Source organism: Nocardia terpenica, assembly GCF_013186535.1.
Lineage (GTDB): Bacteria > Actinomycetota > Actinomycetes > Mycobacteriales > Mycobacteriaceae > Nocardia > Nocardia terpenica.
The window spans coordinates 1,308,657-1,365,829 of the sequence record NZ_JABMCZ010000002.1 but is presented as its reverse complement, the minus strand read 5'-3'; the positions used below and the strand labels follow the sequence as shown (position 1 = coordinate 1,365,829).

The 57,173-nt window shown below is 69.7% G+C and carries 53 protein-coding genes; 30 read left to right on the top strand and 23 right to left on the bottom strand.

The annotated features are described in order from the left end of the window. Positions 1-13: 13 nt before the first annotated feature. Positions 14-625, bottom strand: a complete 612-nt coding sequence (locus HPY32_RS18015) for a hypothetical protein (protein ID WP_067579653.1) — start codon at positions 623-625, stop codon at positions 14-16. A gap of 456 nt (positions 626-1,081) precedes the next feature. Between HPY32_RS18015 and HPY32_RS18010 the strand changes: the two genes are divergently transcribed. The 4 genes from HPY32_RS18010 (at position 1,082) to HPY32_RS17995 (ending at position 4,292) form a co-directional block, all read left to right on the top strand. Next, the gene (locus HPY32_RS18010; protein WP_156673991.1) at positions 1,082-1,459 is read left to right on the top strand and encodes a rhodanese-like domain-containing protein; all 378 of its coding nucleotides are present in this window, start codon (positions 1,082-1,084) and stop codon (positions 1,457-1,459) included. 19 nt (positions 1,460-1,478) lie between these two features. Next, the gene (locus HPY32_RS46170; RefSeq protein ID WP_067579654.1) at positions 1,479-2,534 is read left to right on the top strand and encodes a DUF4328 domain-containing protein; all 1,056 of its coding nucleotides are present in this window, start codon (positions 1,479-1,481) and stop codon (positions 2,532-2,534) included. Then, positions 2,531-3,298 carry a glycerophosphodiester phosphodiesterase gene (locus HPY32_RS18000; RefSeq protein ID WP_067579656.1) on the top strand — a complete coding sequence of 256 codons (768 nt, stop codon included), beginning with the start codon at positions 2,531-2,533 and terminating at the stop codon, positions 3,296-3,298. The genes HPY32_RS46170 and HPY32_RS18000 overlap by 4 nt, the downstream gene beginning before the upstream one ends. Before the next feature lie 76 nt (positions 3,299-3,374). Next, entirely contained in the window at positions 3,375-4,292 is a 918-nt protein-coding gene (locus tag HPY32_RS17995; RefSeq protein WP_067579658.1) for a DUF5926 family protein, read from the top strand. Positions 4,293-4,421: 129 nt separating this feature from the next. On the opposite strand, the gene HPY32_RS17990 is transcribed toward HPY32_RS17995, so the two are convergent. The 6 genes from HPY32_RS17990 to HPY32_RS17965 form a co-directional block, all read right to left on the bottom strand. Continuing rightward, positions 4,422-4,970, bottom strand: coding sequence for a ferritin (locus HPY32_RS17990; RefSeq protein ID WP_067579659.1), 549 nt, complete (start codon positions 4,968-4,970; stop codon positions 4,422-4,424). Between the two features lie 67 nt (positions 4,971-5,037). Continuing rightward, positions 5,038-5,565 carry a ferritin gene (locus HPY32_RS17985; protein WP_067579661.1) on the bottom strand — a complete coding sequence of 176 codons (528 nt, stop codon included), beginning with the start codon at positions 5,563-5,565 and terminating at the stop codon, positions 5,038-5,040. 9 nt (positions 5,566-5,574) lie between these two features. Next, positions 5,575-6,900, bottom strand: a complete 1,326-nt coding sequence (locus HPY32_RS17980; protein ID WP_171982916.1) for an LCP family protein — start codon at positions 6,898-6,900, stop codon at positions 5,575-5,577. Positions 6,901-6,973: 73 nt separating this feature from the next. Next, on the bottom strand, positions 6,974-7,768 hold the full coding sequence (locus HPY32_RS17975; protein ID WP_171982915.1) for a CPBP family intramembrane glutamic endopeptidase: 795 nt from the start codon (positions 7,766-7,768) through the stop codon (positions 6,974-6,976). Positions 7,769-8,473: 705 nt separating this feature from the next. Then, a complete protein-coding gene (locus tag HPY32_RS17970; RefSeq protein WP_067579675.1) occupies positions 8,474-8,872 on the bottom strand; it encodes a RidA family protein in 399 nt (132 codons plus the stop codon). Positions 8,873-8,950: 78 nt separating this feature from the next. Next, positions 8,951-9,706: a DUF2470 domain-containing protein gene (locus tag HPY32_RS17965; RefSeq protein WP_067579677.1), complete on the bottom strand. Its 756-nt coding sequence runs from the start codon at positions 9,704-9,706 to the stop codon at positions 8,951-8,953. A gap of 120 nt (positions 9,707-9,826) precedes the next feature. On the opposite strand from HPY32_RS17965, the gene HPY32_RS17960 reads away from it, so the two are divergent. From HPY32_RS17960 to HPY32_RS17950, 3 genes are all read left to right on the top strand, one after another. Beyond that, complete coding sequence (locus HPY32_RS17960; RefSeq protein WP_171982914.1) at positions 9,827-10,243, top strand: hypothetical protein; 417 nt, start codon at positions 9,827-9,829, stop codon at positions 10,241-10,243. Positions 10,244-10,477: 234 nt separating this feature from the next. Then, positions 10,478-11,398 carry a prephenate dehydratase gene (gene pheA / locus HPY32_RS17955; protein ID WP_067579680.1) on the top strand — a complete coding sequence of 307 codons (921 nt, stop codon included), beginning with the start codon at positions 10,478-10,480 and terminating at the stop codon, positions 11,396-11,398. Beyond that, entirely contained in the window at positions 11,395-12,096 is a 702-nt protein-coding gene (locus HPY32_RS17950; protein WP_067579682.1) for a histidine phosphatase family protein, read from the top strand. Before pheA ends, HPY32_RS17950 begins: the two co-directional genes overlap by 4 nt. 146 nt (positions 12,097-12,242) lie before the next feature. On the opposite strand, the gene HPY32_RS17945 is transcribed toward HPY32_RS17950, so the two are convergent. From HPY32_RS17945 to HPY32_RS17925, 5 genes are all read right to left on the bottom strand, one after another. Next, a complete protein-coding gene (locus HPY32_RS17945) occupies positions 12,243-13,073 on the bottom strand; it encodes an ESX secretion-associated protein EspG (RefSeq protein ID WP_082870700.1) in 831 nt (276 codons plus the stop codon). Next, positions 13,074-14,255, bottom strand: coding sequence for a PPE domain-containing protein (locus tag HPY32_RS17940; protein WP_067579684.1), 1,182 nt, complete (start codon positions 14,253-14,255; stop codon positions 13,074-13,076). It abuts the gene before it with no gap. A gap of 36 nt (positions 14,256-14,291) precedes the next feature. Further along, the gene (locus HPY32_RS17935; RefSeq protein WP_067579686.1) at positions 14,292-14,609 is read right to left on the bottom strand and encodes a PE family protein; all 318 of its coding nucleotides are present in this window, start codon (positions 14,607-14,609) and stop codon (positions 14,292-14,294) included. 175 nt (positions 14,610-14,784) lie between these two features. After that, positions 14,785-15,138 carry a metallopeptidase family protein gene (locus HPY32_RS17930; RefSeq protein WP_067579688.1) on the bottom strand — a complete coding sequence of 118 codons (354 nt, stop codon included), beginning with the start codon at positions 15,136-15,138 and terminating at the stop codon, positions 14,785-14,787. Positions 15,139-15,154: 16 nt separating this feature from the next. Further along, positions 15,155-16,291 carry a septum formation family protein gene (locus tag HPY32_RS17925; RefSeq protein WP_156673992.1) on the bottom strand — a complete coding sequence of 379 codons (1,137 nt, stop codon included), beginning with the start codon at positions 16,289-16,291 and terminating at the stop codon, positions 15,155-15,157. A gap of 94 nt (positions 16,292-16,385) precedes the next feature. Between HPY32_RS17925 and serS the strand changes: the two genes are divergently transcribed. The 6 genes from serS (at position 16,386) to HPY32_RS17895 (ending at position 23,152) form a co-directional block, all read left to right on the top strand. Beyond that, positions 16,386-17,648, top strand: a complete 1,263-nt coding sequence (gene serS / locus HPY32_RS17920; protein WP_067579690.1) for a serine--tRNA ligase — start codon at positions 16,386-16,388, stop codon at positions 17,646-17,648. Positions 17,649-17,784: 136 nt separating this feature from the next. Beyond that, on the top strand, positions 17,785-19,656 hold the full coding sequence (locus HPY32_RS45700; RefSeq protein WP_269456472.1) for a putative bifunctional diguanylate cyclase/phosphodiesterase: 1,872 nt from the start codon (positions 17,785-17,787) through the stop codon (positions 19,654-19,656). Positions 19,657-19,695: 39 nt separating this feature from the next. Next, on the top strand, positions 19,696-20,649 hold the full coding sequence (locus HPY32_RS17910; RefSeq protein WP_171982913.1) for a DMT family transporter: 954 nt from the start codon (positions 19,696-19,698) through the stop codon (positions 20,647-20,649). 32 nt (positions 20,650-20,681) lie between these two features. After that, the gene (locus HPY32_RS17905) at positions 20,682-21,713 is read left to right on the top strand and encodes a Gfo/Idh/MocA family protein (protein WP_067579696.1); all 1,032 of its coding nucleotides are present in this window, start codon (positions 20,682-20,684) and stop codon (positions 21,711-21,713) included. A 56-nt stretch (positions 21,714-21,769) separates the two neighbouring features. Next, on the top strand, positions 21,770-22,759 hold the full coding sequence (locus HPY32_RS17900; RefSeq protein ID WP_067579698.1) for a MauE/DoxX family redox-associated membrane protein: 990 nt from the start codon (positions 21,770-21,772) through the stop codon (positions 22,757-22,759). A gap of 57 nt (positions 22,760-22,816) precedes the next feature. Beyond that, on the top strand, positions 22,817-23,152 hold the full coding sequence (locus HPY32_RS17895; RefSeq protein ID WP_067579700.1) for a BP74-related protein: 336 nt from the start codon (positions 22,817-22,819) through the stop codon (positions 23,150-23,152). Positions 23,153-23,155: 3 nt separating this feature from the next. Here HPY32_RS17895 and HPY32_RS17890 read toward each other — a convergent pair whose 3' ends face one another. Next, a complete protein-coding gene (locus HPY32_RS17890; protein WP_067579702.1) occupies positions 23,156-24,706 on the bottom strand; it encodes an MBL fold metallo-hydrolase in 1,551 nt (516 codons plus the stop codon). Between the two features lie 44 nt (positions 24,707-24,750). Further along, positions 24,751-25,590 carry a hypothetical protein gene (locus HPY32_RS17885; RefSeq protein ID WP_067579704.1) on the bottom strand — a complete coding sequence of 280 codons (840 nt, stop codon included), beginning with the start codon at positions 25,588-25,590 and terminating at the stop codon, positions 24,751-24,753. Between the two features lie 108 nt (positions 25,591-25,698). On the opposite strand from HPY32_RS17885, the gene HPY32_RS17880 reads away from it, so the two are divergent. Both HPY32_RS17880 and HPY32_RS17875 read left to right on the top strand, forming a co-directional pair. Then, positions 25,699-26,463, top strand: a complete 765-nt coding sequence (locus tag HPY32_RS17880) for a lysophospholipid acyltransferase family protein (RefSeq protein ID WP_067579706.1) — start codon at positions 25,699-25,701, stop codon at positions 26,461-26,463. Positions 26,464-26,497: 34 nt separating this feature from the next. Continuing rightward, on the top strand, positions 26,498-27,250 hold the full coding sequence (locus HPY32_RS17875; RefSeq protein WP_171982912.1) for a lysophospholipid acyltransferase family protein: 753 nt from the start codon (positions 26,498-26,500) through the stop codon (positions 27,248-27,250). A 377-nt stretch (positions 27,251-27,627) separates the two neighbouring features. On the opposite strand, the gene HPY32_RS17870 is transcribed toward HPY32_RS17875, so the two are convergent. Continuing rightward, positions 27,628-29,022, bottom strand: coding sequence for an MFS transporter (locus HPY32_RS17870; RefSeq protein WP_156673994.1), 1,395 nt, complete (start codon positions 29,020-29,022; stop codon positions 27,628-27,630). Positions 29,023-29,148: 126 nt separating this feature from the next. On the opposite strand from HPY32_RS17870, the gene HPY32_RS17865 reads away from it, so the two are divergent. Continuing rightward, positions 29,149-29,742 carry a TetR/AcrR family transcriptional regulator C-terminal domain-containing protein gene (locus tag HPY32_RS17865; RefSeq protein ID WP_067579707.1) on the top strand — a complete coding sequence of 198 codons (594 nt, stop codon included), beginning with the start codon at positions 29,149-29,151 and terminating at the stop codon, positions 29,740-29,742. 393 nt (positions 29,743-30,135) lie between these two features. After that, positions 30,136-31,155, top strand: a complete 1,020-nt coding sequence (locus tag HPY32_RS17860) for an agmatine deiminase family protein (RefSeq protein ID WP_067579709.1) — start codon at positions 30,136-30,138, stop codon at positions 31,153-31,155. On the opposite strand, the gene HPY32_RS17855 is transcribed toward HPY32_RS17860, so the two are convergent. The 5 genes from HPY32_RS17855 to HPY32_RS17835 are packed head-to-tail and all read right to left on the bottom strand — an operon-like array spanning position 31,152 to position 37,301. Further along, positions 31,152-31,802: a hypothetical protein gene (locus tag HPY32_RS17855; protein ID WP_171982911.1), complete on the bottom strand. Its 651-nt coding sequence runs from the start codon at positions 31,800-31,802 to the stop codon at positions 31,152-31,154. The two genes, HPY32_RS17860 and HPY32_RS17855, sit on opposite strands and share 4 nt — an antisense overlap. Further along, on the bottom strand, positions 31,799-33,463 hold the full coding sequence (locus tag HPY32_RS17850) for an ABC transporter family substrate-binding protein (RefSeq protein WP_067584839.1): 1,665 nt from the start codon (positions 33,461-33,463) through the stop codon (positions 31,799-31,801). The genes HPY32_RS17855 and HPY32_RS17850 overlap by 4 nt, the downstream gene beginning before the upstream one ends. 52 nt (positions 33,464-33,515) lie before the next feature. Continuing rightward, entirely contained in the window at positions 33,516-35,363 is a 1,848-nt protein-coding gene (locus HPY32_RS17845) for an ABC transporter ATP-binding protein (protein ID WP_067579710.1), read from the bottom strand. After that, positions 35,360-36,289: an ABC transporter permease gene (locus HPY32_RS17840; protein WP_067579712.1), complete on the bottom strand. Its 930-nt coding sequence runs from the start codon at positions 36,287-36,289 to the stop codon at positions 35,360-35,362. Before HPY32_RS17840 ends, HPY32_RS17845 begins: the two co-directional genes overlap by 4 nt. 34 nt (positions 36,290-36,323) lie before the next feature. Then, positions 36,324-37,301, bottom strand: a complete 978-nt coding sequence (locus HPY32_RS17835) for an ABC transporter permease (RefSeq protein ID WP_067579714.1) — start codon at positions 37,299-37,301, stop codon at positions 36,324-36,326. 130 nt (positions 37,302-37,431) lie between these two features. Here HPY32_RS17835 and HPY32_RS17830 point away from each other — a divergent pair, with 130 nt between their 5' ends. Then, positions 37,432-38,274: a Cof-type HAD-IIB family hydrolase gene (locus HPY32_RS17830; protein ID WP_067579716.1), complete on the top strand. Its 843-nt coding sequence runs from the start codon at positions 37,432-37,434 to the stop codon at positions 38,272-38,274. A 1-nt stretch (position 38,275) separates the two neighbouring features. Here the strand turns inward: HPY32_RS17830 and HPY32_RS44645 are convergent, their stop codons facing one another. Continuing rightward, complete coding sequence (locus tag HPY32_RS44645) at positions 38,276-40,711, bottom strand: N-acetylmuramoyl-L-alanine amidase (RefSeq protein WP_253949735.1); 2,436 nt, start codon at positions 40,709-40,711, stop codon at positions 38,276-38,278. 218 nt (positions 40,712-40,929) lie between these two features. On the opposite strand from HPY32_RS44645, the gene HPY32_RS17820 reads away from it, so the two are divergent. Next, positions 40,930-42,003 carry a SpoIID/LytB domain-containing protein gene (locus tag HPY32_RS17820; protein WP_171982910.1) on the top strand — a complete coding sequence of 358 codons (1,074 nt, stop codon included), beginning with the start codon at positions 40,930-40,932 and terminating at the stop codon, positions 42,001-42,003. Between the two features lie 13 nt (positions 42,004-42,016). Here the strand turns inward: HPY32_RS17820 and HPY32_RS17815 are convergent, their stop codons facing one another. After that, positions 42,017-42,517: a MarR family winged helix-turn-helix transcriptional regulator gene (locus tag HPY32_RS17815; RefSeq protein ID WP_067579720.1), complete on the bottom strand. Its 501-nt coding sequence runs from the start codon at positions 42,515-42,517 to the stop codon at positions 42,017-42,019. A gap of 283 nt (positions 42,518-42,800) precedes the next feature. Between HPY32_RS17815 and HPY32_RS17810 the strand changes: the two genes are divergently transcribed. The 3 genes from HPY32_RS17810 to HPY32_RS17800 are packed head-to-tail and all read left to right on the top strand — an operon-like array spanning position 42,801 to position 44,832. Next, positions 42,801-43,466, top strand: a complete 666-nt coding sequence (locus HPY32_RS17810; RefSeq protein ID WP_231951366.1) for an EamA family transporter — start codon at positions 42,801-42,803, stop codon at positions 43,464-43,466. Positions 43,467-43,515: 49 nt separating this feature from the next. Next, positions 43,516-44,280 carry a MerR family transcriptional regulator gene (locus tag HPY32_RS17805; protein ID WP_067579724.1) on the top strand — a complete coding sequence of 255 codons (765 nt, stop codon included), beginning with the start codon at positions 43,516-43,518 and terminating at the stop codon, positions 44,278-44,280. 42 nt (positions 44,281-44,322) lie between these two features. Beyond that, positions 44,323-44,832 (top strand): hypothetical protein, encoded by a 510-nt coding sequence (locus HPY32_RS17800; RefSeq protein WP_067579726.1) that lies wholly within the window; start codon positions 44,323-44,325, stop codon positions 44,830-44,832. A 4-nt stretch (positions 44,833-44,836) separates the two neighbouring features. Here HPY32_RS17800 and HPY32_RS17795 read toward each other — a convergent pair whose 3' ends face one another. Continuing rightward, positions 44,837-46,060, bottom strand: a complete 1,224-nt coding sequence (locus HPY32_RS17795; protein WP_067579728.1) for a hypothetical protein — start codon at positions 46,058-46,060, stop codon at positions 44,837-44,839. A 233-nt stretch (positions 46,061-46,293) separates the two neighbouring features. On the opposite strand from HPY32_RS17795, the gene glf reads away from it, so the two are divergent. The 8 genes from glf to HPY32_RS17755 all read left to right on the top strand — a co-directional run bounded on the left by glf (position 46,294) and on the right by HPY32_RS17755 (position 57,051). Next, a complete protein-coding gene (glf, locus tag HPY32_RS17790; RefSeq protein ID WP_082870705.1) occupies positions 46,294-47,496 on the top strand; it encodes a UDP-galactopyranose mutase in 1,203 nt (400 codons plus the stop codon). 41 nt (positions 47,497-47,537) lie between these two features. Continuing rightward, entirely contained in the window at positions 47,538-49,538 is a 2,001-nt protein-coding gene (locus HPY32_RS17785) for a glycosyltransferase (protein WP_171982909.1), read from the top strand. Next, entirely contained in the window at positions 49,535-50,137 is a 603-nt protein-coding gene (locus HPY32_RS17780) for a phosphatase PAP2 family protein (protein ID WP_082870706.1), read from the top strand. The genes HPY32_RS17785 and HPY32_RS17780 overlap by 4 nt, the downstream gene beginning before the upstream one ends. A 1-nt stretch (position 50,138) precedes the next feature. Further along, positions 50,139-51,086 carry a decaprenyl-phosphate phosphoribosyltransferase gene (locus HPY32_RS17775; RefSeq protein ID WP_067579732.1) on the top strand — a complete coding sequence of 316 codons (948 nt, stop codon included), beginning with the start codon at positions 50,139-50,141 and terminating at the stop codon, positions 51,084-51,086. Between the two features lie 4 nt (positions 51,087-51,090). After that, positions 51,091-53,121, top strand: a complete 2,031-nt coding sequence (locus tag HPY32_RS17770) for an arabinofuranosyltransferase AftB family protein (protein WP_231951367.1) — start codon at positions 51,091-51,093, stop codon at positions 53,119-53,121. Between the two features lie 190 nt (positions 53,122-53,311). Further along, positions 53,312-54,385 (top strand): alpha/beta hydrolase, encoded by a 1,074-nt coding sequence (locus HPY32_RS17765; protein ID WP_067579734.1) that lies wholly within the window; start codon positions 53,312-53,314, stop codon positions 54,383-54,385. Positions 54,386-54,800: 415 nt separating this feature from the next. After that, positions 54,801-55,820 (top strand): alpha/beta hydrolase, encoded by a 1,020-nt coding sequence (locus tag HPY32_RS17760; protein ID WP_067579736.1) that lies wholly within the window; start codon positions 54,801-54,803, stop codon positions 55,818-55,820. Between the two features lie 208 nt (positions 55,821-56,028). Continuing rightward, on the top strand, positions 56,029-57,051 hold the full coding sequence (locus HPY32_RS17755) for an alpha/beta hydrolase (RefSeq protein WP_373686637.1): 1,023 nt from the start codon (positions 56,029-56,031) through the stop codon (positions 57,049-57,051). Positions 57,052-57,173: the final 122 nt, after the last annotated feature.

Below are 57,173 nucleotides of genomic sequence, written 5' to 3'. Positions count from 1 at the left end.
CGCACGATCGCCTTTACATAGGCGGCGCGACGTCCGGCAGCATGGTGCGCGGATCGCAGGCGTCGTGCGCCTTCCACCAGCGGACCCCGCCGGCGATGAACTCCTTGGCGGTGAGCGTGCGGCCGTCGGCGGTCTCGACGGTGATGTCCTCGAACCACACCCGCACATCCAGTTCGCGCGGGTCGACGCCCTCCTGCTGGGAGAACTCCAGCACGTGCACGGGCGGGTAGTTGCCGACGATGGTGTCGAAGCTCAGCAGCTCGCGCCAGATGGCCCAGCCGCTGTCGTCGACGTCGATGAATTCCCAGCCGTGCAGGGCGCTGCCGCCGAAGCTGGCGATGGCCTCGCCGAGCTCCTCGACGGTGAGCGGGAAGATGTGCGGTTCCAGGTCGTCCCAGCGCTGCATGCGTAAGGAGGCGGCGACCCGGCTGACGCCGGTCAGCGTCAGCAGCACCCGCCGTTCGGCGGGCGGTTCCCCGTCGTCGGGGAGCGTCAGCACCTCCAGTTCCAGGCGGCACCGCGCGGCCGCGGCGTCGACCGTGACACCGAGGCAGGTGGCCTCGGCGAGTGCGGTGTTCAGCCCGGTCGTATTCAATCCGTCCACCAGACCCCTGCTCGCGTCCATGTGACCCAGGCTACCGACAGGGTCTGCGAGAGCCCCGGATTTCCGTTTGTCGCTAGTGTTGTCGTTTTTTTCGAATCCGATGGAACCGAATGGTGGTATGCCGCGTCGAAGCATGTGTCGGGATTCGTGGCGACCGGGGCAGGGACCGGTATCCAGGCGGAGCCCCGCATCCGGCGCGGCGGTCGGCCGCTCCGGGATGAGGAGGGGAGTCCCGGATCGGTCGCCCGCATGCGCGTCGCCCGGACCAGCGCCGATCACCGGCGACCGATCGGTCTGTACCCGGCTCACCTGTGGATCAGGTTGTGGATTATGTGGATAACTGTGCTCGAGATATGCACAGACGGGGGATCTCCAAGACGTAGGACAGCGTACTAGGGGCCGAAACAGACCGAAGGTCCGGGTCCGCCCGTCCCGGGCACTCCCCGCGTCCCGAGGCCGCGTGGCAGGATCGAAACCGTGACGAGCCCCGACATTCCCTCGGTGCGGGTCGACGCCGTGCCCGCCGAATTCGACGATGCCGAGCCCTTCGCCGCATCGGGCTCCGCGCCCACGGCGGTGCTCCTCGACGTCCGTGAGGACGACGAATGGGAGCTCGGCCACGCGCCCGGCGCGATCCACATTCCCATGGCCGACGTGCCCGCCCGCGCCGAGGAGCTCGACTACGACTCCGAAATCTACGTCGTCTGCCGCCAGGGCGGGCGGTCGCTGCAGGTCGCCCAGTACCTCGAGCACGTCGGATTCAATGTCGTCCAGGTGGTCGGCGGCATGGTGGCCTGGCAGAAGGCCGGTCGGCCGCTGACGGCCGAGGGCGGCCACGAGGCCAAGATCTACTGATGGAAACGGGAGGCGCCCGGTGAGTACGGTCGTACAACCCTGTGCCCGCTGCGGCGCGCGCTGGGCGGTGCAGGGCAGGCCGCTGCACTGGTGCCCGCGCTGCCGCGGCGTGCTGCTGTCGCCCGCGGCGGTCGACGCCCCCGCCGAGCGCCGCAACTATCGCTGGGTGGCGCGCTCGCCCGACCACCGCGCCCGGGCGGCGCGCGCGGCACGGGCCGCCACCGCCGCGGCGACCCCGCGCTATCGCGAGATCCCGCGCTGGGGCCTGCGCGACCTCCCCCCGCAACCGGCTCCCGTTGCGCGCCAACGATTCTCGTCGCTGACCGAGCGGGTCGCCGGGCTGCTGACCGCGACCGCGGCGGTCTTCGCGGTGGCCGCCGTCGCGGAGCTCGGGCGCTACCTGATCCTGATGTACAACCGCACCCGGCTGGTCGATCCGACGCTGCTGTTCGTCTCCGATTTCACCGTCTATTTCGCCGCCGGGCTGGCCCTGGCGCTGGCGCTGCTGAGCGCGATCGCGCTGGCGGGCTGGCTGATTCGGGCCCGCGCCGCCGCGTACCAGGCCGCCGGGCGGCACGAGCCGCGGTCGATCACGGCGCTGCTGTGCGGCTGCCTGATCCCCGGGGTCAATCTGCTGTGGCCGGGCGTCTTCCTCACCGAACTGGTCCGGGCCCGGGGCGGCGATCCGCGCATGCTGCGGGCGGTGCGGATCTGGTGGTGCGCCTGGATTCTGGACGGTGTGCTGGTGGTCGCGGCGCTGTGCTGGCGGGCCGCGGATTCGCTGCAGGTCCGGGCCGACGGCGTGCTGTTCGCCGTCTACACCGATCTCGCGGCCGCCGCGGTGGCGGTGCTGTCGCTGTGGGTGATGCGCCAGTGCGAGGGGCTCGACCTGCGCGGTCGCCTGCGCGCGCCGAAGCGCTGGGTGGCGGCCGCCGGTCCGATCGTGCCCGTCATCGAGCCGGTGCATCCGGTGCCGGAAACCGCCGAGCGCGCGCGGGATTCGGTCGTCGGGAAAGATGAGGGCACGCCGCACGAGTCCGACGTGCGACAGCAGGAGGAGGTCATGGCGCAGTGAACCGGGGCAGTCGCGCACCGTTCGTGGTCGCGCATCGGGGTGCCTCGGCGGCACGCCCGGAACACACCATCGCCGCCTACGAGCTGGCGTTGCAGGAGGGCGCGGACGGCCTGGAGTGCGATGTCCGGCTGACCCGCGACGGTCATCTCGTGTGCGTGCACGACCGCACGGTGGACCGCACCTCCGACGGCACCGGACCGGTCAGCGAGCTGAGCCTGGACGAGCTGCGCGAGCTGAACTTCGGCACCGCCGCCGAGCCGTCCCCGGTGCTCACCCTCAGCGAGCTGATCACCCTGGTGCTGGACTGGCGCAGCCGCCCGACCAAGCTGTTCATCGAGACCAAGCATCCGGTGCGCTACGGCGCCCTGGTGGAGGCCAAGGTGCTCGCCGAACTGCAGCGGTTCAACATCGCCGCGCCCGCCTCGGCCGATCACTCCCGCGCGGTGGTGATGTCGTTCGCGGCGACCGCGGTCTGGCGCATCCGCCGCTCCGCGCCGCTGCTGCCCACCGTGCTGCTCGGCGAGTCGTCGCGCTACCTGGGCGGCAGCGCGGCCACCACGGTCGGCGCGACCGCCGTCGGCCCCTCGGTGAAGACCCTGCGCGACCACCCGGACCTGGTCGACAAGGCCGCCGCCGCGGGCCGCGCCACCTACTGCTGGACCGTCGACGATCCCGACGACGTGACGCTGTGCGCCGATCTGGGCGTCAGCTGGGTCGCCACCAACCACCCCGGCCGCACCAAGGCCGTGCTCGCGTCGGTCTGAGACACGCCGTTGCCACGGCCGCATCGGGTGTGCCCCTGCGTGATCCGGCCGGTCCGACACTGTAGGTTCTGCGTTCGTGGGTAAGAGCAAGCGCAACAGTCCCAAGCCCGGAGGGAACCGGGCCCAGCGCCTCGCCGAGCGCCGGGCGGCGCAGGAACAGGCGGCGCAGGCCGTGACGCGCCCGTTCGCCGGGCTGGCCGCCGAATGCGATCTGGTCGCGCTGCGGGAGTTCGTGCCGTCGGCGACCGCGACGCTGAAGCTGGCGCCGAGCGTGGCGGCCGAGCGCCCGGTCACGCTGGCTACCGTGCTCCCCGGCGCCGTGGCCGCCCTGGTGCGCGCCGGTGACGAGCCGACCGGATTCGTGGGCGTGCAGGTGCAGTTCCAGTCCGGTGACCCGGCCGCCGACCTCGCCGCCGCCATCCTGTGGACGCAGTCCGCCGAGCCGGGCGAGTCGCTCGCCGCCACCGCCGAGACCGCGGGCGCGCCGCTGGCCGAGGTGCTCGATCCGGCCGCGGGCCTGGACCTGACCGTGCACCAGGACTTCAACTGGTGGGTGCCCGCGGGCGTGCAGCCGGATCCGCAGGTGGCCGCGACCATCGAGCAGGCCAATCAGGCGATCATGCCGTCGGCCCGGCTGGAGCTGGGCGCGGACGCGATCGGTGCGGCCTGGTGGGTCGACGCCGGGGAGAAGGCGCACGTGCGCTGGGTCCGGCCCGAGGACGAGGACGCGCTCATGCTGGCGCTGGCCCGCCTGCACGCCGCCGGTGGCCTGCACCTGGGCGAGGGCTCCCGGTTCGCGGGCTCGTTCCGCACGCACGGCCTGCTGGTCCCGGTGTTCGACCTGGATCGCGAGCGGCACGCCAGCGAATGGGCCGCTCCCGCAACGGAGTTCGGCGCCCGGCTGGCCGAGGCACTGGCCTCCGACGCCCCGCTCACCTCGGACGAGCGGCGCTCCCGCGACGGCCTGCGGTCGCGCCAGGTAACTCTGCGCTAACAGGCCCGATTCCCGCCGGGAATTTCAGCGGACGTGTATTTCTCACGCATTGCCGAATTCCCTGCGGCCGCAAACTGAAAGGCTCGGCTTCGCGAGATGCGGAGCCGAGCCTCGTTCGTAGGGAGTGGACTACACCGCGCCGCCCGCCGCGCTGGGCGCGCCCGAGGCGTCGCTCGGGTCGCTCATCTCACGGGCCACGAAATATTCCAGGTCGAACAGGTTCGAACCGGCGCGTTCGGCGACGGTCAGCAGCGTCGTCATGCGCGCCACCTCCTCGACCTGCTCCTTCAGGAACCACTGCATGAATTGCTCGCCGAGATAGTCGCCCTCCTCGCGGGCGGTGCCCGCGAGCTGGACGATCTGATCGGTGACCGTCTTCTCCTGCCGCAGGGCCAGCGCGATCGGCTCGCGGGCGTTCTCGAACTTCGACACGGCGCCGTCGACGCTGGTCAGCTCCACGCTCATATCCCGGTCGAGGAAGTACTGCACGATCATCATCGCGTGATTGCGTTCCTCGATGGCCTGGGCGTAGAAATGTTTCGCCAGCACCGGCAGATCGGCATTGTCGAACCATACTGCGATCGCGATGTACTGGTGCTCGGCATTGAATTCATGCCGGATCTGATCGTGAAGCAGGGCATGGAACTTGCTGCGTGGGGGCTCGGGGTGGCTGGACATGGACACGACATTAATGCTGGTCAGAGGATATGTCATCCAAGTGCACCCTTATTGAGGCAAGTATTGCCTAATTAATTCTTGCCATTCCGGCGACTTTCGGAGCCGAGGCGTCGGGCGCGGGGGTGCGCACCTCGCGGGCAATGAACTCCTCGATGTCGAACAGATTGCCGTCGGCTCGCTCGCACACTGTCAGCAACGTCGACATCCGGGACACCTCGTCCATCTGGTCCTTCAGGAACCAGCGGGTGAACTGCTCGCCCAGATAGTCCCCGGCGTGGCGGGCGGTGCCGGTGAGGGTGCTGATCGACTCGGTCAGCTCGCGCTCCCGATTCAGCAGGAATTCGATTGCGGCGCGTGGGGATTCGAAGTCGGACACGATCTCGTCCAGGCCGCCGACGCGGACCTCGAGGTCGCGGTCCAGCAGGTACTGCACCATGCGCAGCGCGTGGGCGCGCTTGTCCTCGGCGCCGCGATAGCAGACCCCGGCCAGCCGCGGCAGCCGCAGCGCATCGAAATAGACCGCGCTCGCGAGGTACTGCTGGGCGGCGGTGAACTCGTGCCGGATCTGGGTGCGCAACAGGTCGGGAAAGGGCATGTCCCGACGTTACCGCGTGAGCAGATCGTCGGGGATCGGCTTGTCCGCGGCCAGCGCTCCGAAGAATTGGCTCGCCCTGTCCTTGTCCCACAGCAGGACATTGCCGCTGTCCGACACATTCTCGAAGCCGCCGATCGGCACCGTCGTGGCGACGGTATTGCTGTGCAGCGACCAGCCCAGCCGGGCCAGATCCCAGATGTGGTCGCCGTTGTCGACCTGCAGCGAGCGCGTGATGCCGGTCGCCAGCGGCCACAGCCGGAACGGATTGGCCAGGGTGCCCGCGCTGGTCGCCTTCTTCAGCAGGGCCGACAGGAACAGGCGCTGATTGTTCATCCGGTCCAGGTCGGCGCGGGGCGTGGCGCGGCTGCGCACGTAACCCAGCGCCTGCGGGCCGCTCAGGTGCTGGCAGCCCGCGGGCAGATTGATCCCGGCCAGCGGATCGTCCATCGGCTGCGGCAGGCACATGTCGATGCCGCCGATCGCGTCCACCATGGTCGCGAAGCCGCCGAAGCCGATCTTGGCGAAGTGATCGATGTGCAGTCCGGTCGCGGCCTCCACGGTCTGGACCAGCAGCCGGGGACCGCCCGCCGCGAAGGCCGCGTTGAGTTTGTCGCGGCCCTGACCGGGGATGGGCACGTAGGAGTCGCGCGGCAGGCTGACCACCGTGGTCGATCCCGACTGCGAGATGTGCACCAGCATGATGGTGTCGCTGCGCTCGCCGCCCGCATCGGCGGTGTCGCCGGTGGACAGTTCCTTCTCCTGTTCCGGCGTCAGCCCGATCCGGCTGTCGGACCCGGTGAGCAGCCAGTTGGTGCCCGCGGTGTGCCCGACCCGGCCCGGGTAGTCGGCCAGGACCGGGATCCGGTTGAGCGACCGGTCCAGATAGATCAGCCCCGCGACCGGGGTGATGATCAGCACCAGCAGCAGGACGAGCAGCCAACGGCCCCAATGCCTCCGGCGGCGCGGTCGCGGCGGTCGCGGTCCCTGGTCGCGGCGGCGCGGACCGGCGGGTGGTGGGGGCGGGGGTGCCTCGCGGTAGGGAACCGGCCGCTGCGTGGGGGCGTGGGCGGGCTGATTCATCGGGCGGCGCGGCGGTCCGGGCGGGGGATTGCGGGGCGGCTGGGAATTGCGCGGTGGGGGATTGCGGGTGGGCGGGACCTGCGACCATGCCAGCGCGGGTCCGGGCGTGCCGTCGCGCCGGATCACCTGTGTCGGCTCGATGCGCGGGGCATTCGTCTCGTCCTGCCCGGGCGGGGGAGTGCGATGCGGACCGGGCCCGACCGGCGGCGGCACCCGGCGCGTCCGCGCATGCTGCTGGGGGTCGTCGCCGTTCATCACCGTGATGCTACTGATCCGGCGGGTGCCGCGGTTCATCACGATTCGGCGGCGCCCCGAACCCCGCCGCCGATTACGGCAGCCAGGAGACGTGCCCGTGCAGGATCGTGTAGCCGACGTAGGCGACGGTGTCGATGGTGGCGTGCGCCAGCACCAGCGGCCACAACCGACCGGTGCGCTGCCAGAATCGGCCGAACACCAGGCCCATCACCAGATTTCCGAGCCCACCGCCGAGCCCCTGGTACAGGTGATAGCTGCCGCGCAGCACCGCCGAGGCCAGTAGCGACCGATTCTCCGTCCACCCCAGTGAACGCAGCCGGGTGATCAAGAAGGCCACCACCAGCACCTCCTCGGCGACGGCATTGGCCGCCGCGGACAGCACCAGCACCGGCAGCCGCCACCAGTGATCGCCCAGCGAGCTCGGCACAATGGTCACACTCACCCCGAGCGCGTGCGCAACCAGATACAACCCCAGCCCCGGCACCCCGATCACCGCCGCCAGCGCCACCCCCGGCAGCACATCCCCCCGCCACCGGACCCGCGCCAGCCCAACCACACGCGGCCCAATCCCACTGCGCCACAACAGATACAGCCCCAGCGCCCCCCACCCCAACAGCCGCAGCACACTCAACAGCTGAAACAGCAGATCAATAGTCGACTGCGCGGCCCGCGACGGATTCAGCGCAACCGCCTGCCCCCCAATCCCCCCGGGCGCCAACGCACTCTGCAACAGCGACAACCCCGCACTAGCCCCACTGAGCCCAAAGGTGACAACCAGCACCACCAAAATCTCCACCCGAACAGCAACCCGCTCCCGCCCCACCACGCTCCCCCGCCCAGCAAACCCGGAATCAGTAGGCCACACCATGCCCGCCAATCTATCCACCGAGCACCCAGCCAAGACCACACCGTGACGACGGCGCCCACATGCTGGCATGAAGGGGCGCACACACCGGGATGGACGCGCACACGCCGGAGTGCCTGGCCGGGCAAGGGGTGACGGCTGCGCATGCCTCAGTGACGAGGCGTGCACGCTGGGTTGGGCCGCGCATGCTGGGCTGGCGGGCCGCGCAGGTCGGCGTGGTGGGCCGCGCATGCCGGACTGGCCAGGCGCGCATGCCAGGGAGATGGGCCGCACATGTTGGGTGGCGGGCCACCCATGCCGGACTGGCCAGGCGCGCATGCCAGGGTGATGGGCCGTGCACGCCGGAGTCGTGGGCCACGCTTGCCGGGATGGTGGGCCGCACATGCTGAGATTGCGGGCCACCCATGCCGGGGTGATGGGGCGCATATGCTGCGGTGGCGGGCCACTCATGCCGGACTGGCCAGGCGCGCATGTCGGGGTGATGGGCCGTGCACGCCGGAGTCGTGGGCCACGCTTGCCGGGATGGTGGGCCGCACATGCTGAGATTGCGGGCCACCATGCCGGGGTGATGGGGCGCGCATGCCGTGGTGATGGGGCGCGCGCTGGGATGATGGCCGCGCGCTGGAGTTGTGGGCCACCCGTGCCGGAATGGCTGGGGGTGCATGTCGGGGTGATGGGGTGCGCGCGGCGGGTGGTGGGTGTGCTTGATCAGTTGCGGATGGCGATGGCGTCTACTTCGAAGAGCATGTCTGGTAGGGCCAGGGCTGCAACGCCGTTGAGGGTTTGTGTCGGTGGGTGGGTGCCCCAGATTTCGGCGATTTTGGTGCCGAGGATGGTTAGTTTGGTCGGGTCGTGGTCGACGATGAAGGTGCGTAGTTGGGCTACGTCGGTGTAGTCCAATCCGGCCGAGCGCAGGGCGATTCCGAGGTTGGTGAAGGCGCGGGCGACCTGTTCGGCGAAGTCGGTGGTGGTGGTGGTGTGGCCCTCGGCGTCGGAATCATATTGGCCCGCAATGAAGACCAGCTCGCCGCGTGCCCGGGCGACGTGGCTGTAGCCGAATGCGGTCGGATCGTGTAGCTCGGCGGGGTTGGTGATCTCGATGCTCATGGATGCTTCCTCGTCTGGTCGGTTGTGGGGCAACACGACATTGACGACGCGGCATCCGTCATCGTGACATTGCGTCGCTCACCCGCGGCGCATGCCGTGTAGGAAGGGGCAACCCGCCAGGATGCGCACGGCCCGGCTCAAGGACTGCACGTCGTCGACCGGGGCGTCGAAGGGTAGGCGGACGTCGTGGTCGCCGTCGGGACCCTCCACCCGCAGCGTGACCCCGTACCGGTCGATGGCCAGCGGATGTACCCGCCCGCCGCGCAGTCGCACCGGCAGGTGCCGGGCCAGCTGGTCGACCACATCGGCGTGGTCGGCGCTCATGTGCTGCAGCCACGCGGACTCCAACTCCCAGAACGGATCCGGGCGCGCCGCCCGCAGCTGGTCCAGGCAGGCCGCCGCGGCCCCGGTGGCATCGGCCACCACCGCCGAATCCAGCACCAGCCGCAGCAGCACGGTGCTGTGGCCGACGTCGAGCAGCGCCGGATGCGGATGTTCGGCGGCCACCTCGGTGGTCAGCGCGCGCTGCGCGTAGTCCGGCACCGCGCGCACCTTGCCGCGCAGCCAGACCAGCGTCCGCACCGGCTCGCGCAGTGGCAGCGGCGCCAGATCGGTGAGCTCCAGCACCGCCGGGGAACCGGCGGGGCCCACCGCGAGTGCCGGGGAGTCCATCGGCACCGCGATCACCGCGTCGCCGCACGGCCGCAGATGATGCAGTGCGGTGCCGACGGGATCGGTGCCGGGCAGCGCCAGCGTCGCCTGGGTGGCGTGGGCGCAGGCGCTGCGCACCCGCTCGGCGGTCGTCGGTGCGGCGGTCGTGGTGGTGCGGCGCATGCATACCTCCGAAAGATTCGATCCGGGCCCTGCCTGAGATGACCAACCGTGAGTTAGGTAAACCTAAGCTAAGGGACAGGCGGTGCCTACGCAAGAGTTACGGTCTCTACGGTTGAAACCGTGCCGCACGATTCCACCCCCGCCGAACCGGTTCTGCTGTCCCTGAGCATGCCCACCCGGCCCGCACGCCTGGTCGACGATCTGGTCCAGCCGATCTCCGACCCTCCGCCCGCCCCGGTCCTCGACCTGGACACTTCCGACGAATCGATCGCGGAATTCCTCGTCGGCATCGCCCACACGGACTCGGGATTCATAGCCCGCACCGCCGACGGAAACCGCGCCGTCGCCATCGTGGCCGCCACCGCCGCCGCCCTCTGCGGCGAAGACATCCGAACCGCCCTGACCACCCCCGACCTGCCCTTCCTACGCACCCTCCAGCCCCCGGCCATCGAGGCCCTCCGCACCGTCCTCCTCGCCATAGAAACCCCCGCCCCCACCACCATCACCCACGCCCTGACAACCCTCACCCCCGACTGACACCTGCTCGTTGGCCGCCAACCCGGTGCCCACCGAGAGCGCGGGCGCTCCGGCCGCTGGTGATGACCACGACACCGGCGTGGTGCTCGCCGACAATCGGTGCTCAGCAAAGCGGTGCTGATGCGTCGGCTGGTGGTGACAGCGCTGTGGGTGGTGTTCGTGGACGCTCGGCTCGGGGCGTGACAATCGTGCAAACGGCGGGCTTGCGGGGGAGCTCTCGGTAATGTCGTATTCGTGCCGCGTATCGCCTATTTCGGGCCCTCGGGAACATTTACCGAGATGGCTCTCGCCAAGCTGGAGGCCGCCGCTGTGTTCGAGGGGGCGGTGGAACGGATTGCCGCGCCCAGTCAGGGGGCGGCGCTCGAGCTGATTCGGTCCGGTGAGGTGGACGGGGCGGTGGTGCCGATCGAGAGTTCGGTCGAGGGGTCCATTTCGACGACGCTCGATGCGCTCACGGTCGGGTCGCGGCTGCAGATCGTTGCGGAGACCGAGCTGGATGTGGCGTTCACGATCGTGGCGCGGGACGGGGTCACCCTTGCCGAGGCGGGCACGGTCGCGGCGTATCCGGTGGCGGCGGCGCAGGTCCGGATGTGGCTGGCCGATCGGATGCCGCAGGCGAAGCTGTACACGTCCGCCTCCAATGCCGCTGCGGCCGAGGACGTCGCGGCCGGGCACGCCGACGCGGCCGTGTCCACGGCGCTGGCGGGCGAGCGGCTGGGGCTGTCGGTACTGGCCACGGGCGTCGCCGACCACGATCGGGCGGTGACGCGGTTCGTGCTGGTCACCCGGCCCTGCGCCGCGCCCCCGCGCACGGGCGCCGACCGCACCTCCCTGGTGGTGCTGGAGCTGGCCAACGAGCCGGGGTCGCTGATGCGGGTATTCGCCGAATTCGCCGCGCGCGGAGTCGATCTCACCCGCATCGAGTCCCGGCCGACCCGCACCGGCATGGGCACCTATCGCTTCTACCTCGACTGCGTCGGGCACATCGAGGACGCCCCGGTGGCGGAGGCGCTCAAGGCGCTGCACCGCACCGCCGGCCGCATTCGTTACCTGGGTTCGTGGCCCGCGAGTTCGCCGAGCGGCACCCCGCCGCCGCCGGACGAACCGGCCGCGACCTGGCTGGAGGATCTGAAGAAGGGGGTGGCCGACCTATGACCGAGAGACCCGATCCCGCGCCCGGGCGCCTGGTGCTGGTGCGGCACGGTGAGACCGAGGGCAATGTCGCGAAGATCCTGGACACCCGGGTGCCGGGCTTACCGCTCACCGAACGCGGTGTGGCACAGGCGAAGTCGTTCGGCACGAACCTGTCCGCGCCGCCGCGGCGACTGTTCTGCTCGACCGCGCTGCGCGCCCGGCAGACCGCGGCGCACATCGAATCGGTGACCGGGGTGGCGGCCGAGTCCATCGACGGCCTGTACGAGGTGCAGGTAGGCGACCTCGAGGGCCTGAATTCCGAAGCCGCGCACGAGACCTTCCAGCGCGTGTATCGCGCCTGGCACCGCGGCGACCTACAGCTGCGGGTACCGGGTGGCGAGACCGGCCAGGAGGTCCTGGACCGGTATCTGCCTGCGCTGGAAAACATTCGGACCCGCTACCTGTCCACCGGAACTGAGCCCGGCGACATCCTGCTGGTGAGCCATGGCGCGGCCATGCGCCTGGTAGCCCGGGTAATCGCCGACATAGCCCTGCCCTTCGCCACGAACAATCATCTCGACAACACCGAAACGATCGAACTGGCCCCGCGCTACACCGATTCGGGCACCTTCCTCGGCTGGGATTGCACGCGCTGGGGTCGCTACACCCCACCATTCGACGCGGAAGCCGAGCCCACCGCAGACGACCCAATGGGCTGACGAGGGGGCGGCGACTCGGTGGGCTGACGAGGGGGCGGCGACTCGGTGGGCTGACCAGGGGCGACAACCCGGTGGGCCGACGAGGGATCACGATCGGTGGGCTGGTCAGGGCGGCGACTCGGTGGGGTGGCCCTCGGTCGGCTGGCTTATGTCAGGCTTGGGTTGGGTTTGAATTCGGGGCGGAGGGGGAGGCTTTCTATGAGGTTTTTGAGGGCTGTGCGGAGGCGGGGTTGGGTGCCGCTGTGTAGGGAGAGCCATTTGGTGCCGTCGTCGGCGGTGGTGCCGGTGAGGACTATGCGGCCGTGGCGGGTGTTGAAGACCGCCACGTGGTTGTCGGCGACGTCTCGGGTGCCGTCGCCGTAGATGACGCCGACTATTTCGGCGTAGGACTGGATTTCGACCAGGGCCGAGGCGAGGGTCTGGGCGTCGGTGGCGGGCTTGCCCACCTTGGCCAGGCGCTGGGCGGTGGCCGCGGAGTCGCCGGTGTCGTTGAAGATGGGCGCGAGCTGCTCGGTGGGTGCGTTCATGCCGTACAGCTCGAGTGCCTCGGCGGGGCCGAGCGCGGCCATGATCGTCCCGGGCAGGTCGGACCCGGCCTCGTCGATGACGTAGGAGTCGGGGCCGCGCAGGGCGACGACCTCGAGGTCGTCGCCCTTGGCGAGGCAGAACCGATTCACGACGCCGTCGACCACCCAGCGCACCGCGATCGCCCAGTGCGGGCGGTACAGGGCGCGCAGCCGGTCCGCCAGGTCGCGGTGCACCGCGTCGCCGACGAGAAGCTCTCGCGCGGTGAGCGATTCGGCCGCCGCGGCCATGGCGGCGTCGTGGTCGACCACATTGTCGTAGCGGCCGATCGCGTCGAGCACGACGGGAACCTCGTCGATCTGCAGCGTCTCCAGCAGGAACTGCATTTCGTCGAGCGACAGCACGACCGCCTCGAGCATGGACGGTCCGTGGCCCGCGCCGAGGACTGTCACCTAGCGTTCTCCCGCGACCAAGTCGCCGCCGATGACGCCCGGTGCGATGACCCGGCCGTCGGCGAAGTGCTCGCCGCGCAGGTAGTCGTTGCCCTTGTGGTCGTCCTCGTCTTCGTCCTCGATCTGGCGGCCGAGCAGCGGGTTGCCGCCGGTGGCGTTGGCGGGCCGGGTGGGGGCGGGGGCGCCGACCTGGCCGACGGTCGCGGACTCGGGAACGGCAGTGGCCGTGGGGTTTCCGCCGATGGCGTTCGCGCCCCAGCCCTCCGGCAGCTTCAGGCTGCCCGCGCCGTTGCCGATGGACACCGTGGAACCGCCGCCGAACGACACCGCCCGGGTGGCCGCCGCGCCACCGGCCGCGGCCGTCGCGGAACCGATGCCGCCCATCATCATCGGGGCGGTGCCGACCGAGGCGGGCGCCGCGTGACCGGCGGCCGCGATCGCGCTGCCCGCGACATTGCCGGCGGTGGTGACGCCGGTGGAGGCCACCGAACCGGCGAACTGCGCGGCCTGGGTGGCGGCACTGGCGACGCCGGGATTGGTGAGCACCGCCTGCGCGGCGCCGACGGCGGCCTGCACCGGGTCGGCGGAGCCGTTCTGGAAAGCCTGCGCGGCGTCCTGCGTACCGCCCGCCACGCCGGCGCCGTTGGCGATCGGCGGCGGCATGAGGAACTGGTTGGGCGTGGTGACGAGGGCGGAGGTGGCGGCCTCGTAGGTCTCCATGACCAGTGCGGCCCGAATGTCCATGGCGTTCTTGGCCGCCTCGGCGACCTCGAAGGCGCCGGAGGCGGCACCGGCCGGGTTGGACGCGGCGGCCAGGGTGCCGTCGACGGCGGCGATCTCGGGCAGGCTGGGCATGGCGATGGAGGCCACGGTGTAGGCGGTCGCGTTGGCCGCGGTCTTGGCGCCCATGGCGGCGGCGAGCACGCCCTGCTGTTCGGCCCAGCCGGTGAAACCGGTGAGGCGGGCGAGCGCGGCGATGCCGTTGACGCCCTGCAGGCCGACGCCGAGTTCGGCCATGACGCGGGCGACGGTCGCGGTCGCGTCGACCCAGGCGGCCGTCAGCGCGCCCCAGGCGGTGGACGCGGCCGCGATCGGGACGGCGTGTGCGCCGGCGTTGAGCGAGATGGAGTTGGCCTCCGCCATGCGGGGCAACCAGAACACCCCGGTGATCCCTACGGTCATTGTTTCTCCCCTGAAAGAATGGTCGGCGACAGGCTTCTAGACGATGGCTCCGGCGGCGCTGATGCCCGCGCCGCTCACCACGTCCTGTGCGAGGTACTGGGCCAGCTGGGTGCGCAGCGTCGCGGCGGCGTGGTGCAGCTCCAGAATGCCCTGTGCCACAGACTGATCGTGGGTGATCGCGGCCTGGTTGAAGTGGGTGGCGGCCAGCAGCGAGACTTCCTCGGCGCCGGAGGGGAGGACATGGGTGGCCGGTCCGCTCAGCGCGGACACCGCGGCCAGGCGTTCGGCCAGCAGGTCGAGTTCTGCTGCGGCCGCGAGGACGACTTCGGGCTGAACAAGTACGTGGCCAACCATGGCTCGAACTCCTTCTTGTGGCGGCAAAGCAACTGTCGGGCCGGCGTCTACCGACCCGTCGGTGGAACCACGAGAATTCCCCCTACGAGTTGATTGGACGCGACGGCCCGCGATCCGGTTCCCTCGAGTCCGGAGTTTCTTCCGGCTTGACCCGCTCTTGCGCTTGCGAGTAAGGCTAGCCCCATCCCAGCTGATGCAGGCGTTCTTCGTCAATCCCGAAGTAGTGAGCTATCTCATGGATGACGGTGATCGCGACCTCCTGGATCACCTCGTCCTCGCTGTCGCACATCTCGAGGATCGCGTCGCGGTAGATCGTCACCGTGTCCGGCAGCGCGCCGCCGTAGTGGCTGTCGATTCGCTGGGTCAGCGCGATGCCGTGATACAGCCCCAGCAGATGCGGGTCCTCGGGGTGGCGCGGCTCGATCAGCACCACCACGTTGTCGATGGCGCGGGCCAGCTCCGGCGGAATGAGATCCAGTGCGTCCCCGACCAGTTCCTCGAATCGGTCGGCGGGCATCGAGACGGGCATCGGGGCGACCGGCTCCCTACCGCTGGCCCGGCGGGATCGGCGCGGGCGCGGCGCCCGGCAGCGGGGCGGGGGTGGAGCGGCCGGAGCTCGGCGGCGGCACCGGGGCCTGGCCGTCGATGAGGATGTCGCCCTTGGCCGATCCGGTGACGGACGAGAAGCCCTCGTGAGAACCCTTGCCCACCAGGCAGTTCAGCTTGCGGCTGCCGACCAGCCAGCTGCGGGTGTCGAGGTTGTCCCAGAAGATGGTGAGCGTCTTGTTGATCAGCGCGTCCTGGCCGCCGAGGTAGTCGCCCGCGACCTTGGAGCACTCCTCCTGCATGTACTTGTCCTGGTCGTCGTTGCTCGGCGGGCCGCCGGTGAAGTGCGCGCCCAGGTCGACCGTCGACATCACCTCGTAGGCATGGGGTTTGGCGCAGTCGACCGGCTCGTTGGTGGGCAGGCTCTGGTTGATGCCGATGCAGACGCCGGCGTCGAACACCCGCGACTGGTCGCCGTCGCGGACGCGGCCGGTGGTCTGCTGGGTGGCATTGCCGGTGGCACTGACCAATTGCAGGCCGCAGCGGATGGTGCGGTCGCCGTTGCGCCAGGCGGGCTCGCCCGGATTGATCATGCCGACCACGAACCGGCCGCGCGGGTCGAGCTTGCCGCCGAGATAGGACGCGGCCGCGGGGCCGCAGTGTTCGTCGCGCAATTCGGCGAACCGCAGCGAGTCGGGGAAGCGGGAGCCGGGGCCGAACTCGCGGCCGGGGTAGCGGCTCAGGTCGATGTCGGAGGTGACCTCGAACAGGTGCTTGTCGGAGCAGTTGACCTTGGACAGGTCGAGGGTCTTCGGGTTGGTCCAGGTCAGGCAGTCGCCCGAGTGTGCCGTGCCGAAGGCCGAATTGGAGCGTCCGGTCGGCTGCGGGGAGCCGGGGTCGTGTGCCTCCAGGCCGTGCGGGCTGCGGAATCCGGAGATGACCAGCGTGATCGTCGCGGCGACGATGGCGCCGACCGCCACCGCCAGCAGCCCCCAGCGCAGCCGGTGCGCGGGCAGGTGGACGCGCCCGGTCGCGATGCGTCGGCCCGCGATCGGAAACCGTTTGCGCACGCCGGAGCCCCCGCGGGACGCGGGTCCGGACTCGGGCGCCGGTGGTGGCACATCATCGGAAGGCATCGCGCTCCATCATGGCAGCGCGTGCGCGCCGCCGCTACGACCGGTTGTGGACCTGTGGAATTTCGGTGGACGCCGCCCACTAGGCTGAGGACCCATGATCGACCTCCGTTTCCTGCGCGAGAATCCCGAGGCGGTGCGCGCCTCGCAGCGCGCTCGCGGCGAGGACCCGGCGCTGGTGGATGCCCTGCTCGAGGCCGACGCCGCCCGCCGGGCCGCGGTCGCGACCGCCGACAATCTTCGCGCCGAGCAGAAGGCGCTGGGTAAGAAGGTCGGCAAGGCGTCCCCCGAGGAGCGGCCCGCGCTGCTGGCGCTCGGTCAGGAGCTGTCGGCGAAGGTCAAGGAGGCCGAGGCCGCCGAGAGCGCCGCCGACGCCGAGCTCGACGCCGCGCAGCGGGCGATCTCGAACGTGGTCCAGGAGGGCGCCCCCGCCGGTGGCGAGGACGACTTCGTGCTGCTCGAAACCGTGGGCGCCGCACCCGAATTCGACTTCGCGCCGAAGGACCACCTGGAGCTGGCCGAATCGCTGGGCCTGCTGGACATGGAGCGCGGCGCGAAGGTGTCCGGCGCCCGGTTCTACTTCCTGACCGGTTACGGCGCGCTGTTGCAGCTGGCGCTGTTGCAGCTGGCGGCCCAGCGCGCGACGGCCAACGGCTTCACCATGATGATCCCGCCGGTGCTGGTGCGCCCGGAGATCATGGCGGGCACCGGATTCCTGGGTCAGCACGCCGCCGAGGTGTACCACCTGGCCGACGACGATCTGTACCTGGTGGGCACCTCGGAGGTGCCGCTGGCCGGGTACCACTCGAACGAGATCCTGGACCTGAGTGCCGGTCCCAAGCGGTACGCGGGCTGGTCGTCGTGCTTCCGGCGCGAGGCGGGCAGCTACGGCAAGGACACCCGCGGCATCATCCGCGTGCACCAGTTCGACAAGGTCGAGATGTTCGTCTACTGCCGCCCCGAGGACGCCGACGCCGAACATCGGCGGCTGTTGAACTGGGAGAAGGACATGCTCGCCGCGATCGAGGTGCCGTACCGGGTGATCGACGTCGCCGCGGGCGATCTGGGCAGCTCGGCGGCCCGCAAATTCGACTGCGAGGCCTGGGTACCCAGCCAGGGGACCTATCGCGAGCTCACCTCGACCTCGAACTGCACCACCTTCCAGGCGCGCCGGCTGTCGGTGCGCTATCGGGACGAGAACGGCAAACCGCAGATTGCGGCCACGCTCAACGGAACTCTGACCACCACCCGCTGGCTGGTGGCGCTGTGGGAGAACCACCAGCGGGCCGACGGATCGGTGCGGGTCCCGCAGGCGCTGGTGCCGTTCGTCGGTACGGACGTACTGGAACCATTGCGGTAGCTGATAATTCGCGAGGTGCGTCAATGCGGTCTCGGGCGACGGTCGTGCGCCGCCGGGGCATCGAATCGGCGACTTTGCCGGTCGATTCCTGTCGATGTCACTACTGCCCAGGACAGTTGTGTCTAGGCTAGGCAGCGTGCGAGGAATCCGGTCTCGCGGCGATACCCGCACGCGGGTGCGGGCAGCATCGGCGCTGGCGACAGCAATGCTCATGGCCCGGACCACCGGGGCGTTCTACGTCATGGGTGGTGTCCTGGGTCTGCTCATCACCGCCGTGGCCCCGGGCGACGAGGGTAATCGCCCGGTGGTGGGCACCGCGGCGGCGATCTCGCTGCTGCTCGGCATCAGCCTGCTGATCTGGGGTCCGCGGCTGCCGCATTCGATCCACCACGGCTACGTCGCGGTGGCGACGGTGCTGGTGACCGTTGCGGTGCACTGGTTCCCGAACACCGTCGGCGGCATCAGCCTGGCGGCGTTCTACGTGTTCATCGCCTGCGACGCCGCGATTTTCTTTGCGTGGCAATGGGTTGCGGCGCACGTGGTGTTCGCCGTCGCGCTGTGCCTGTGGGTGGTGCCCTCGCGCGGTCTGCCGTGGTGGTCGGGCATGATCCCGGCCGGGGTGACCGTCGGCGTGGGCATCGTGGTCGGGGTGCTGACCCGGATGGCCTCCGACGCCGATATCGACACCCTCACCGGGCTGCTCAACCGGCGCGGTTTCGACCGCGCGCTCACCAACGCCATCGCGCACGCCACCCGCACCGGGCAGGGGCTGGCGCTGGTGCTGGTCGACCTCGACCGCTTCCAGAAGATCAACGACCACCTGGGTCATCGGGCGGGCGACGCGGTGCTGCAGCGGGTGGCCGACACCTGGTCGAAGCTGTTGCAGTCGGATCAGCGGCTGGCCCGCTACGGCGGCGACGCCTTCGCCCTGCTGCTGCCGGGCACCACCGAGCAGGCCGCGATCCTGCTCACCGAGCAGCTGCGCGCCGCGGTGACCACCGGCTGTTCGGCGGGCGTAACCTCCTGGCAGCCGGGCGAATCGGGCTCGCTGCTGGTGAGCCGCGCCGACGTGGGGCTGTACCGGGCCAAGCAGGCCGGGCGCAACCGGACGGTGCTGGAGTCGTCGCGGCAGCTGCCGCTGGCGGTGGAGCTGCGCGAGGCCATCGACAAGGGCGCGCTGGACGTGCACTACCAGCCGATCGTGAGCCTGACCGAGGGCGGCGGCAAGGCGGTCGGCGTGGAGGCGCTGCTGCGCTGGTCGTCGAGCGCGCAGCCGGATGTGACCACCGAGGGCCTGATCCGGGTCGCCGAGGAGTACGACCTCATCTCCGACCTGGACGAGCTGGTGCTGCGCCGGGCCTGCGCCGACGCGGCCCGCCTGCAGGAGACCTTCGCCCAGCTCGACCTGACCCTCAACGTCAATGTGAGCGGCCTGGAGCTGGCCGAATCCGAATACGCCGACCGGGTGTCCGGGATCCTCGCCGACACCGGCTGGCCCGCCGAGCAATTGGTGCTCGAGGTCACCGAGAGCGAGCTGGCCGCGGAATCGCAGACGGCCCTGGGGAATCTGCACAAGTTACGCGAACGGGGCGTGCGCATCGCCATCGACGATTTCGGCACCGGCTATTCCTCGCTGAGCCGCCTCGCCACCATCCCCAGCGACATCCTCAAGGTCGACCAGTCCTTCGTCGCCGCCATCCGCTCCGATTCCCCCGCCCCACCCCTGCTGAATGTCATTGCCGCCCTGAGTAAATCGCTCGACCTCCAGGTCATCGCCGAGGGCGTGGAAACCGAGTACCAGGCGGCCGTCCTCACCGAACTGGGCTTCGCCCTGGCCCAGGGCTACCACTACAGCGACTCCCATCCCGTCGCCGAACTCGTCAACGACCTGAACGACCACCGCGGCCTCGTCGGCGCGGGCATCCCCGACCACGAATACTCCGGCAACGGCTGGATCCCCATGGACACCCCCTTCGACAACGGCGATTTCGGCAGCCGACCCCGGTAACGAGGGGCCTCCGAGGGGATCGAGGCGCAGAATCGAGACGTGGGGTGGCCGCGGGTTGGTGTCGGGTTCGGGTGGCTGGTCGGGGCCGGGGTGGCGGTGCAGGGGCGGGTGAACGGGGCGTTGGGGGAGCGGCTACACGATGGGATTGCCGCGGCGGCGGTCAGTTTCGTGTTGGGGTTGGGGCTGCTGGGTGTGGTGTTCGCCGTCAGCGGGCGGTTGCGGGCGGGGGTGCGGCTGGTGTGGGCGGCCGTGGGCGATGGGACGTTGCGGTGGTGGCAGCTGCTCGGGGGGCTGTGCGGGGCGTTCTTCGTTGCGTGCCAGGGGCTTACGGTGGCGGTGGTGGGGGTCACGGCGTTCACCGTGGCGGTGGTGGCGGGGCAGCTGACGAGCAGCGTGCTGGTGGATCGGCTGGGGCTCGGGCCGGGCGGGCGGACGCCGGTGACGGCGGTGCGGCTCGGTGGGGCGGGGCTGGCCCTGGTCGCCGTCGTGATCTCGGCGCTCGGGCGCACCGATCGGACCGATTCCCCGGACGACTCGCTCCTGCACGGGATTCCGGCCGCGCTGCTGATCGTGCTGCCCGCGCTGGCGGGGATGAGCCTGGCCTGGCAGCAGGCCATGAACGGCCGGGTCGGCGCGGTCGGCGGCCCGCTCTCGGCCACCCTGATGAACTTCCTCGGCGGCACCGTCGCGCTGATTGCTGTGGAGTCGCCGGTGGTGGCCGCGCAGGGCCTGCCGACCCGCCCGCCGACCGAACCGTGGCTGTATCTCGGTGGCCTGCTGGGCGTGACGTTCATTGCCCTCGCGGCCCTGGTCGTGCGCCGGATAGGGGTTCTGCTCCTCGGCCTGGCCTCGGTCGCCGGGCAGCTGTCCACCGCCCTGGTCCTGGACCTCGTTTTTCCGTCCGGTTCCGGATTGCCGGTCGCCGCCGTGCTCGGGTGTGCGCTCACCCTGGTCGCCGTCCTGGTGGCGGCCCGCCGACCCGCGTCGCAGTAGGGTTCCCGGTGATTCGGCAGAAAGGGAGGCTCATGCGGCGGCTGAACGTCGGGATCGTGGGATACGGGCTGGCCGGGGCGGTGTTCCACGCGCCGCTGGTGGCGGCCGAGCCGCGCCTGCGGGTGGCGGCGGTGGTCACCTCGTCGGCCGAGCGGGCGGAGCAGGCGCGGCGCGACCATCCGGGGGTCCGGGTGGCCGCGTCGGCCGACGCGCTGCTGTCCGATCCGGATGCCCTGGACCTGGTGGTGATCGCGACGCCGAACCGCACCCACGCGCCGCTGGCGCGGCAGGCCCTCGCGGCGGGGCTGCCGGTGGTGGTGGACAAGCCCTTCGCGCTGACCGTGGCCGAGGCCGAATCGGTGATCGACGAGGCCGAGCGGGCCGGGCTGCCGCTCACGGTGTTCCAGAACCGGCGCTGGGACAGCGACTTCCGGACCGTGCGCCGATTGATCGACGAGGGTCGCCTGGGCACGGTGCGGCGGTTCGAGTCCCGGTTCGAGCGCTGGCGGCCGGTGTCCAAGGGCGGCTGGCGGGAGGTGGGCGCGGCCGATGACGGCGCGGGCATCCTCTACGACCTGGGCAGCCACCTGGTCGACCAGGCGCTCACCCTGTTCGGCCCCGTCACCGGCATCTACTGCGAACTCGACACCCGCCGACCGGACGTGCAGGCCGACGACGACGCCTTCCTGGCGCTCACCCACGCCTCGGGCGTCCACTCCCACCTGTGGATGAACGCCGTAGCCCCGCAACTGGGCCCGCGCCTGCGCGTACTCGGCTCCGAGAACGGTTATGTGACCTACGGACTCGACCCCCAGGAGGACGCCCTGCGCGCCGGGCGCCGCCCGGGCGACGGAACGCCCTGGGGCACGGTCGAACCCGAGCGCTGGGGACTGTTCGGCGCCGAGGGCGGCGCCGAACCGATCCCCAGCGAGCCCGGCGACTATCCGGCGTTCTACGCGGGCGTGGCCGACGCGCTGCTCGACGGCGCGCCCGTGCCGGTCGATCCGCGCGACGCGGTGGCCACGCTGCGCATCCTGGAGCGGGCCCGCGCGATCACCGGATGAATATCGTTCTGGCCATTCGTATTTCACATCCGTATCGCATGTGACATGGTGCCAGGATGCTCGTCGAATACGGGGTGTGGGCGGCGCGATCGGCGGTCGCGGTGGTGTTCGGGCTGTCGGCGTACGGCAAACTGGCCGATCGGTCCGGTACGCGAACGGCGGTGGCGGAGTTCGGGATTCCGGTTCGGTGGGCGCCGGCGGTGAGCTGGGCGCTGCCGCTGGCGGAGGCGGCGATCGCGGTGGCGGTGCTGCCGCCGTGGACCGCGGCCGTCGCGGCGCTCGCGGGCACCGCGCTGCTGCTGGTGTTCACCACCGCGGTCATCGGTCTGCTCCGGCGTGGAAAACGACCGGCCTGTTCGTGTTTCGGTGCGACGAGCACAACCCCTATCGGGCGCACCACGGTGCTCCGGAACGCGCTGCTGATCGCGCTGACGGTGGCGGCGGCCGCCGGATCCTTCGCCCATCCCCGCGTCCCCCAGGAGCTTTCGGCCGATCGCGCGGTGGGCACGGTGCTCGCGGCCGCGCTGGCCGCCCCGCTGATCCGGCTGACCGGTGAGGTTCGCGCGCTGCGCCGCCGACTGGACGAGCAGGCGCTGTCCACCCTCGGCGCGGAGGGTCTGCCGGTGGGCGCGCTCGCCCCGGAATTCGAACTGCTGGACACCCGCGGCGGGCGCGTCGGGCTCGAGAAACTGCTGGCCTCGGGGCGGCACCTGCTGCTCGTGTTCGTGCACCCCGCCTGTGAACTGTGTGCGGCCCTGGCCCGCGAACTGCCCCGCTGGCAGGCCCGGGCCGAGGCGGCGCTGTCGATCGTGGTGGTCGGCAACGGTGAGGTCGCCGAGCACGCCGCCTGGGGAAGCGAGCAGCGGCTGGGCGAGATTCCGGTGCTGGTGCAGCAGGGTAACGAGGCCGCGCTCCGCTACCGGGTGCGCGGCACGCCCTCGGGGGTGCTGATCGGGGCCGACGGCCGGGTGCTCGCCCCGGTGGCGCGCGGGGCCATGTCGGTCCGGGAGCTCGTCGTCACGGCGCGCACCGTGCCGCGCGCATAGTCCGAATCATCGGGCGGTCATTCAATTATGTCGAACCATACATCGAGGTAGAACACTATGGCGGACGTCGCATTCACCGACTATTCCGGCAAGGAATTCGTCATCCGGCTGACCAACCAGCAGCGCATCGCCGAGGCGCGTCGCATCCTGTCCGGCGAGGAGACCATGTCGGTGCATGTCATGGGCCGCATCCGGAAACGCCCCGCGGACTACAACCCGGGCTGGAGCTTCCACCTCGACCCGGACACCATCACCTTCTTCACCATGGCCATCGAGGTCTGCGACTCCAGCATCACCTACGCCGAGGACCATTTGGACGAGGCCTGCGGCGCATTCCTGCCCGGATGTTTCTGGTGCCCTTGGTCGTCCAAGCTGACCAGGGAACTGACGTAGGGGTCAGAGGCGCTGCGCCCGCAGCTCGTGGCCCTTGGACGTCTTGCACCGGCCCGACTCCAGGTCCCACTGCCAGCCGTGCAGGTTGCAGGTGAGGGTGTTGCCCTCCACCACACCGAATTTCGACAGGTCGGCCTTGAGGTGGGGGCAGCGGCGCTGGATCTCCCAGCCGGAGATCTGGCAGGAGGCGGAATCGTCGTGGGCCTCGGCGAACCAGCCGTCGGCGTAGGCGATCCGCTCGTCGGTGAGGCATTTGAAGAACGTGTAGAGGAACTCGTTGTAGCCGCCGATCCGCCACGCCTGGAAGCGGGTGGACAGAAAGATCGTGTTCACCCAGTCGGGCTCGCCGTCGCGCAGCACCGTCCGCACCAGCTGCGGATCGATCCGGAAACCGTAGCGGTACTTGCCTTCCCCCTCGATCGGGCCGCGCACCACCCGCTTGGGGAAGTCCAGCACCACGGTCTCCTCGCCCAGCACCAGGCCGACCGGGTAGCCGATGCCGTCGCAGATCAGATCGCTCTGCGCCATGATCGGCTCGAACAGCTCCTTGAGTTCCGGTAGCAGCGGGCCGTCGCCGGTCGCCCAGGACGCCTTCTCCGCCGCGAGCACCGGCGCCATCCGCTGCGCCATTCGCTCGATGTAACCGGCCTTGTCGTCGTAGATCTCCGCCGGATCCATCGGATGGGTCAGCGACAGCTCGGTGCCGCGCACGTCGGCGACCGAGCCCGGGATCATCAGCACGCCACCGGTGTGCCCGTGGATGCGCATCTGCTCCAGGAACACCTCCTGGTCGGGGAAGATGTTGCCGTTCTCGGCCGAGTACCGGTCGTCGCCGTCGTCGTTGAGGTAGCGCAGCTCGTCGTCCAGGAACACCGGCGGCCCGGCCGAGGGCACCACCCAGGTCGCGCCGACCTGCTCGATATAGCTGCGGCACCGGTCCATGCCGCGCTGGCGCTTCTGCTTGCCGAAGTTGGCCTTGGTGCGGGCCGGGATGTCGTAGACCATCGGGTACCAGATGGCGCCCGAGTACTGCAGCAGGTGGATGTCGACGTGCCCGAATTGCTCGTGCAGCACGTCCATGTCGACCGGCCGCGCGTCGTTCATGTTGAAGCACACCGTCTCTCCGTCGGAGACGACCAGCCCGGAGTCGCCGATCGGGCCGTCGGCGGGTGCGCGCAGCGCGATAATCATGATGTCCAGGTCGCCGCCGCCCCCGGTCACCGTGTGCTTGACCGAGTCCTCGGTCTCGAAGAACTTGTGGAAGCCCAGCTTCTCCAGCTCGCGCTTGAGGTCCGGCACCGGATAGTCGGGCAGCAGGACGGTGGCGTCCTTGTCGACATGCTCGGCGAGAGTTCGAGCGTCGAAGTGGTCGCGGTGCAGATGCGAGACATAGAGAAAGTCGCAGTTGCCCAGCTCGTCCCAGTCCAGCCGGGTGTTGTCCGGGAACGGGAACCACGCACCGAAGTACGCCGGGTTGACCCAGGGATCGCAGAGAATCGTCCCGGCTGCGGTGCGGATGTGGAATCCGGCGTGTCCGACGCTGGTGATCTGCACGAAGAAGTCCTCCTGAACCGTTTGCCGGTCACCCAGGGTAGCCGCTAGGCGGAAACGTCGCCGATGCAGTAACCCTGCTCGCCGGACCGCAGGGTGAAGGTCCGGTCCTGCCTGCCCGCCGCGGTGGTCACCGGCACCGACACCGCGATGTAGTCGCCGCGCACCGACCGCGAGGTTATCGACTGATCGACGAAGGACTGCACGCCGGTGAGCTTGTCGGGTTCGGTCGCCAGCGGCGGGGCGGTCGGCCGCCCGGTGCCGGTCGGATCCCAGGTCGCGGGGCTCGCCGCGCAGACCAGGGGATGGCTGTCGGGCTTGTCGGCCGGATCCAGCGGCGATCCGCTGAGCCGGGCCAGATAGCGCCGCACGGTGTGGCGGGCGTCGGCGTCGTCGAATCCGGGCTCGGTCCCGGCGGGGAACACCCGCGGGCAGGCGTAGCCGGTGGCGATGTCGGCGCGCTCGGCGACCACGGTGACCCCGTCGGTCGCGGTGGCCGGGCTCTTCCAGGTGATCGCGGTGCCGTCGTCGATGCCCGGCTGCGTCAGCGCCGCGAGGATGGCCTGCTTGTCGGCATACATGGTCTCGACGTTGCGCGGGGCCATGGTCCAGCAGCGGCGTTCCAGCGCCGGTGTCGGCAATTGTTGTAAGTCCATCGCCCAGCGGGTGAGTGCGTCGGCGGCCTCGGGATCGCGGGATTTCAGCGTGACGGTGACCGACAGCTCGCCGGGCGCGGCCGCCGGGGTCGGGGCGGCGGGCGACGAACTAGACGGCGGTGGCGCGGGCGCGGGCTCCCCGGTGTCGTAGTCGGTGCCCTTGATACCGACCTTGGAATCGCAGGCGGCGAGCAGTCCCACCGCCAGCAGCGCCGCGCCCACCGACGCCATCCCCCGGCCCCCTGCACGCAATCTCGGTCGAAGGCGTTCCACTGCGGTGAACCTCTTTTCCGTGCGGTGCTGGGTGCCGAAAGTGCCTGCGACTACGCTAGCGGAATTGTGGAACCCGTCTACCGGTCGATCATCGGCCTGGCCCGGGCCGTCTTCTTCGCCCAGGGCCTGAAATTCGACGTCAAGGGGGATGAGCACATCCCCGCGGAAGGCGGTGCGGTCATCGCCATCAATCACACCGGGTACATGGACTTCACCTACGCCGGACTGCCCGTGCGCACCCCGAAGCGGTACATCCGCTTCATGGCGAAGAAGGAGGTCTTCGACGACAAGATCTCCGGGCCGATCATGCGGGCGCTCAAACACATTCCGGTGGATCGGTCCGCGGGCGCCGACTCGTATCTGGCCGCGGTCGACTATCTGCGCCGGGGCGAGCTGGTGGGGGTGTACCCGGAGGCGACGATCAGCCGCAGCTTCGAGATCAAGGAGTTCAAGTCGGGTGCGGCGCGCATGGCGATCGAGGCCGGGGTGCCGATCATCCCGATGGTGATCTGGGGCGCGCAGCGGGTGTGGACGAAGGGCTATCCGAAACGGCTGGGCCGCACCAACACCCCCATCTCGATCGCGGTCGGGGAGCCGATCCAGCCGTTCGAGCCCGCGTCGGAGCTCACCGCGAAGCTGCACGCGACCATGCAGGACATGCTGCTCGATCTGCAGAAGAACTACACGCACGAGTCCGGTGCATACTGGGTTCCGGCTCGGTTGGGCGGCAGCGCCCCGACCCTGGCGGAGGCCGACGCGATGGACGCGGCCGAGGCGCGGGCGAAGGCCGAGGCCAGGGAGCGCAAGCACAAGTCGGCCGCGGGCGAGTAGCGAGTCGGCGGGCACGGCAGGAGTTTTCGGGACCATGGCGCGAGAGCCCGTATTCGATGTACTGACCGGATTGGTGCGCACCCTGTTCTGGGCGCAGGGGTTGCGGATCCGGATCGAAGGGCAGCAGCACTTTCCGCGCACCGGCGGCGCGGTGCTGGCCGTGAACCACACCGCGTACCTGGATTTCATGGAGGTCGGCCTGGTGGGCCGCGAATCCGGCCGCAACGTCCGCTACATGATGAAGGCCGAACTCGAGCACGGCATCGTCGGCTGGCTGATGAAGCACTGCAAGGCGATCGGCGTCGACCGCAGCGCCGGGGCGCAGTCCTACGCCCGGGCGGTGACCGCGCTGCGCGACGGCGAGATCGTGGTCGTCTACCCCGAGGCCACCATCAGCCGCAGCTTCGAACTGAAGGAGTTCAAATCGGGCGCGGCCCGCATGGCGATAGAGGCCGACGTCCCGATCGTCCCCCTGGCCATCTGGGGCGCCCAGCGCGTCTGGACCAAGGACATCCCGAAACAACTGGGCCGCCACCACTTCCCGATCAACATCCAGATCGGCGAGCCCATCCCACCCCACAACCCCCCCGACGCCCTCACCGCCGAACTACGTTCCAGCATGGAACAACTCCTAACCCGAGCCCAACGCCACTACGACATGCCCCCAGGCGCCCGCTGGGTCCCCGCCCGCCTCGGCGGCACCGCCCCCACCCTCGAACAAGCCGCCCTCCTCGAACAGGAAGAACTAGCCCGCCGCCGCGCCAGAGCCGAACAACGCCGCCACTGACCCCGGCGCGCATCCTCCTTTGACCCGGCATGCGTCTCCCATTGACCCTGGCGCGCGCCTTCCGTTGATCCCAGCGCGCGTCTCCCTTGGCCCGGCGCGTGTCTTCCTTTGCCCCGGCGCGTGTCTTCCTTAGACCCGGCGCGCGCCTCCCCTTGATCCCAGCGCGTGTCTCCCACTAACCCCGGCTCGCGTCCTCCTTTGACCCGGCGCGCATCCTCCTTTGGCCCGGCGCGCATCCTCCTTTGATCCCGGCGTGCTTTTGGCCGGGATCTCACGGTGGATTCCGGCCAAAAGCACGCCGGAATCATGAGGATGGCGAGTGGTGAGGATGACGAGTGGTGAGGATGGCGAATGGTGAGGGTCGCGAATGGTCAGGATCACGAATGGGTCGAGGCGACCGTGGCTCTGGCGTGCGATGTCACTGCCGGTCTTGCTCCGGCGAATGTTGATGCGGCCCCGGCGATTCCGATGGCGGCGGCCACCCAGAAGGCGTTGACGAAGCCCGAGTGCAGGGAGGTGGCTACGAGGGCGGCGGCGAGTTGGCTGCCCAGGGCGCCGCCCGTGGTTCGGGCGACGGTGTTGATGCCGTTCGCGGTGGCGGTGGCGGTGGGGGCGACGACGCGGTGCAGCTGGCCGGGGAGGGCGGACATGGTCAGGCCGGTGCCGATGCCGATCGGGAGCGCGCACAGCGCCAGGTGCCAGAGGGAGGCGTGGGCCAGGGCCAGCAGGGCGGCGCCAATGGCGGTCACCACTAGTCCGGCGGCGAGCGGGACGTGCGGGCCGCGGCGCGTGACGAGGCGTCCGGCCAGCGATCCGGCGGGCAGGATCACCAGGGTGGCGGGCAGCATCACCAGCCCCGCCGCCGTTACCGAGGCGCCGAAACCGCCTGCCGCCGAAGGTTGTTCGGCCAGCTTGGGGACCAGCACGTAATACACGAACTGCATGATGCCGAGCGCGCCTGCGGCCAGGTGTGCCGCCCCGGCCGCTCGGTGCAGGACGAGGCTCATATCGATCAGCGGGTAGCGCAGCCGCGCCTCCACCCGCACGAACACCACCAGCAGCGCGAGCCCCGCGACCGCGAGCCCGAGCACCGGCAGCGACGTCCACCCCCGGGTCGGCCCGAGGGTCAGCGCCAGCAGCACCCCGGACAGCCCGCCCGCCAGCAGCACCGCACCGAGCGGATCGAGCCGCCCCGCGGTCTGTGCCGAACTCTCCGGCACGAACAGGTACACGAGAACCAGTGCCGCGGCGGCCAATCCGGCTCCGACCGCGAACAGCCAGCGCCACGAGGCGTGGTCGGCGATCAGTCCGCCGCAGACCAGCGCGATGCCCGCCGACCCGCTCACCAGCCCGGACAGGAAGCCCAGCCCGGCGTGCACCCGGTCGGGCGGGAGGACCCCCGCCACCGAGCCGAAGGCCAGCGGCAGGATCGCCAGGCTGATGCCCTGCACCGCGCGGGCCGCGATCAGCACGCCGATGTGCGGGGCCACCAGCGCCAGCACGGTCCCCGCCAGGTGCACGGCCAGCACGGTCAGCAGCACCCGCCGCCGCCCGTACCGGTCGCCCAGCCGCCCGGCGAGCGGGGTGAGGATCGCCCCGGCCAGCAGCGGGGCGCTGAGCACGGCCCAGGTCACCCCGCTCGCGCCGGTGTGCAGCGCCTGCTGCAGCACGCCGATGGCCGGGACCAGCATGGTCTGCATCAGGCCGTAGGCCAGGACGCCGACGGCCAGCGCGGTCATGGCGCCGCGGCGATGAACGGTTCCGGTGTGCACGCGATCCTCCTCGTAGTCGTACTGCGAACAACGTTCGCGTTAGGCCACCCTAATTAGACGCGAACGATGTTCGCAAGACCTTCCGTCCGGATTCGTTACGCTCGGACGCCAGGCAGGAGGGAAGGCATGCGCGAAGAACCGCTGAGCCGCGAGGCGATCGTCGCCGCGGCCCGCCGCGTCGCCGACGCGGAGGGGCTCGGCGCGCTCACCCTGCGCCGCGTCGCGCAGGAACTGCACACCGGCCAGGCGTCGCTGTACCGGCACATCGCCGACCGCCGCGAGCTGCTGGCGCTGCTGAACGACGATCTCGCCCGCGCATTTCCGCTGGCGCGCAACGGATCTCCGCGTGAGCGTCTGCTCGCGCAGTGGCTCGGCGCGCACCGGGTACTGCTCGACCACCCCTGGGTGGCCAAGGTGATCGTGGACGCCACCTCGGTCACCCCGACCGCGCTGCCGTTCACCGAGTCGGCCCTCGCCGCGCTGCGCGAGGCGGGCCTGGACCCGGCGGCCGCCGCCCACCTCTACCGCGCCCTGTGGCACCTGCTGCTCGGCCAGGTGGTCAACGAACATCCCTTGGGCCACCCGGGATTCGACGTCGACCCGGCCGCCTATCCGGCGCTGACGGCGGTCCGGGCCCATCTGACCGCCGCCGATCCGGCCGCCGAATTCGAGTGGGCGCTGCGCCGCCTGCTGGACGGCGCGCTGGGTGTCCAGGGGTGAATGCGCGATGGAACCGGACGGTTTTTCTTCGCCGAGGCGCAAATTTCCGGTCAACTCCCGCCGCGGGACAAATGTATTCTGGGTGTCGGATTCACTCCGCCGATTGCGGGCAACTACCCGGCGTACGACCGCGAAAGCAATAATGCGTTCTCGGTCCGGCTTCCCAACGGACCGGTTGTCGGGACGACTCCCCCGAGTTCGGGCGACGATTACGAGTTTTCGGGCAAATCCCCAGGTCGGGCGAACGGTCGACCAGAATTAACCCCGTTGTCGCCCGCCTCTTCGACACGCCGAGTCGGATTATCGTTCCCTCGGTTTCGAAGACGGGTTCATCGCCGTACGGACATCGATTGTCTTTGGCGGAAATTCGGAAAAGTCGCTAGCGTCGAAGACATGACGCGCTATGTGATGCCGGCGGAATCCGCTCCACATGCTCGCACCTGGCTGGCGTGGCCCGCCAAGGAGTCGGTGTGGGAGGACCTGCTACCGCTGGTCCGCGCGGATGTCGCCCGGCTGGCGCGCGCCGTGGCCGAATTCGAGCCGGTCACCATGCTCGCCCGCCGCGAGCACGTCGAAGACGCCCGCCGGGCCGTCGGTTCGGCCGTGGAGGTGGTTCCCGGTCCGCTGGACGATCTGTGGATGCGCGACACCGGACCGACATTCGTCGAGGCGCCCGGCGAGGGCATCGTCGGCATCGACTTCAATTTCAACGGCTGGGGGCAGAAGGCGGAGTATCACCTCGATGCGCGGGTCGCGCGAAAGGTGTTGGAGCGGGCCGGAATTCCACGGGTTATCGCGCCGATCGTGGCCGAGGGCGGCGCGTTCGAGGTGGACGGTGCGGGCACCCTGCTGGCCACGGAGAGCTCTCTGGTCAACCCGAGCCGCAATCCCGGCTACGACCACGACGCCATCGAGAAGGCGCTCGGCGAACTGCTCGGCATCACGAAAGTCGTGTGGTTGCAGGGCGTCGCGGGCGAGGACGTCACCGACTGCCACGTCGACGCGGTGGCGCGATTCGCCGAACCCGGTGTGGTGCTGGTGGTCTGCCCCGTCGACCCCGATCCCGAGGACGTCTTCGCCCGGGCCGCGGTGCAGGCGTGCGAGATCCTGCGCCAGGCCACCGACGCCGAGGGCCGCCGCTTCGAGGTCGTCGAGCTGCCGCAGCCCGCGGCGGCGGCGCTGCCCGGCCGCCGCGGCCCCGATTTCCTGTACTCCTACGCCAACTTCTACGTCGGCAACGGGGCGGTCTACCTGCCCGTCTACGGCGACACCCACAACGACGACCGCGCCGCGGGCATCCTCGGCGACGTCTTCCCCGGCCGCGCGGTCGTGCGGGTGGAGTACAACGCCGTGGCCGAGGGCGGCGGCGGCATCCACTGCTCCACCCAGCAGCAACCCCTGGCCGCGGTCTAGCTGGGATCGGACCCGCGGATCGCGGCGAACCAGACGGCGACCGCGGCGGCGACGGTGGTGGCGGCGGCGAAGGCAGCAACGCCGCCGCCCGCCACGTACACCCAGAACACGCCCGCGAACGGCGCGCCCACGGCGGGCTGTGCGTCCAGCAGCAGCCGCCGCCCGATCCGCGCCGACCGCGCGGCGTGCGCCGGGCCGTCCGGGTCCGGGCGGGTGGGATTGTCGACCAGCCGCCCGACCGGCTCCGAATCCCGCAGCGGCCCAGCGGGATACACCCGCAGCTCGCCGATTCGCAGCACGCCGCCCGCGCATTCGGCGCCCGCCTCGCCCAGGGTGACCAGCGCCGGATCGAAATACACCGGCAGCCACGACTTTCCGTCGAATTCGAGCCACGACCGGCTCGACAGCCGATGCTGCTGCCGTGTCCGCCGCACCGGCACCGCCCCCGGACCGGGATCGCGCACCGGCAGCGCCCCGAACGCCACCGCCAGCCGGAAGGCGCTGTACCCCAGCACGACCACCGCCACCGCGCCCAGCATGCTCAGCTGCTCCAGACCGCCGAACGGCGCCCAGGCGAGGCAGATCACCAGGGCGCCGATCGTGGTGGCAACCGGGTAGGCCAGGGGGTGGCCCGAACCGGAAATCACTTCAGGAAGCCGACTTTCGTCCAGTCCGCCGAGGCCATGCCGAAGGCGCCGATATTGGCCAGATTCGCGCGGACGGCGTAGTTGCCGGGGCGCTGGTTGAGCGGCAGCGAGAAGCCCTCCTCCCAGATCATCTTGTCGCACTGGTTGGCGAGTTGAATGGCCTTGTCGGGGTCGAGCTCGGCCATGGTCTGCTTGATCAGTGCGTTCAGCTCCGGCGTGCCGATCCGGCCGTCGTTGCCCTGCCGATTGTTCGGGTCGTAGGCGTAGATCTGTTCCAGCGCGCCCAGCGGGTACGGATTGCCGACCCAGCTGAATTGCGCGATATCGAAATTGCCCGGGTCGATGACGTCGGTGAACAGGCCCTGGCCCGGGTAGGTCTGGATGTCGACCTTCACCCCGATGGCGGCCAGGTTCTGCTGCACGATCTGGGCCACGTTCACCCACAGGTCCTGCTGGTACATCACATCGCGCAGCACGAGTTTGCGGCCGTCCTTCTCGCGCACGTCGCCGTCGAGTTTCCAGCCGAGGGCGTCGAGTTGGGCCGCGGCGGCCTTCGGGTCGAAGGCGCTCGGGGCCGAATTGTCCTGGTAGCCCTTCTGTCCGGCCATGTAGATGTGATTGTCGAGCGGCTTGGGATTGTCCACCAGGCCATTCTCGGTCGCGTTCACGATGGCCTGACGGTCGATCGCCTTCGTGATCGCCACGCGCACCCGAGGATCGGCGAGGACCGATCCCTGCGCGCCGTTGAAGGTCAGATGGCTCCAGGTCGGTTCGGGCGTGTGCCGGACGACCACATTGGCCGCGCTCCGCGCCGCCGTCACATTGGACAGGCCCGACATCGACGCGTAGTCGAGTTCGTTGTTCTGGATTCCGGGCAGCAGCGCGGAGCTGTCGAGCACCGTGAACGTGATGGTGTCCAGCTTCGGCGTCGCACCCCACCATTTGGGGTTGCGGCTCAGCGTGATCCGGTTCTGGGTGCGGTCGATATTGGTGATGACGAACGGCCCGGAGCTGACCGCGAGGCTGCTGCGGTCCAGATCGTTGAACGCCTGCGGGCTCGCGTTCACCGCCTTCGGGTACAGCGGGCTGAACTGCCCCTTCCACTCGGCGTACGGCGTGGAGAACGTCACGATCGCCTGCCGGTCGTCCACACCGCGCTCGACCCTGTCGACCCGATCGAATCCGGAGGGCGAGGCGATCTGGTAGCCCCTGGCGGCCCCCGCCAGCGCGTCCGCCTCCGCCTTCAGGTCCTCCCAGGTGATCGGGGTCCCGTCGGACCACACCGCCTTGGGGTTGATGGTGTAGGTGACCTGCTGCGGAGCGGTGCCGGTGAGCTCGATATCGGTGAAGTAGTTGTGATTGACGCTCAGATTCCCGGCCGCGTCGCTGGTGAACGCGGTCGGCATGAGTGGATCGATGACCGTCGCGACATCGTTGTCCATATCCACGTGGTTGTAGTTGAACGTCGCCGGGAACGAGCTGATCGACATCCGCAGATTCCCGCCGTCGCGCAGCGTGCTCGGATCCTTCGGATTGATGTCGTTGGTCACCCCGATATCGCTGGACCCGGCCTGAGTATCGTCGGAACCGCACCCCGACACGATCATCCCGATCGCGATCGCGGGGATCGCGACTCGGGTCACCATCGAACGTATCCGCACGGACCGCTCCTCTCCGTCGGGGTGGCACATCGCTGCCCGTTGGACGTGCAGACTACCGCGCGACCGGCTGCGGGATCGCCTCGATGAGAGCCCGGGTGTACTCGTGTCGGGGGTCGGCGAAGATCTGCTCCGCGGGCCCGGATTCGACGATCTTGCCCCGGTACATCACCGCGATGTCGTGCGCGAGATTGCGGACCACCGAAAGATCGTGGGAGACGAACAGATACGACAGCCCGCGCTCGGTCTGCAGGTCCCGCAGCAGGTTCAGCACACCGGCCTGGATGGACACGTCCAGCGAGGACACCGGCTCGTCCAGCACCAGCAGCTCCGGATCCAGCGCCAGCGCGCGGGCGATATTGATGCGCTGCTTCTGACCACCGGAGAAATCGGCCGGATAGCGGTCGGCGTGCTCGGGCCGCAGCCCCACCTGCCGCAGCAATTCCGGTACCCGCGCGCGGATCTCGTCGCGGGAGCGGCCGTCGATGCGCAGCGGTTCGGCGAGCGCGTCGAAGATCGGCAGCCGGGGATCCAGCGAGGCCGAGGGGTCCTGGAACACGATCTGCATCCTGCGGCGGACGGCGCGGCGGCCCTGTGCGGTCAGCGTCGCGACGTCCTCGCCGAACACCTCGATGGTGCCCGCCTGCGGTTTCGCCAGGTCCAGGATCTGGGTGAGCGTGGTGGACTTGCCCGACCCGGACTCGCCCACCAGCGCCAGCGTGCGGCCCGCGCGCACCTCGAAGCCGATGCCGTCCACGGCGCGCACCTCGCCGGTGCGGCGCTTGAAGACCACCCCCGAGGAGATCGGGAACGTCTTCGTCAGCTCCGAAACCCGCAGCACCACCCGCGCATCGGGTTGTGCGGCACGGCTCGGCTCGGTGAGCTCCCGGCGGTAGGCCTCGAACAGCCCGTCGGTGCCGACCTCGGCCGTGCGAATGCAGGCGGCGCGATGACCGGGAGCGATGTCGGCCAGCGGCGGCTCGGCGGCGCGGCAGTCGTCGATCGCGATCGGGCAGCGCGGCGCGAACGGGCAGCCGGGCGGCAGCGCGTGCATGGCGGGCGGCGCGCCCACGATGGGGATGAGCGGCGCCCGGGCGGGACCGTCCATGCGCGGGATGGAGCCCAGCAGGCCGACCGTGTACGGCATTCGCGGCGAACCGAAAAGCTCTGCGGCGCTGGCATTCTCGACGACCCGCCCGGCGTACATGACGGCCACCCGGTCCGCCAGGGTGGCCGCGATGCCCATGTCGTGGGTGATCATGACGACGCCCGCGCCGGTGAGGTCGCGCGCGGTGCGCAGCAGATTCAGGATCTGCCGCTGCACGGTGACGTCCAGGGCGGTGGTGGGTTCGTCGCAGATGATCAGCTCCGGATCGTTGGCGATGGCCATGGCGATCACCACGCGCTGGCGCATGCCGCCGGAGAACTCGTGCGGGAACGCCCGCGCCCGCGCCTCGGGATCCGGAATGCCGACCAGGTCCAGCAGTTCCACCGCCCGGTCGGCGGCCTGGCGCTTGGTCATCTTCCGGTGCGCCAGCAGCGCCTCGGCGATCTGCTCGCCGACCCGGTACACCGGCGTGAGCGCCGACAGCGGGTCCTGGAACACCATGCTGATCCGGCTGCCGCGCAGCGCCGACAGGCGCCGGTCGTCCATGCCCAGCAATTCCTTGCCGCGCAGGCGGATCGAGCCGCGCACCCGGGCCTGCTCCGGCAGCAGGCCGATCACCGCCAGCGACGAGACCGACTTGCCCGAACCGGATTCGCCGACGATGGCCAGCACCTCGCCGTCGGCGACCGTGTAGTTCACCCCGCGCACCGCGTCGATGCGGCCCTCCTCGCCGGGGAACGACACGTGCAGGTCGGAGACCTCCAACAGCGGTGCGGTGGTGGGCTTTGCGCTCATGCCGCCTGCCCCTCGGGCTTGCGCCGGGCCCGGGCGCGCTTGGAGCCCGGGTCGAACGCGTCGCGCAGGCCGTCGCCGACCAGGTTGGCGCACAACACGATCGCGATCAGGAAGCCGCCGGGGAACAGGAACAGCCACGGGAAGGTGTGCGCCGACTTGGTGCCCGCGGCGATCAGCGAGCCCAGCGACACGTCCGGTGGCTGCACGCCGAATCCCAGGAAGCTCAGCCCGGTTTCGGCCATGATCGCCGCGCCCACGGCCAGCGTGGTGTCGATGATCAGGATCGAGGCGATGTTGGGCACGATGTGGGTGACGATCACCGACCGGGTCGACGCGCCCATATACCGTGCGGCCCGGACGAATTCGCGGTCGCGCAGGCTCAGCGTGAGGCCGCGGACGATGCGGGCGCTGATCATCCAGCTGAACGCCGCGAGCAGCACGATCAGCAGCGGAATGGAACCGCTGCCCTTGGTGCGCGGGGCGAAGATCGCGATGATGATGAAGCTGGGCACCACCAGCAGCAGATCGACCAGCCACATGATCGCCCGGTCGGTCCAGCCGCCCAGCAGTCCCGCCACCGACCCGGTCGTCACCGCGATCACCGAGGTGAGCAGCGCGACGCAGATGCCGATCAGCAGCGACTTCTGCAACCCGTGCAGGGTCTGCGCGAGCATGTCCTGCCCGATCTCGTTGGTGCCGAACGGATGTTTCGGCGTCGGCTGCTTCAGCAGCGCGTAGGAGTCGCGCTGCTGATAGTCGTAGCGCAGGCCCGGCGGCACCGCGAAGGCCAGCACCAGCATCACGATCAGCAGGCTCGCCCCCGCGATCGCGGGCTTGTTGCGAAGAAACCTGCGCCACACCAGCTTCCGCCGCCCGGCCGCCGTCGGCTCCGGCGCACCCTGCGCGATGATCTCGGTCTCGGTCATACCGCTCCCATCGTGGGATTCCCCGTTCCTACGGTCATCCCACCCGAACCCGGGGGTCGAGGATCGCGTACACGATGTCGGACAGCAGGCCCGACACCAGCACCACCAATCCGGCGAACGCCGTGACGGTCACCACGACGTAGAGGTCCTGGGCGTTGATCGCGTCCACCAGCCACTCGCCGACCCCGTGCCAGCCGAAGATCTTCTCGGTGAAGGTGGCGCCGGTGATCAGACCGCCCAGGCTGTAGGCGAACAGCGTCGCCATCGGAATCAGCGCGGTCCGCAGACCGTGTTTGTACAGCGCCCGCCGCCGGGTCAGGCCCTTGGCGCGGGCGGTGCGGATGAAATCGCTCTGCAGCACGTCGAGCATGGCGTTGCGCTGATAGCGGCTGTATCCGGCCATGGCCCCCAGCGCCAGGCCCAGCGTCGGAATCACCATGTGCTGCACCCGGTCCACGATCTGGTTCCACAACCCCGACACCGCGTTTGCCGAAGTTTCGCCGGTATAGAGGAATATCTGTTGCCCGGACAGCGAATTGATCTCCAGGGCACCGTATTCCAGCAGCGTCGCGAGCAGGAAGACCGGGGTACTGAGAACCAGCAGCGACACGATGGTGGTGAAGTAGTCGCTGAACCGATATTGCCGGATAGCGCCCGCCGCGCCGATCAGCACGCCGAGCACGGTGCCGACGATCGAGCCGATCACCAGCAGCCGCAGGCTCACCCCTATCCGGCGCGGCAGTTCCTGGCTCACCGGCTGCCCGGCCAGCGTCTTGCCGAAATCGCCGTGCACCACCCCGGCCACCCAGGTCGCGTAGCGCTGCGGGATCGGATCGTTCAGATGCAGCTCCGCCGCCTTGGCATCGATGACCGATTGCGGCGGGCGCGGATTGCGTTGTTCGAGGCTGTCGAGCGGACGGAAGGTCAACGACGCCAGGCTGAACGTCAGGAACGACGCGAGCACCAGCAATACGACATAGTTGAATGCCCGTCGTAGCAGAAAGCCGGTCATCGGTCCCCTAGGGTCGGTTTGCTAGCCCCTGATCATAAGGACCCTCCGCCGTCGAAGTGTGCCGTGTGGGCGGGTCCCGCGCACATCCCACCCCGATCGCGATACCGGTGCGGGGGGCATATCGGGCAGGATGGAAGAGGTGACACCTGTGCACCTGCCGAAACCGAAGATGGTGGCCTCCGATGTCGACGGCACGCTGATCGACGAGGACGAGCGGGTCACGCCGCGCACCCGGGCGGCGGTGGCCGCGCTGGTCGCGGACGGGGTGCCGTTCGTGCTCGCCACCGGTCGCCCGCCGCGCTGGATCCAGCCGGTGGTGGACGGACTGGGGTTCGCGCCGCTGTGCGTCTGTGGCAACGGGGCGGTGATCTACGACAGCGCGGCCGACCGCATCCTGCAGAGCACCGTGCTGGACGTGGCGAGCCTGGAGTGGATCGCCGATCTCGCCGAGCGGGTGCTGCCCGGCTGCGGGCTGGCCGCCGAGCGGGTGGGGGCCAGCGCCCACGACGCCGCGACCCCGCAGTTCGTGAGTTCGCCGGAGTACGAGCACGCCTGGCTGAATCCGGACGACACCCAGGTCGCGCGCAGCGAGGTGGTGGCCGCGCCCGCGATCAAGATGCTGATCCGGCTGCGCGGCGCGACCAGCGCCGACATGCGCGCGGCGCTGGCGCCGCGGCTCGCGGGCCGCGCCGATGTCACCTACTCCACCGACAACGGCCTGATCGAGGTGTCCGCGCCCGGCATCACCAAGGCGGCGGGGCTGGCCACGGTGGCCGAGCGCCTCGGCGTGCAGCGCGCCACCATCATCGCCTTCGGCGATATGCCCAACGACGTGCCGATGCTGCGCCTGGCGGGCCACGGCGTCGCCATGGGCAACGGTCACCCGGAGGTCCGCGCCGCCGCCGACGAGGTCACCGCCGCCAACTCCGACGACGGCGTGGCGCAGGTGCTCGAGCGCTGGTGGATCGGCTGAGCTAGCGCGGCGCGACACCGGAAGTCGTTGCGGCGTCCCGCATTTCGTTGTAGGTCTGGAGCAGCGTGGTGACGATGCCGGTGGCCTGGTTCATGATCAGCGAGCCGTACTGGAAGTCGGCGCGCAGGCCGTCGGGGACCGGGTAGGCGCTCTTGCGCGGCACTCCGAGGATTCCGGAGTCCGCGCCCAGCTCGACGAATCGGTCCAGGATGCGGCCCGCGAGTTCGACGATGGTGCCGTCCGGGCCCGCGTAGACGTAGCCGTTGACGAACCTCGCGTACTGGCCGCCGTCGCGGGTCGGTTGCGGTTCGGAGGCCGCCGCGCCCAGCCGCCCGTTCGGGCCGCCCTGGGCCGCCCAGTATTTCGCGATGAGGTTGTCGTGCACCAGCGTCAGCAGCCGGGTGGTGAGGGCCGCCAGCTTGGTCAGATCGGCCTGATTCTGCGGTGCGGCACCGGGATTCGGGGCGGGCCGGGTATCGCCGCCGGGCGGCTGCGCGCCGCTCGCGGTGGCCGCGGCGATGTCGCGGATGCGGTCCATCTGCGCGTAGGCGGCGTCGCCGGGGCAGGCGGTCTTGCCGACGTCGCGGTGCGCGAACACGATCGGCAGCCGGACCGCCTCTCCCTCGGCGTAGTTGGTGTACTCGGTGCCCTCGGAGTACATGGTGGTGCTGCCTTTGGGGTCCAGGCCCGCGATGCGGGCGCGCCAGCCGATGAACTGGCCGATCGCCTGGATCGCGGCGTCGCTGGGCGGCTCGGTCTGGAAGTCGCCCATCAGTGCCACGCCGGCGGTGTTCTCGTTGAATCCGCCCGCGTGCGCGCCCTCGACCGGGCGGTCCAGCCCGCCTGCGCGGCCCTCGAAGATCTGCCCGTACTTGTCGACCAGGGCGTTGTAGCCGATGTCGCACCAGCCCAGCGTCTTCGCGTGATAGGCGTAGATGGCGCGCACGATGCCCGCCGATTCCTCGGGGGTGTAGTCGTTGCGACCGTCGGTGTGGTGCACCGTGATTCCGCCGAGCCCGTCGTCGTAGGTCGGCTCCTGGCAGCGCAGGCTGTCGTCGGCGCCCCAGTCCTTGCGCGCGATCACCCTGGGCCCGCCGCCCGGCAGCGCCGCGGCCACCGCCGTCAGATTGCCGTCGTCGGGCCCGCGCCCCGGATCGATCAGTACCGCCGACATATTCGCGACCGAGGCCCGCCCCGGATCGTCGGACCGCCCGGAATTCGCATTCGCGACCGCTGCGGCCCTGTGCGTGGTCAACACCTGCACGGCCTTGGTGCTGCCCACATAGATCGGCTCGGTCCCCACCCGATCCGGCCGCGTACGATCATTGCGCCCCGTCTCCACCGCATCGGTGGAATACCAAGGCCCCCAACTATTGTCGGCATTCCGAGCCCGAACCAGCGCACTGGTCCCCGCCAGATCCTTCCCGGTGAGCGCCACCATGCTGAACGGCTTGTCCCGATCCAACTCCTTGACCTGAGCCCCCACCCGATCGGCAACACCAGGAGCCACCGCCCCCGGCGCAAGCGCCGGAGCATTCGGATCCGCCCCACCCACCAACGCCGGATCATCAACGGGAGCAGACCCCGGCTGCACGGCGGCTGGTGGTTGTGCGGCGACCGATGGTTGTGCGACGGCTGGAGGTTGTGCGACGACCGGTGGCTGTGCGGCGACCGATGGTTGTGCGACGGCTGGAGGTTGTGCGACAGCCGGTGGCTGTGCGGCGGCTGGTGGTTGTGCGGCGGCCGATGGTTGCCCGGCGGCTGGTGGCTGTGCGGCGGCTGGTGGTTGTGCGGCGGCCGGTGGCTGTGCGACGGCTGGTGGCTGCCCGGCGGCCGGTGGTTGCCCGGCGGCTGGTGGTTGTGCGGCGGCCGGGGATTGACCGGGAGCGGGAGACTCACCGGACGTGGGGGTTTGGGGGGCAGGGGGTTGCAGGCGGGTTCGGGCGGAGATGAAAGCTGGTGCGGCAGGGGGTGATTGGTTGGCGGTGGCTGCCGGTTGTGCCTGGCCCGGGGTTGCATTCTGTTGTGGCTGGGCGGGATTGGCGGGCGTTGGTTGGCCCGGTGCGGGTGTTCGGTCCGGGGTGGTGGTGTTGAACTGGGGGAGGGGGATTTCGCTGGGCAGTTGGATGCCGGGTGGGGTGGGCAGGCCCGGCGGGATCGGGATGGCGCGGGGGAGGGGGAGTTTGCGGAGGTCGGACAGGTGGAGGTCCGGGAGGTCGAGGCCGGTGAGTTCGCGAAGCGGGAGAACCACGTCGGGGGCGGAGGCCAGGGCCACCTCGGCCAGTTGCGCCGGTATCGCGGCCAGATTGCTGTCCGTCGTCGAACGGTAGTCGTCGGTGTCGCGCAGCGTGTAGGCCGCCAGCGGCACGGCGAGCGCGATCGTAATGACGACCGGTAGTACGTAGGGGTACTTCGGTCTGCGATACGGCACGAGCATCTCCCATCAGGTCGAACTTGTGACCGTCAGCCGAAGCGCGTGGGGTTGATTCCTGACGGATCGATGGTCACAATAGTCCCAATCTTCACAAAATCTAAACCTCTGGTTGAGAATTAGAGATCAGTAGCTCGAATGTAGCTTTCCGGTAGCCGCGGCGCGGGTAGGACATGCCGGACGGGCCGGGCGCATCCGAACAGCGAAACCCGGTGGGAGTGCACATGACAGGTACCGAGCAGCATCGCCGATTCCGTCGCCGCGCCGCACGCGGCGTACTCGTCGGTCTCGCGCTGACCGGCGGCACGGCGGTGCTCTGCTGGGCCGTCCTCGCACAGCTCGAGCCGTCCGCCGGATACCGCCCCGTCGCCGGGGTCGGCCACGGCCGCGGCATGAGCCAGTTCGGCGCCCTCGATCGGGCCGTCGCCGGGGCGAGCGCGGCGCGCATCCTGGCCGACTACTACCCGGGCGCGGCGCTGGGGACCGTCGCGCCGACCCCGGTCCGGGTGCGGCTGCTGGAGGACGACGACGAGACCCTGGACGTCTACTCCGACACCGGCCTGACCGTCGCCGACCGCCGCGTGGTGCCGGGGCAGGCCGCGCACCTGACCCCGCGCCCGGACGGCGGTGCGGACGTCACCGTCACCACCGGCTGCGACGGCGCCGTGCTGTGGCGTGGCAGCACCGCCGACCCCTGGGCCTACCCGATCGATCTCGGCGCCGACCGCCCGAGCGCGGAGCATCTGAAGATCTGCGACGGAGGCACCTATCGCGGCGTCCTCGGCGTCACCCTGGAGAACGGGGCCGCGCGCACGGTCGACCGGCTCGACATCGAGGACTATCTGCTCGGCGTGGTCCCGGCCGAGATGCAGGCCGACTGGGCCGATCGCGGCGGCGCGGAGGCCCTGCGCGCCCAGGCCATCGCGGCCCGCTCCTACGCGCTGGCCGAGCATCGCTACCCATACGCGCAGACCTGCGACACCACCGACTGTCAGGCGTATCCCGGTACCGCCGTGGAGGATTCGCGCGCCACCGCGGCCGTGCGCGCCACCGCCGGTCGGGTGCTGCTGCGCGACGGCCGCATCCTGCGCTCGGAGTACTCCTCCGCGCCCGGCGGCGGACAACCCATCGACATCGGCACCCTCGACGTCGGCCCGGCCCCCGCCGAACTCGGCGCCCCGGAAGACGCTGTGGGCCAAGAGAATACGATCCCGCCGGGGACGGCCGCCACACCCACGCCGCCGCCCACTCCGCTCCGGCCCGATGCCTGGGCCCCGAACACCCGGCCGGACGCCTGACCCCGAAAGCCGTTCACTCCAGGGCGGTATCGCCCAGCGACTCCGACAGTTTGCGCAGCAGATCGCCGAGTTGGTCCGATTCCTCGCGGCTCAACCCCTGGAGCAGCCGGACCTCGTTGTCCACGTGCAGGGGCATGATCTCGTCGATGAGGGCACGGCCCTCGTCGGTGAGCTGAATCCGGACGGTCCGGCGGTCATGGGGATCGGCGGTGCGGCGGACCAGCCCCCGGGTCTGCATCCGATCGATGCGATTGGTGATGGCCCCCGAGGTCACCATCGTGTTCTTGATCAACGCGCCCGCGGTGAGACCGTCGGCCCCGCCGGACCGACGCAGCGTGGTGAGCACATCCACCTCCCAGTGCTCGAGCCCGTACCGCGCGAAGAACGTCTTCAACTCCCGATCCAGCACCCGCGCCAGCCGCTTGACCCGCCCGATCACATGCGTCGGCCACACATCGAGCTCGGGCCGCACCTCCCCCCACGCCGCCACGATCTGGTCAACCGCGTCGCTCACGGATCTCCTCCCGAGACCTAAGCCTCAATATTCAGATACTTGACACGAAGATGACTCTGGTTGTCTTATCTCACCGGTCTGACACCCCTGGTCTGGGGTACCACCTACGCCGTCACCTCCGAGTTCCTGCCGCCCGAGCGACCGATGTTCACCGCGCTGATGCGCGCGCTGCCCGCCGGTCTGGTGCTGCTGGCCGCGACGCGGGTGCTGCCCCGCGGCCGATGGGTATGGCGCACAGGCGTTCTCGGCATGCTGAACATCGGCGCCGGGCGGGGTGGCCGCGGTGCTCGGCGCGTCGGCGCCGATGTTCGCGCTGGGGTTCGCCGCCTTGCTACTCGGCGAGCGGCCGTCCGGGCGCAGGCTGCTGGCGGGAGTCGTCGGCATATCCGGTGTGGCCCTGGTGGTTCTTCGCGCCGGTGCCGCGCTGGACACCTGGGGTGTGCTGGCCGGTCTGGCCGGTGCGGCATCGATCGCGGCGGGCACGGTGCTGGCCGGACGCTGGGGGCGGCCCGAGGGGGTGGGTCCGCTGGCCTTCACCGGTTGGCAGCTCACCGCCGGAGGTCTGGTCCTGCTGCCGCTGGCGCTGCTGGCCGAGGGCGCGCCGCCCGCCCTGGACGCCCGGGCCATCGGCGGCTACCTGTATCTCGGCGCCGTCGGCACGGCGGCGGCCTATGCCCTCTGGTTCCGCGGCCTGTCCCGGATGCCCGCCACCTCGGTGTCGTTCCTGAGCCTGCTCAGCCCGCTCTCGGCGACGGTCATCGGCTGGGCGGCGCTCGGACAATCGCTGACCCCGCTGCAGGTCCTGGGCATGGCGCTCGCCCTGGGCGGCACCCTGCTCGGCCAGACCGGCGGCCGCAAACCCACCGAGGAGTCCGCAGCGCAACGGCTTTCGGCGGTCGATCCGGCCCGGCGGGAGTCGCATACCGAGCGGGGCTTGACCTTGACGTAGCGTCAACTTGCACGCTGGTCGTATCGACGCGGAGCGAAGGAGGACGGTGGTGGGAACCGAGGCCGAGTGGTCCATTCAGGAGCTGGCTCGTGCGGCAGGGACCACCAGCCGGACCCTGCGGCACTACGGCGCGGTCGGGCTGTTGCCGCCGAGTCGGGTCGGGGCCAACGGGTACCGGTATTACGACCGGGACTCCCTTGTTCGGCTGCAACGGATCCTGCTGTTGCGTGAGCTCGGTCTCGGCCTGCCGGTCATCGCCGAAGTGCTTGCGGAGCAGCGGGATACGGCCGTGGCCCTGCGCACCCATCTGGAGCTGCTGCGGCAGGAGCGGGACCGGATCTCGCGGCAGATCGCGTCGGTGCAGTCCACGTTGCACAAGACGGAAGCAGGTGAACCGCTCATGGCGGCAGAGGTATTCGACGGATTCGACCACGCCAGGTACAAGGACGAGGTGATCGAGCGCTGGGGCCGGGAGGCGTACGAGAGCTCCGACCGCTGGTGGAACTCGATGAGCGAGGCGGAGCGGCGCCAGCACATGCAGACGCACGCCGACATCGCCGCCGACTACGGCCGCGCCCACCGCGACGGCCTGGCGCCGGACAGCGAACCGGTACGCGACATCGTCGCGCGCCACTTCGACTGGGTGCGCATCGGCTGGGGCGGTCGGCGTCCCACCCGCGCGTCCTTCACCGGCCTGGGCGAAATGTACGTCGCAGACCCGAGATTCGCGGCCAACTACGACAGGCACGGCGCCGGAACCGCCGCGTTCGTCCGGGAAGCGATGAAGGTCTACGCCGACAATTGCCTGGAGTAGCGGGTAATGTTCGCGGCCGAGTGATCAAGGGGGGAGGACCCGATGAGCTATCCGTACGGCCAGCCCGGCTATCCGCCCGTGCCCGTTCCCGTGCCGCCGCGGCCGGGCGGCGGCGCGGCCATCGCCGCGGGCGTGCTCGCGCTGCTCCAGGGCCTGGGGTGCGGGGTCGCCTCGGTGGCCGGGGCCATCGCCACCCGGCACGACTGGGCGGGCGGATACCGCCGGATCGAGGAGCTGGCGGCGCTGGCCATGTTCGGCACGCTCACCGTGTTCTTCGTCGCCGGGGCGCTGCTGCTGTTCTTCCGGCGCAGCGCCGGGCGAGTCCTGGTCATGGTAGCGAGTGTGCTGGTCATGCTGGGCTATTCGGGTCTGATGATCGTCGACACGGTGATCGACGGCTCGTCCACCTCGGAGCTGCTGCCGCTCGCCGTGCTGCTGGCGGTCGTCTTCGGCGTGGAACTGCTCACGCTGTGCCTGGCGGCGTCCGGGTCGGCGAGCCGGTGGCTCGCGGCCGGACGCCACCCGGCCTATCGGCAGCCGGTGTACTACTGACCCCTCACACCGCGCACATCGACTGCATGACCCCGCGCAGGATCGGCGCGCCGTAGGTGACGGGCGCGAAGGCCAGCGTCTCCGCCATGCCGAGCGGCGTCAGGATCGTGTTGGAGACCCCGGTCCACCCCGCGGCGAGATTGGCGGCGGTCAGCAGCAGGCTCGTCACGTCCAGCGCCAAAGTCGTGAGGTCGTAGGCGTTTTCGACGGTGATGTCGGCGAGCGGCACGGTGTCGGTCGCCTTGCCCTCGTAGATATCGAAGCCCAGATTGGCCAGGAAGGTGATCGGGCCGTAGTCCAGATAGTCGACCACCGGACCGAGCTGATCGGTCTTGCGCAGCAGCGCGAGTTTCGCGATCCGATTGTCGCGCAGGAAGTCCTGGAGTCCGGCGGCGGTGGCGTCCAGGTTGCCGCGGTCGATCGGCAGGTCGGTGTGGGCCAGGAAGTCGCGGGTCCGCTCCACCAGCGTCGAGGTGGTCAGGTCCGAGATCGGCGTGCAGTGCCCGTCGGCCAGCACCAGCTGCCGGGCCAGATCGGCGATCGGGCCGGGCACCGCCACATGCTCGCTCGGGAAGTCGGTCTCGCTCAGATCGAGCTTGCCGTACACGCTCGGCCCGGTGCAGGTGCCGCGCATCGCGTCCTGCACCCGCCGCGCCAGCCACTTCACGCCGCTGAACACGCCGCCGACGAGGAACTTCAGGAAGAACCCGGCCGTCGGCACCAGGCTGGCGGCCAGCTGCACCGGAATCTTCACGATCCGGGTGCTCAGGATGAACACCTCGATCACGTCGTTCACGCCGAGCTGCCCGATCGACAGCGTGTGGTCCAGGCGGCCGGTGCGGACCGCGTCCAGGCCGTTCACCAGGTAGGTGACGATCGGGTCGTCGAGTTGGGCGACCCGACCGCCGAGCGTCGCCGGATCGACCGGCAGGCCGTCGCGATGCACCCGGACCGCGGCGATGGCGTGCCGGAAATCGTCGACCTGCCGGTCGAAGGCGGCCACCTGCGCCGCGGGCACCACGCCGCGCAGGGCGGTCGCGGCCGAGGTCACGATGTCGTCGAAGGTCGGTGCGGCCCGGCCGCACAGCCCGGCCGCGTCGGCCACCGGGGCCGCGGCCAGCGTGTCGGGTTCGTCGGCCCGGGCCGTCGTGGGGGTCAGGACACCGGCGCCGAGCACGGCGCAGAGGGCGGCGGCGCCGAGCAGCGCCGACAGACGTGAGATCCGCATGCGTGAGTACTTCCGGTCGAACGATGGACGGGTACGGCCGCCGCGGCGCGGATCGCGAACGGCACCGAGTTGGACGCGCGTTCAACTCGGCTCCTATCTATATAGCGGTGACCTACCGGAACGGTGTCCGTTTCGGCGAACAACAGGCGAAATTCGGGTATCTCGTCGGTCGGCGCCGGTGACCGCCCGACTGGCCCCGGCGGCGCCGCGAACTTCCTATACGCTGGGCTCCCGTGACCGTCGCTTCCCCCTTCGATCTCATCGTCGTCGGCTCCGGATTCTTCGGGCTGACCATCGCCGAACGCGCCGCCACCCAGCTCGGCAAACGGGTGCTGGTGGTCGAACGCCGCTACCACCTCGGCGGCAACGCGTATTCGGAGGCGGATCCGGAGACCGGCATCGAGGTGCACAAATACGGGGCGCACCTATTCCATACCTCCAACAAGCGGGTGTGGGACTACGTCAACCAGTTCACCGAGTTCACCGGCTATCAGCACCGCGTGTTCGCGATGCACAAGGGTCAGGCGTACCAGTTCCCGATGGGCCTGGGCCTGATCTCGCAGTTCTTCGGCCGCTACTTCACTCCGGACGAGGCGCGCGCGCTCATTGCCGAGCAGTCCGCCGAGATCGACAGCAAGGATGTGACCAACCTCGAGGAGAAGGCGATCTCGCTGATCGGCCGCCCGCTGTACGAGGCGTTCATCCGCGACTACACCGCCAAGCAGTGGCAGACCGACCCGAAGGAGCTGTCCGAGGGCATCATCACCCGGCTGCCGGTCCGCTACACCTTCGACAACCGGTACTTCAACGACACCTACGAGGGCCTGCCGCGCCACGGCTACACCGCGTGGCTGGAGAAGATGGCCGAATCCGAGCTCATCGAGGTCCGGCTGAACACCGACTGGTTCGAGGTGCGCGAGGAGATTCGCGCCCGCAACCCGCAGGCTCCGGTGGTGTACACCGGCCCGCTGGACCGCTACTTCGACTACAGCGCGGGCGAACTGGGCTGGCGCACCATCGATCTGGAGACCGAGGTGCTGAACACCGGCGATTTCCAGGGCACCTCGGTGATGAACTACAACGACGGCGACGTGCCCTTCACCCGCATCATCGAGCCGCGCCACTTCCACCCCGAACGCGACTACCCCACCGACAAGACGGTGATCCAGCGCGAGTATTCCCGCTTCGCCCAGACCGGCGACGAGCCGTACTACCCCATCAACAGCACCGAGAATCGAGAGAAGCTGCTCGCCTACCGGGAGCTGGCCAAGAACGAGACCGCCATGGCCAAGGTGCTCTTCGGCGGCCGCCTCGGCACCTACCAGTACCTGGACATGCACATGGCCATCGGCGGCGCGCTGAGCATGTTCGACAACGTGCTGCGCCCGCACCTGGAATCCGGTGCGCCGCTGGTGGATCGGGACAGCGGCAACTGATGACGATGCACGCGACGTCGGAAGAGATGACCCCCGAGACGATGACCACGCAGACCCGCGCGAAATCCCTACTCCAGCGCATCATCCTGCCCCGGCCGGGCGAACCGCTCGACGTGCGCACCCTCTACCTGGAGGAGTCCGCGACGAATGCCCGTCGCGCACACGCCACCTCGCGCACGTCGCTGTCGATCGGCGCGGAGTCGGAGGTGTCGTTCTGCACCTACTTCAACGCCGTACCGGCCAGCTACTGGCGGCGCTGGACCATCCTGTCCTCCGTGGTGCTGCGCCTGGAACTGTCCGGGCACGGGCGCGTGGATGTGTACCGGTCCAAGGCCGACGGGTCGCGAATTCATGTGCGGGGGCAGGAGTTCAGTGCGGCGGGGGTGGGTCCCGGCCAAAAGCATGCCGGGACCATGGGGGAAGCCGCCGGGGCCATGGGGGAAGCCGAGGAGGCGGCCCTTCCTGATTCCCGCGCGCTTTTGGCGGGAATCTCACTCGAATTCGAAATAGACCTGGCCCCCTTCGAGGACGGCGGCTGGATCTGGTTCGACATCACCACCGATTCGGCGGTCGAGTTGCGTAGTGGCGGCTGGTACGCGCCGGTCGAGGCGCCCGGCGTGGGCAGCATCGCGGTCGGCATGCCCACCTTCAATCGGCCCACCGACTGCGTAAAAACCCTTGCGGCCCTGGGCTCGGACCCGCTGGTGCTGGAGAAGATCAGCGCCGTGATCATCCCCGACCAGGGCACCCGCAAGGTGGTCGACGAGCCCGGCTTCACCGAGGCCGCCGCGGTGCTCGGCGACCGCCTGGCCATGCACGATCAGCCGAATCTCGGCGGCTCCGGCGGATACAGCCGGGTCATGTACGAGGCGCTGAAGACCACCGACGCGCAGTACATCGTCTACATGGACGACGATATCGAGATCGAGCCGGACTGCATCCTGCGCGCGCTCGCGTTCGCCCGCTTCGCCCGCACGCCCACGCTGGTCGGCGGCCAGATGCTGAACCTGCAGGAGCGGTCGCACCTGCACACCATGGGCGAGGTCGTCGACCGCGGCATCTGGATGTGGACCGCCGCGCCGAACGTCGAGTACGACCACGACTTCTCCAAATACCCGCTGCGCGACCGCGACAATTCCAAGCTGCTGCACCGGCGCATCGACGTCGACTTCAACGGCTGGTGGACCTGCGTCATCCCGCGGTCGGTGGCCGAGGAGATCGGCCAGCCGCTGCCGCTGTTCCTCAAGTGGGACGACGTCGAATACGGCCTGCGCGCCCGCGCCGCCGGATACCCCACGGTCACCCTGCCGGGCGCGGCGGTGTGGCACATGGCGTGGAGCGACAAGGACGACGCCATCGACTGGCAGGCGTACTTCCACCTGCGCAACCGGCTCGTGGTGGCGGCGCTGCACCTGGGCAACGACGGCCGCCCGATGATTGTGAACACGGTCAAGGCCACCCTGAAACACCTGCTGTGCCTGGAGTATTCGACGGTCGCCATCCAGAATCAGGCGATCCGCGACTTCCTGGCCGGGCCGGACCGGCTGTTCGAGCTGCTGCCCACCGCGCTGGGCTCGGTCGCCGCCATGCGCCGGGACTTCCCGGACGCGGTGACCCTGCCGTCCTCGACCGAGCTGCCGCTGCCCAGCGGCGCGGACGTGGGCGCGGTCGGCGAGCCCGGCAATCCGATCGCCAAGATCGTCCGGCTCGCCAAAGGCGTTGTGCACAACACCCGTCCGGCCAAGCCGCAGCACCACGAGCGCCCGCAGCTCAACGTGCCGACCCTGGACGCGCGCTGGTTCCTGCTGTCGCAGGTGGACGGCGTCACCGTCACCACCGCCGACGGCCGCGGCGTGGTCTACCGCAAGCGCGATCCGCGCCAGGCGCTCGGGTTGTTCTCCGAGGCGATGCGGTTGCGCCGCGAGCTGGCCGCCCGCTTCCCCGAACTGCGCGCTCGGTATCGTGCCGCCCATCCGCGCCTGACCAGCACCGCCGCCTGGGAGAGCGCCTTCGGAATCGGTGGAGAGGACAACGGGAAATGAGTGTTGGCGGATTCTCCCCCGAGGCCGACTCGCCGCGCCTGCACGTGGTGCCCGAGCCCGCGCCGAAGGCGCCGCCCGAGGTCAGGATCCTCACCGCGGTGCAGGGCACGATCGGCCGAAACCCGCAGGTGGTCAAGGCCGCTCGCGGACTGTCGCACTTCGGTGAGCACTCGCTGGGCTGGCTCGGCATCGCCGCGATCGGCGCGCTGGTGGACAAGCCGCGCCGCCGGGAGTGGGCCGGGGTCGCGGTGGGTGCGTTCGGCGCGCACGCCGCGTCGGTGGTGATCAAGCGTGTCGTGCGCCGACCCCGCCCGAACGATCCGTCGGTGCAGGTCAACGTGTCGACGCCGAGCAAGCTCAGCTTCCCGTCCTCGCACGCGACCTCCACTACGGCCGCGGCGGTATTGCTCGGACGACTGACCGGGCTACCCTTGCCTGCGGTGCTCGTGCCGCCGATGCTGCTCTCCCGGGTCGTGCTCGGGGTGCACTATCCCTCCGACGTGCTCGCCGGTTCCGCGCTGGGCGCCGCCTCCGCCGCAGCAGTGCTAGCCGCCGAAAAGAGATTAGCCAGTGACCGCACAGGAAAGAGCCCTCGCTGATATGAGTGAAGAGCCGACCGGCACCGACCTCGACGATGCCGTGCTCAAGGGCCCGCCGAAGACGCTGGCCGGTGGGATCGTCAAGGCGATGCGGCCGCGGCAGTGGGTGAAGAACGTCCTGGTGCTGGCCGCGCCGCTGGCGGCGGGCAAGCTGTCCGGCACCGGCCAGTACGCGATCACCGATCTGACCCGCGACTGGCACATCGGCATCGCCTTCGTGGTCTTCTGCATGGCGGCCTCGGGCATCTACCTGATCAACGACGCGCTGGACGTGGAGGCCGACCGGGCGCATCCGACCAAGCGGTTCCGGCCCATCGCCGCGGGCGTGGTGCCGGTGAACCTGGCCTACTCGCTGTCGGTGCTACTGCTGGTCGGCTCGATCGCGGCGTCGTTCCTGGCGACCTGGCAGCTGGCCGTGGTGATGGCGGTCTACATCGGCATCCAGCTGGCCTACTGCTTCGGCCTCAAGCACCAGGCGGTGCTCGATATCTGCATCGTGTCGTCGGGCTTCCTGCTCCGGGCGGTCGCGGGCGGTACGGCCGCCGATATCCCGCTGTCGCAATGGTTCCTGCTGATCATGGCGTTCGGCTCGCTGTTCATGGCGGCGGGCAAGCGCTACGCCGAGCTGAAGATCGCGCTCGACACCGGCGCCAAGATCCGCAAGTCGCTGCAGTACTACACGCCCACCTACCTGCGCTTCATCTGGACGGTGTCGGCCACCGCGGTGGTGGTCTTCTACGGCCTGTGGGCATTCGAAACCGATCACAAGAACAACCAATGGTTCGCAATCTCCATGATTCCGTTTACGATCGCAATCCTGCGTTACGCGGTCGACGTCGATGGCGGCGAGGCCGGTGAACCCGAAGAGATCGCGCTGGGGGATCGCATTCTGCAACTCCTGGCCATCGCCTGGATCGGAGCGGTAGGTGTCGCTGTCTACCTCACCTGACGAGATGTTAGCGGGGGACGAGCCGGAGGATCGGACGCCGACGACGGCGCTACCGGTCGGCGCAGCCCGGCGCGCGGCCCTGGCCACGCGCCGCTTCGCGCTGCTGTCCCGCGCCACATTCGTCGGTGGGGTGACGCTCACCGTGGTGCTGTTCGCGGTCGGGGCGTGGCAACGCCGCTGGATCGCCGACGACGGCCTGATCGTGTTGCGCACCGTGCGCAACCTGCTGGCCGGGAACGGACCCGTCTTCAACGCGGGCGATCGGGTGGAGACCAACACCAGCGCCGCGTGGACGTATGTGATCTATTTCTTCAGCTGGGTCAGCCACGCCCGGCTGGAGTACGTGAGTCTGGCGGTGGCGCTGACGCTTTCGCTGCTCGCCGTCGTGTTCGCCATGCTCGGCGCGGCCCGGCTGTGGGGCGGCTCCGCCGCGCAGCTGCTGCTGCCCGCCGGTGCGCTGGTCTACATCGCGGTGCCCCCGGCCCGCGACTACGCCACCTCCGGCCTGGAGAACTGCCTGGTCATCTTCTGGCTGGGCGTGCTGTGGTACCTGCTGATCCGCTGGAGCCAGGCCGAGCGGCCGCGCCCGGCAAGCCTTGCGGCCCTGGCGTTCTGGGCCGGGCTGTGCTGGGTGGTGCGGCCGGAGATGACCATCGTCGGCGGCCTGGCCCTGGTCATGATCTTCTGCGCGCCCGTGCCGCGGTCGCGGCTGCACCCGATCGTGCTGCGCGCCTTGCTCGTTGCCGCGGGCGGCCTGGTACCGGTGGGGTACCAGATCTGGCGCATGGGCTATTACGGCCTGCCCTATCCGAATACCGCCGTGGCCAAGGAAGCCGGTGGCGCAAAGTGGTCACAGGGCTTCACCTACCTGTGGGACCTGGTCGGGCCGTACTACCTCTGGGTGCCGCTGCTGGTGCTGGTCGTGGTCGCGGCACTGGTGCTGCGCTCGCGGCGGGCCGCGTCGTTGCGCGCGGACGTCCCGGCTGCCGCGGACGGGGAGTCCGCGGACGACAAGTCCACCCGTGATCGCCTGCGCCGCCTACAGATTCGGCTGCGCACCCCCGCCGCCGTGGTGGCGCTGATCCTCGTCTCCGCCGTGCTGCTGATCATCTTCAACGTCCGCGTCGGCGGCGACTTCATGCACGGCCGCATGCTCCTCCCGCAACTGTTCTGCCTGCTGCTCCCGGTTTCGGTTCTCCCCGTGCGCCTTCCGTCCCGCCAGGCCGACTCATCGTCATCCCGCCAGGTCGGCTCATCGTCATCCCGGCATGCTTTTGGCCGGGAATGGCAGTGGTCCCTGGCCCTCCCGCTCGTCGCCTGGGCGGCCACGGTCGGGTGGGCGCTGTTCGCCGCCGATCAGGATTCGCCGGATGCCGGTTCGACCATCACCGCCAGCGGCATCGTGGACGAGCGGGTCTACTACGTGCTCAACAGCGGGCACTCGCATCCGATCCTGGCCGAGGACTACCTCGACTACCCGCGCATGCGCGCGATGGTCCGCGACATCGAGCACACCCCCGACGGCGGCCTGCTGCTGAGCTCGCCGTCGTTCATGAGCTGGTACCTCGCCCCGCCGCCGCTGCCCATCCCGCCGGGCGGGTACGAGCACACCGTGTACTTCCTGAACCTCGGCATGACGAGCATGAACGTGCCGCTCGATGTGCGCGTCATCGATCAAGAGGGCTTGGCATATCCGTTAGCGGCACATACCGACCGCCTCGTCGACGGCCGCATCGGCCACGACAAGAACCTCTACTCGGACTGGGTGCTCGTCGACACCGGCATGGTCGACCAGCATCCATGGATGCCCCCCTTCCTCGACGAGAAGTGGGTCCAGCAGGCGCGCACGGCGCTGAGCTGCCCGGACACCCAGGCGCTGCTGGCCTCCTCGCGGGCCCCGCTGACCCGGGCGCGCTTCCGGCACAACCTGCTGCAGGCGTTCCACTTCGCGAAGTACCGCATCGACCGGGTGCCCAGGTACGAGATCCAGCGCTGCCATCTGGTCGATCCGACCCGGCCACCGGCTCCGAATTAGATAACGGCGAGCTGTGAATCGGGCGGTGCAGGTCACTTCGTCTCGATTTGGTAACGTCTCGCTATCGATGACGCGATAGGCTCCCATGAGCACGTCCGTCGGGGGCGCATCCGGATCTCTGCATGCGCGGGGACTGTCATCCGCAAGAAGCGGCCGAGCCCGGCCGCACAAAGGAAAGGCCGAACAGAATATGCGAGGCGTGACTGTGCGCAGGGCGCAGGACCAACGTCCGAGACGTGCCGGTTGGCTCCGGCGATCGGTGCTGGGGGTCGCGTTGGCGACGCTGCTACCGCTCGGCGTCTCGGTGATCGAGTCCGGCACCGCGGCGGCCGCATTCAACCCCAGCGGCATGGACTTCTGGGTCGACTCACCCGTCATGGGCCCGATCAAGTCCCGCGTCTTCCGCGCCGCCGACGGCAACACCGACCGCGTCGTGTACGCGCTCGACGGCATGCGGGCCCGGCAGGACATCAGCGGCTGGGAGATCGAGACCAATATCGCCGACGCGCTCACCAAGGCGAACATCAATGTGGTGATGCCGGTCGGCGGCCAGTCCAGCTTCTACGCCGACTGGAACTCGGCCAGCTCCTTCCTCGGCCTGCCGCCCATCTCCGGCTCGTCCTCGGGCTCCTCGTCGGGCTCGGGCGCGTTCCAGGTGCTGGCCAGCGGTCCGGGCAAGAGCTACCGCTACGACTGGGAAACCTTCCTCACCCGCGACCTGCGCAACGCGCTGCACGATCGGCTGGGCTTCAACCCCAGCCGCAACGGCGTGTTCGGCCTGTCGATGGGCGGCAGCGCGGCCCTGACCCTGGCCGCCTATCACCCGGACCAGTTCAGCTACGCCGGTTCCTACTCCGGCTACCTGAACGTCTCCGCGCCCGGCATGCGCGAGGCGCTGCGCGTGGCCATGATCGACGCGGGCGGCTACAACATCGACTCGATGGCGCCGCCGTGGGGCCCGAAGTGGCTGTACATGGACCCGTTCGTGTTCGCGCCGCGGCTCAAGGCCAACAACACCCGGCTGTGGATCTCCGCCGGTAGCGGCCTGCCCGGCCCGACCGACGGCCCGAACTTCAACACGCTCAACGCGATGGGCCTGGAGACCTTGGCGCTGGCCAACACCCGCGCCTTCCAGGTGCGCATGATGACCCTCGGCGCGGGCAATGTCACCTACGACTTCCCGAACGTCGGCGTGCACAACTGGCGGTACTGGGAGGACGAGGTCTACCGCATGCTGCCCGACCTGTCGGCCAATATCGGCTGATCCGGGCAGGTTCCCCAGGCATCGAGCCCCGCGGCGGCAGCGCCCCGCGGGGCTCGCCGCTGTCTATAGCTGACTGTTTGCCACTCGCCGGGAATCTGCCGCAGCAACCGCGATTGTCCCGGTTGCTGGATGGTACAGATCACTATTCGGATGACATCAGACATAAATCACATAACTGCAACACCGCGTCCGCGATACTCGATTGGTATCGAAGAATGTGCAGTCACCGGCGAGTCTCGGGCGCCGGAGGTTTGTCTGTGTTGTCCGAAGTGAGGGATCGGCGGCGCGACGCGGGGTACGCGGGCCGATCGCTCGAGTGAAAGGTCGATCCTCGATGCGATTTGCAGGCAGGAAGCTGAGCCCGTACCGACCCGCGACGGCCGGGCGTTCATCAGGGTCGTGGTGGCGGCGCGCCATGGTTGCCCTGGCCCTCGCCGTGGCGGTGCCCGCCGGCGTGGGCGTCTGGGGTGGCGGGGCCGCCCCGGCGCGCGCCGCCTTCGACCCCGCCGCCTTCGACTTCTGGGTCGACTCCCCGGTGATGGGCCCGATCAAGTCCCGCATCCTGCGGGCCGCCGACGGCAACACCGACCGCGTGGTCTACGCGCTGGACGGGCTGCGGGCCCGGCAGGATCTCAACGGCTGGGAGATCGAGACCAATGTCGCCGAGGTGCTGGCGAGCTGGAACATCAACGTGATCATGCCCGTCGGCGGGCAGTCCAGCTTCTACGCCGACTGGAACACGCCGAGCTCGTTCTTCGGCGTCGGGCCGACCAACCTGGGGTCGTCGACCGGCTCGGGCGCGACCGAGGCGTTCCTCGGCGGTCCCGGCAAGAGCTACCGCTACGACTGGGAGACCTTCCTGACCTCCCAGCTGCGGGACGCGCTGCGCGACCGGCTCGGCTTCCGGACCGATCGGATGGGCGTGTTCGGCCTGTCCATGGGCGGCAGCGCCGCGCTCACGCTGGCGGCCTACCACCCGGACATGTTCAGCTTCGCGGGGTCGTTCTCCGGCTACCTCAACAACTCCGCGCCCGGCATGCGGGAGGCCATCCGCGCGGCCATGATCGACGCGGGCGGCTACAACGTGGACTCGATGGCGCCGCCGTGGGGCCCGCAGTGGCTGCGGATGGATCCGTTCGTGTTCGCGCCGCGGCTGATCGCCAACAACACCCGGATGTGGATCGCCGCGGGCAGCGGCCTGCCCTCGCCGGAGGACTGGGCGCTGCCGCCCGCCGCGGCCGCCGACCACATCGTGCGCGGCACGCCGCTGGAGGCGTTGGCGCTGGCCAACACCCGGGCCTTCCAGCTCCGTATGGACAGCCTGGGTGCGCGCAACGTGGTCTACTCCTTCCCGGCCGTGGGCGTGCACGACTGGTTCAACTGGCAGGACGAGGCATACCGAATGATTCCCGACATGTCGGCCAATATCGGCTGACCCTTTCGAATCACCATCGCCCCGGGGCACTTTCGCCCCGGGGCGATTGCCGTTTTTATCCGCTCGAATACAGCAAATTCGCAGCTTATGTCACGATTTGATCTCGGAGGGTGTTTCGGCCCAGGCGAATTCGACCGGCGGGCATATGAAAATTCAGGGCACACGAGGTGCGATCGGTCCCGCCCACCCGAGCGAAAGGTCGACGTCGATGCGGTCTGTCAGTGTGTGCGGAGCGGTTGCCGAACGCCGGGGATCCGGCGGTACCCGGGCGCGGCGCGGGCTGTGGCGATCGATGGCCGGAATGGCGCTGGCGCTGGCGATTCCGCTCGCGACCGCGCTCGGCGCCGCCCCGGCAGCGGCGGCATTCGACCCGTCCGGAATGGATTTCTGGGTCGATTCCAGCATGGGCCCGATCAAGTCCCGAATCTTCCGGGCCGCCGACGGCAACACCCGGCGCGTGGTCTACGCGCTCGACGGCCTGCGGGCGCGAAACGACCTGTCCGGCTGGGAAATCGACACCGACATCTCCCGGGTGCTGCCGCTGTGGAACATCAATGTGGTGATGCCGGTGGGCGGGCAGTCCAGCTTCTATTCCGATTGGGCCGCGCCCAGCAATACCAACGGCCAGACCCGGGCCTACGCCTGGGAGACCTTCCTGACCCGGGATCTGCGGGACGCGCTGCACGATCGGCTCGGTTTCGATCCGGTCGGCAACGGCGTGTTCGGATTGTCCATGGGCGGCGGCGCGGCGCTCACGCTGGCGGCCTATCACCCGGATCAATTCCGTTACGCCGCTTCCTATTCCGGATATCTCAACCCGTCGGGTCCGGGGATGCGGGAGGCATTGCGGGCGGCACTGCTGGACGCGGGCCGGTTCAATATCGACGCGATGTGGGGTCCGCCGTGGGATCCGCGCTGGCAGCGCAACGATCCCACCGTCGCCGCACGGCTGTTGCACGACAACGGCACTCGGCTGTGGATCTCCAGCGGCAACGGGCAGCCCGGACCCGCGGATCCGCTGCGCACCGTGGTCGACGCCTACCACCTGACCAATGCGTCGGTGCTGGAGACGGTGGCGCTCGCCAATGCCCGCACCTTCCAGGCCCGCTGGAACAGTTTCGGTCCCGGTAACGCGGTGTTCGATTACCCACCGGTGGGTGTGCACTTCTGGCATTACTGGACCGACGAGGTCTACAAGATGTTGCCGGACCTCAGTGCCAACCTCGGGTAGCCCGCGTGAAAGCCGCCACGGCCGAACGGAATTCGACCCTTCGTCCTGACATCAATGCGCGGACGCGATAGGGTAACCGCACGATTACGAAAGGCACACGGGCGGATTTCGGCCACGGGGTA

Bases quoted from the DNA above. Each gene is read 5' to 3' on its own strand.
- HPY32_RS17785 (WP_171982909.1), top strand. From the start codon at position 47,538: ATGACCACGCAGACCCGCGCGAAATCCCTACTCCAGCGCATCATCCTG.
- HPY32_RS17865 (WP_067579707.1), top strand. From the start codon at position 29,149: ATGCGCGAAGAACCGCTGAGCCGCGAGGCGATCGTCGCCGCGGCCCGC.
- HPY32_RS17885 (WP_067579704.1), bottom strand. From the start codon at position 25,590: ATGGCGTCGGTGGGCGCGGCGCTGCTGGCGGTGGGACTGCTCGCCGCC.
- HPY32_RS17830 (WP_067579716.1), top strand. From the start codon at position 37,432: ATGGAAGAGGTGACACCTGTGCACCTGCCGAAACCGAAGATGGTGGCC.
- HPY32_RS17985 (WP_067579661.1), bottom strand. From the start codon at position 5,565: ATGCCCTTTCCCGACCTGTTGCGCACCCAGATCCGGCACGAGTTCACC.
- HPY32_RS17990 (WP_067579659.1), bottom strand. From the start codon at position 4,970: ATGTCCAGCCACCCCGAGCCCCCACGCAGCAAGTTCCATGCCCTGCTT.
- HPY32_RS17800 (WP_067579726.1), top strand. From the start codon at position 44,323: ATGAGCTATCCGTACGGCCAGCCCGGCTATCCGCCCGTGCCCGTTCCC.
- HPY32_RS17875 (WP_171982912.1), top strand. From the start codon at position 26,498: ATGGCGCGAGAGCCCGTATTCGATGTACTGACCGGATTGGTGCGCACC.
- HPY32_RS17755 (WP_373686637.1), top strand. From the start codon at position 56,029: ATGCGGTCTGTCAGTGTGTGCGGAGCGGTTGCCGAACGCCGGGGATCC.
- HPY32_RS17980 (WP_171982916.1), bottom strand. From the start codon at position 6,900: ATGAACGGCGACGACCCCCAGCAGCATGCGCGGACGCGCCGGGTGCCG.
- HPY32_RS17775 (WP_067579732.1), top strand. From the start codon at position 50,139: ATGAGTGAAGAGCCGACCGGCACCGACCTCGACGATGCCGTGCTCAAG.
- HPY32_RS17840 (WP_067579712.1), bottom strand. From the start codon at position 36,289: ATGACCGAGACCGAGATCATCGCGCAGGGTGCGCCGGAGCCGACGGCG.
- HPY32_RS17835 (WP_067579714.1), bottom strand. From the start codon at position 37,301: ATGACCGGCTTTCTGCTACGACGGGCATTCAACTATGTCGTATTGCTG.
- HPY32_RS17760 (WP_067579736.1), top strand. From the start codon at position 54,801: ATGGTTGCCCTGGCCCTCGCCGTGGCGGTGCCCGCCGGCGTGGGCGTC.
- HPY32_RS17770 (WP_231951367.1), top strand. From the start codon at position 51,091: ATGTTAGCGGGGGACGAGCCGGAGGATCGGACGCCGACGACGGCGCTA.
- HPY32_RS17975 (WP_171982915.1), bottom strand. From the start codon at position 7,768: ATGGTGTGGCCTACTGATTCCGGGTTTGCTGGGCGGGGGAGCGTGGTG.
- HPY32_RS17795 (WP_067579728.1), bottom strand. From the start codon at position 46,060: ATGCGGATCTCACGTCTGTCGGCGCTGCTCGGCGCCGCCGCCCTCTGC.
- HPY32_RS17845 (WP_067579710.1), bottom strand. From the start codon at position 35,363: ATGAGCGCAAAGCCCACCACCGCACCGCTGTTGGAGGTCTCCGACCTG.
- HPY32_RS17895 (WP_067579700.1), top strand. From the start codon at position 22,817: ATGGCGGACGTCGCATTCACCGACTATTCCGGCAAGGAATTCGTCATC.
- HPY32_RS17765 (WP_067579734.1), top strand. From the start codon at position 53,312: ATGCGAGGCGTGACTGTGCGCAGGGCGCAGGACCAACGTCCGAGACGT.
- HPY32_RS17780 (WP_082870706.1), top strand. From the start codon at position 49,535: ATGAGTGTTGGCGGATTCTCCCCCGAGGCCGACTCGCCGCGCCTGCAC.
- HPY32_RS17925 (WP_156673992.1), bottom strand. From the start codon at position 16,291: ATGCCTTCCGATGATGTGCCACCACCGGCGCCCGAGTCCGGACCCGCG.
- HPY32_RS18015 (WP_067579653.1), bottom strand. From the start codon at position 625: ATGGACGCGAGCAGGGGTCTGGTGGACGGATTGAATACGACCGGGCTG.
- HPY32_RS17905 (WP_067579696.1), top strand. From the start codon at position 20,682: ATGCGGCGGCTGAACGTCGGGATCGTGGGATACGGGCTGGCCGGGGCG.
- HPY32_RS17930 (WP_067579688.1), bottom strand. From the start codon at position 15,138: ATGCCCGTCTCGATGCCCGCCGACCGATTCGAGGAACTGGTCGGGGAC.
- HPY32_RS17820 (WP_171982910.1), top strand. From the start codon at position 40,930: ATGACAGGTACCGAGCAGCATCGCCGATTCCGTCGCCGCGCCGCACGC.
- HPY32_RS17965 (WP_067579677.1), bottom strand. From the start codon at position 9,706: ATGCGCCGCACCACCACGACCGCCGCACCGACGACCGCCGAGCGGGTG.
- HPY32_RS17940 (WP_067579684.1), bottom strand. From the start codon at position 14,255: ATGACCGTAGGGATCACCGGGGTGTTCTGGTTGCCCCGCATGGCGGAG.
- HPY32_RS17950 (WP_067579682.1), top strand. From the start codon at position 11,395: ATGACCGAGAGACCCGATCCCGCGCCCGGGCGCCTGGTGCTGGTGCGG.
- HPY32_RS17935 (WP_067579686.1), bottom strand. From the start codon at position 14,609: ATGGTTGGCCACGTACTTGTTCAGCCCGAAGTCGTCCTCGCGGCCGCA.
- HPY32_RS44645 (WP_253949735.1), bottom strand. From the start codon at position 40,711: ATGCTCGTGCCGTATCGCAGACCGAAGTACCCCTACGTACTACCGGTC.
- HPY32_RS17860 (WP_067579709.1), top strand. From the start codon at position 30,136: ATGACGCGCTATGTGATGCCGGCGGAATCCGCTCCACATGCTCGCACC.
- HPY32_RS17970 (WP_067579675.1), bottom strand. From the start codon at position 8,872: ATGAGCATCGAGATCACCAACCCCGCCGAGCTACACGATCCGACCGCA.
- HPY32_RS17900 (WP_067579698.1), top strand. From the start codon at position 21,770: ATGCTCGTCGAATACGGGGTGTGGGCGGCGCGATCGGCGGTCGCGGTG.
- serS (WP_067579690.1), top strand. From the start codon at position 16,386: ATGATCGACCTCCGTTTCCTGCGCGAGAATCCCGAGGCGGTGCGCGCC.